Source organism: Xanthomonas sp. JL1 (genome assembly GCF_038405005.1).
On the sequence record NZ_JBBYGR010000006.1, the window covers coordinates 1 to 55315 of the forward strand.

Below are 55315 nucleotides of genomic sequence, written 5' to 3' on the forward strand. Positions count from 1 at the left end.
ATTCGCCAAATACGCCCAGCGCTACCTGGCAGAGACGATGTGGCGGTTCAACCGCCGTTTCGATCTGACCCGGCTGGTGCCCGGCTTGCTGGCCGCCGCAGCCGCCAGCAAGCCGTGGTCCGAGCGGGCCCTGCGTGATGTCACCATGTTCACCGCTGAAAGTGCGTGCTAATCAGGACGGTTAATGCACGTGTACACCGTATGCCAGTTGCCAAAGCGCTCGGGCAGACCGCGCCATTTGCAGCCATGCTCTGCGACGTAAAGAAGGGCGTTGACTACCTGCAGGTTGGTCATGCTGACATTGCCGCGTTGCAAAGGTAGGCAATGCTCGATGAGTGCAAATTGTGCTGGCGTGATCTCCATGCCCAATAGTTTAATCGCTCGAGACATTAATGTTAACAGGCCCTAGATAACGCACTGATGCCGTTCTCTTCGACCAAGCGCAATGGCACCGGCCTTGGCCTCGCACTTACCCGCGAAATTGCCGAAGCGCATGGCGGCCGCATCTGGCTGCACAACCGCGAACACGGCGGATTGTGCGTGACCTTGCTGTTGCCGTTGGCGGCGTGAAAGCAGCAAGGCGCTCAGGACGGAATAACGCTTGGGATCCATGCAACCCAGGCGCTGCATCAGACCGCCGGTAGCGGACGCGCGTCGCGCACGTCGTCGCAGCGCCCCGGGGTGCGATCGGCGTTACCGCGGGAATGCCTGTCGCGCCCAGGTGCGCTCCTACACGTTCGATGCGTTGCGGCGCTGCACCGGCGGCTGAGCCACACAGGGCACGCCAGCCGCCTCGACGCGCCGAGAACGGCGGAACTGTCGCGCGCTTGGATGGGTCGCGCCGCCAAGCGCCATCAGCGCCAGAGCGGCGCTGTTCTCTGCGATGCAGCGTGCAGCCTATTTCTTGGTCGGCCGTTCCCAGCCTTCGATCACGGTCTGCCGCGCACGCGTCACCGTGAGCTGGCCCGCCGGTGCATCGCGCGTGACAACCGACCCGGCACCGATGGTGGAGTTGGCGCCAATTTCGATCGGCGCCACCAACGCGCTGTTGGAGCCGACAAACGCGCCATCGCCGATGGTGGTCTGCGACTTGTTCACTCCGTCGTAGTTGCAGGTGATGGTGCCGGCACCGATGTTGACCTTGCTGCCGATCACCGCATCGCCCAAGTAGGTCAGATGGTTGGCCTTGCTGTCGACGCCCATGGTGACCTTCTTGGTCTCCACGAAATTGCCGATATGCACGCCATCGGCCAACACGGTGCCCGGGCGCAGCCGCGCGAACGGGCCGATCTGCACCGCGCCTTCGGTAATCACGCCTTCCAGGTCGCTGTGCGCACGCACCTGCGTGCCGGCACCGAGCGTGACATCGCGCAGCCGCACGAACGGGCCGATCACCACGTCATCGCCCAGCGTCACCTCGCCTTCCAGGATCACATCGATATCCAGCTGCACATCGCGACCCACCTGCACGCTGCCACGCTGCTCCACACGCGCCGGGTCGGCCATGCGCACGCCCTGCAGGGACAGCGCGCGCGCAGCGCGCAGCTGCCATGCGCGTTCGAGCTGGGCGAGTTGCCACGGGTCGTTGGCACCCTCCACGTCCTGCGGGTCGGCCACATGCACCATGTCGGCCGGTGTGAAATCGGCAGCGGCGCTGGCGAACACATCGGTGAGATAGAACTCGCCCTGCGCATTGTCGTTGGACAAGCCACCCAACCAGCGGCGCAGTGCGGTGGATTCGGCGGTGAGGATGCCGGTATTGATGGTGCGGATGCGGCGCTGTTCGTCGTTGGCGTCCTTCTGCTCGACGATGGCGGCCACCTTGCCTTCCGCATCGCGCAGGATGCGTCCATAGCCGGTGGGATTGGCCAGTTCGGCCACCAACACCGCCATGCGGCCCGGTGCATGCAGCAACTGCAACAGGCTTTCGCTGCGGATCAGCGGCACATCGCCGTACAACACGAGCACCCTCGCCGCGTCGGGAATCGCAGGCATCGCTTGCTGCACGGCATGTCCGGTGCCCAGCTGCTCGCGCTGCGCGGCCCACTGCAGATCGCTTTGATCGGCAAAGGCGGCCTGCACCTGATCGCTGCCGTGCCCGTACACGATATGGATCGCCGCCGGCTGCAGCTGCCGCGCGGTGGCGATCACGTGCGCCAGCATCGGCTGGCCCGCCAGCGGCTGCAGCACTTTGGGCAGGGACGAGCGCATGCGCTTGCCCTCGCCCGCGGCCAGGATCACAACGTGCAGGGGCAGAGTCATCAAGACATTCCAGGCATATAGATGGCTAAATTCTAGTCGCTGCACCCCGTCGCGTCGTTGCCCGGATGCAGTGTTGGTCTGCGATAACGGCGTTTGCGCCTCACTGCCGCTAGGATAGGCGCCCCTTTCCTCGCTGCAGCACGCATGAGTCTGTTCCGCCAAGGCAGCCAGTTCATGATGATCGGCGCCCTGCAGCTGGCGGTGGATTGCAGCATTTTCATTGCCGCCACCGCCGCAGGCATGCCCGCGGTGCCAGCCAATCTGCTGGGGCGCATCGGCGGCGCCATGCTCGGCTTCTGGCTCAATGGCCGCTACACCTTCGCCCAGCAGGGCAATGCGCGGCTGGGTTGGCAACGCTTCCGCCGCTTCGCGCTGATGTGGCTGTTGCTCAGCGTGATCAGCACCTGGCTGCTCTCGACTACGGTGGATCTGCTCGGCCTACGCCAGGCGTGGCTGGCAAAACCGCTGGTCGAAGGCGGCTTGGCGATCGTGTCGTTCTTCCTGGGCCGGCATGTGGTGTACCGCTGATCGGGGCATGCGCACACAGCCAGCGGTTGTTCGGCTGTCTGGCGACATGACGCCGAGTGGAGCACCGCTTGCGCGCAGATATGCCGCAGCGGAGTAACTGCATCGTCTCACGTGCTGATCGGTCGCAAGTCCGTCTTTGTAAGCTCTGACGCGGCATCCATACCGCGCAAGGTCCTGTGCCGGTAGGCGGGCAAGTGCCAGTCGAGTTGGCTGGTGTACATGGCTTTCAGTCAAGCAGCCGGCAACTTTGTATGTGGTGTCCTCGCTGATTGCGGGACGATTGGCGGCATGGATACCGCCATCGAGCCCCCAAGGACGGTTTTACGGTGTGTCCCGCGAGCGGTGAGGACACCGCGCCTTCGACACACCCAGCATTTGATGCGGACGTCTGACTGCATTCACCAAGATGCGGCCGACAACACCAGCGCACGCACCACTGGGAGAGCGCTTATCCGTTTTGTCAGCCGCTCTGAACAGCACGACGGCGAGTGGCGCATCGCAGACCGGTTCGACCGCGCTGGATCAGTGGCAAAAATCGCCCAGGCCGCGCACCAGTGCTGCATGATGCAGTGCATCCAGCTGCCACTGCTTTGCGTAATGCGATGCCGCACGCGCCGTGCTGGCGGGGCAGTCGGGCGCGCTGCGCGCCGATGCCACATCGGCCAGCGCATCGAGCAGTTCGCCCTGCAGTTGATCCAGGCGTGTGCGCAGCGCGGCGAGATCCGGACGTGCGGTGTCCGGCGCACGTCCGCGCTCGTGCCAACGGTTCAACAGCGCGTACTGCACCGACTTGTTGGCTTCGATTTGCTGGCCAAAGAAGCGCGCCGCGTCGTCGGCATCTAGCCCGTGCGCTGGCGCCTGATCGCGCACCCTTTGCAACACCGCCGCCTCGCGCGCCTGATCCAGCACCGGCTTGCCGCTGTCCCACTTGCTCAGCGCCACTGCATCGCCGATGGCATTGCGCTGCACGATGCGGTCCATCAACAGATCCAGCGGCGGCTGGCTGCGCGCCGGCAATGCGCACCCCAGCAGTCCGGCGGCCAACAGGCCGGTCACTATGTAAGCGCGAATGCCATCGATCGAGCGGGCCATACAGGTTCCTCAACGTACCTGGATCACTTTGCCATGCACCACTGCCGGGCAGCGCTGCGCCAAGGCACGCAGTGTGCCTACCACAGGCCACGGTCGATTCGCGGACCCGCAGACGCATCTCCAAAAACGAAAACGCCGACACGATGGTCGGCGTTTCCGACGTTCTCTTCTGCAGATGAACTTGCAGCTGCTGGCAATGCATGCCCACCCATCGGGCCGGCATGCAACCGCTTAGTGCTTGAGGTTGCGACGCAAGCGCTCCAGTGCCTGCAATTGCACCGTGGCCTCGGTCAGCCGACGCTGCGCCTCGGCCACGTCCACCGTGTTGCCACGGTTGGCCAGCAGCCGCTCGGCCTCTTCCTTGACCTTGCGCACGGCCGCCTCTTCGATGTCCTGCGCACGCACCGCGGTGTCGACCAGGATGGTCACCACCTGCGGCTGCACTTCCAGGATGCCGCCGGAAATAGCGAAATCCAGATGTTCGCCATTGGCGGTGGTCACCACCACCTTGCCCGGCTTCAGGCGCGTGATCAGCGGCGCGTGCTTGGGCGCAATACCCAACTCGCCCAGCTCGCCGGTGGCCACGACCAGCGTCGCCTCACCGTGGAAGATTTCCTTCTCGGCGCTGACGATGTCGCAACGGATAGTGCTCATGCTGCCTCACTCTGTGAGGCGGGGATTGGGGATTCGGGATTCGGGATTCGCAACCGCAGCTTTCACTGTGGTCACTTACCTCGTTTCCGCTCCCCAATTACCGCCGTACCTAATCCCAAATCCCCAATGCCAAATTCCGGCTCTTACGCCTTGGCGCTCATCTTGTTGGCTTTCTCGACGGCTTCTTCGATGCTGCCGACCATGTAGAACGCCTGCTCCGGTAGGTGGTCGTATTCGCCGTCGCAGATCGCCTTGAAGCCGCGGATGGTGTCCTTCAGCGAGACGTACTTGCCCGGGGAGCCGGTGAACACTTCGGCCACGTGGAAGGGCTGGCTGAAGAAGCGCTCGATCTTGCGTGCGCGCGACACCGACTGCTTGTCTTCTTCGCTCAGCTCGTCCATGCCCAGGATGGCGATGATGTCCTTCAGTTCCTTGTACTTCTGCAAGGTCTGCTGGACGCGCTGGGCGGTGTCGTAATGCTCGTGGCCGATCACCAGCGGGTCCATCTGGCGGCTGGTGGAGTCCAGCGGATCCACAGCCGGGTAGATACCCAGCGAAGCGATGTTACGGCTCAGCGTGACGGTCGAGTCCAAGTGGGCGAAGGTGGTCGCCGGCGACGGGTCGGTCAGGTCGTCCGCAGGCACGTACACGGCCTGGATCGAGGTGATCGAACCGCTCTTGGTCGAGGTGATGCGTTCCTGCAGCACGCCCATTTCTTCGGCCAGAGTGGGCTGGTAACCCACGGCCGACGGCATACGGCCGAGCAGCGCGGACACTTCGGTACCGGCCAGCGTGTAGCGGTAAATGTTGTCCACGAACAGCAGCACGTCCTTGCCCTTGCCGTTGGCGTCCTTCTCGTCGCGGAAGTACTCGGCCATGGTCAGGCCGGTCAGCGCAACGCGCAGACGGTTGCCCGGCGGCTCGTTCATCTGGCCGTACACCATCGCGACCTTGTCCAGAACGTTGGAGTCCTTCATCTCGTGGTAGAAGTCGTTGCCCTCGCGGGTACGCTCGCCCACGCCGGCGAACACGGACAAGCCGCTGTGCGCCTTGGCGATGTTGTTGATCAGTTCCATCATGTTGACGGTCTTGCCGACGCCGGCGCCGCCGAACAGGCCGACCTTGCCGCCCTTGGCGAACGGGCACATCAGGTCGATGACCTTGATGCCGGTTTCCAGCAATTCGGTGCTGGAGGACTGGTCTTCGTACGACGGTGCGCCGCGATGGATTTCCCAATGGTCCGACGCCTGCACGTCGCCGGCTTCGTCGATCGGACGACCCAGCACGTCCATGATGCGGCCCAGCGTACCGGCACCGACCGGCACCGAGATGGCGCGCTCGGTGTTGGTGGCCAGCAGGTTGCGCTTCAAGCCGTCGGTGGAGCCGAGCGCAATCGTGCGCACGACGCCGTCGCCGAGCTGCTGCTGCACTTCCAGGGTGATTTCGGTGCCTTCGACCTTCAGCGCGTGATACACCTTCGGCACTTCATTGCGCGGGAATTCGACGTCGACGACCGCGCCGATGATCTGAACGATCTTGCCCTGACTCATTTTGCTGCTCCGGTTAGCTTTGTTCTGTCCGAGTGGCCGATGCCATCTCGTGGAATTTTGTGATTTGGGATTCGTGAGTGGGGATTCGCAAGGGCGCAATTCGCTGCGCTCCAACCAATCCCGAATCCCCAATCCCGGCGGTACTTATACGGCGGCCGCGCCGCTGACGATTTCCGAAATCTCCTGGGTAATCGCCGCCTGACGTGCCTTGTTGTAGACCAGTTGCAAGGTGCCGATCATCTTGTTGGCGTTGTCGCTGGCGGCCTTCATCGCCACCATGCGCGCGGCATGTTCGGACGCCACGTTTTCCAGCACGGCCTGGTACACCAGCGACTCGATGTAACGCGTCATCACGTGCTCCAGCACGCTGGCGGCATCGGGTTCGTACAGGTAATCCCAATCGTGGTGCGCCACCTTGTGCTCGGCGGCAGGCAGCGGCAGCAGCTGATCGAAGCTGGCCTTCTGCGTCATCGTGTTCACGAAGCGGTTGTAGACCAGATACACGCGGTCGACCTTGCCTTCGATGAAGGCATCGATCATCACCTTGATCACACCGATCAGCTGTTCGACCTGCGGGCTATCGCCCAGGTGGGTCACGCTACCGACCATGTTGACCTTGATGCGACGGAAGAACGCCGACGCCTTCTGGCCGATGGTCACCACGTCGATCTCAGCGCCTGTGCCCTGCCAGGGGCGCACTTCGCCCAGCATCTTGCGGAACAGGTTGTTGTTCAAACCGCCGGCCAGGCCGCGGTCGGAAGAGATCACGATGTAGCCGACCCGCTTGACCTGCTCACGCTCGATCAGGAACGGGTGCTGGAAATCGGTGCTGGCCTGCGCCAGATGGCCGATCACCTGCTTCATCGCCTGCGCATACGGACGCGAGGTCTTCATGCGCTCCTGCGCCTTGCGGATCTTGGAGGCCGAGACCATTTCGAGCGCGCGCGTCACCTTGCGGGTGTTCTGCACGCTCTTGATCTTGGTTTTGATTTCGCGTCCGCCTGCCATACTCGCTCGCTTCGCTCGCTTAGTGGGATTCGGGAATCGGGATTCGGGATTGGCTAACGCCTCCCTACCTCACCGCTTCCGAGAACCCCGGATGCCTAACGTCTGGGAAACAGAAGCGGGGCTGGGCATCAGCCAACGCCCCGAACCACCGCTTCTGCAAATTCCGAATGCCCAATCCCGAATCCCGGCGCCCTTACCAGGTGCCCGTGGTCTTGAACTCTTGGATGCCCTTCTTGAAGCTGGCTTCGATGTCGTTGTCCCAACCGCCGGTGCTGTTGATCTTGGAGACCAGTTCGCCCTGGGTGTTGGCGAAGTGCGCGTGCAGGCCTTCTTCGAACGCCAGCAGCTTGTTGACCGGCACGTCGTCGAGGTAACCCTCGTTGACGGCGTAGATCGACAGCGCCTGGTTGGCGATGGACATCGGCGCGTACTGCTTCTGCTTCATCAGTTCGGTGACGCGCTGACCGCGCTCGAGCTGCTTGCGGGTGGCTTCGTCCAGGTCCGAGGCGAACTGCGCGAACGCCGCCAGCTCGCGGTACTGCGCCAGCGAGATACGGATGCCGCCGGACAGCTTCTTGATGATCTTGGTCTGGGCTGCACCACCGACGCGCGACACCGAAATACCGGCGTTCACGGCCGGGCGGATACCGGCGTTGAACAGGTCGGTTTCCAGGAATATCTGGCCGTCGGTGATCGAGATCACGTTGGTCGGCACGAACGCGGACACATCGCCGGCCTGCGTTTCGATGATCGGCAGCGCGGTCAGCGAACCGGTCTTGCCGGTCACCGCACCGTTGGTGAACTTCTCCACGTAGTCCTCGGACACGCGCGCTGCACGCTCCAGCAGGCGGGAGTGCAGATAGAACACGTCGCCCGGATAGGCTTCGCGACCCGGCGGACGCTTGAGCAGCAGCGAGATCTGGCGGTAGGCCACAGCCTGCTTGGACAGATCGTCGTACACGATCAGCGCGTCTTCGCCGCGGTCCATGAAGTATTCGCCCATGGTGCAACCGGCGTACGGACTGATGTACTGCATCGCGGCCGATTCGGACGCGGTCGCAGCCACCACCACGGTGTGCGCCAGCGCGCCGTTTTCTTCCAGCTTGCGCACGATGTTGGCAACGGTCGAGGCCTTCTGACCGATCGCCACGTACACGCACTTGATACCGGTGCCCTTCTGGTTGATCACCGCATCGATCGCCAACGCGGTCTTGCCGGTCTGACGGTCGCCGATGACCAACTCACGCTGGCCACGGCCGATCGGGATCATCGCATCGACCGACTTGTAACCGGTCTGCACCGGCTGGTCGACCGACTTACGCCAGATCACGCCGGGCGCAACGCGCTCCACCGGTGCGGTCTGGGTGGCGCCCAGCGGACCCTTGCCGTCGATCGGCTCGCCCAGTGCGTTGACCACGCGACCCAGCAGTTCCGGACCCACCGGCACTTCCAGGATGCGGCCGGTGGTCTTGGCCACGTCGCCTTCGCGCAGGTTTTCGTAATCGCCCAGCACCACGGCGCCGACCGAATCGCGCTCCAGGTTCAGTGCCAGCGCGAAGGTGTTGTTCGGCAGTTCGATCATTTCGCCCTGCATCACGTCGGCCAGGCCGAAGATGCGCACGATGCCGTCGGACACGCTGGTCACGGAGCCTTCGTTGCGCGACTCTGCGGACAGCTTGACCGCTTCGATGCGGGTCTTGATCAGGTCGCTGATTTCGGAGGGGTTGAGCGTGGTTGCCATCGTTCAGTCCTAGGTGCCGGCCGCGGGGGCCGTGCGTTTATGTGAATTCAGTGGGCGAGCGAGCTTTGCAGACGCGCAAGCTTGCCCTTCAGCGAGCCGTCGATGACCACGTCGCCGGTGTCGATCACCGCGCCGCCGATCAGCGACGCATCGACTGCGGTGGTGATATCCACGTCGCGGCCGAAGCGCTTCTTCAGAGCAGCAGCGATCGTGTCCAGTTCGGTCTGGCTCATGGCAGCGGCCGAGGTCACCGTCGCCTTGACGACATGTTCGGCCTCGGCACGCAGGTGTTCGTACAAGCCTGCCACTTCCGGCAGCAGCGACAGCCGCTGCGCATCGGCAAGCACGCCGAGGAAACGCAGATAGTCCTCGCCCGCCTGCGGCGGCGCCAGCAGCGTCACTGCCTGTTCCTGGCCCAGGGCCGGGTTGAGCAGCAATGCGGCCACGCGCGGGTCGCCGGCCACCTGCGCCGAAAACGCCAGCGCATCGGACCAGGGCGCGAATGTGCCGCCCTCACGCGCGATCGCAAACGCGGCACGGCCGTAGGGACGGGCAAGGGTGAGGGCCTGACTCATCGCTTAAATCTCCGCCGCCAGCTCGTCGAGCAGCGCCTTGTGGGCGTTGGCGTCGATTTCGCGCTTGAGCAGCTTTTCTGCACCGCTGACGGCCAGCACCGAGACCTGCTTGCGCAGCTCCTCGCGGGCACGCGTGGCGGATGCGTCGATTTCGGTCTGCGCCAGTTCTTTCTGACGGTTGGCTTCGGCAATTGCCTCCAGCTTGGCCGCTTCGATGATCTGGTTGGCGCGCGCATGGGCCTGATCGATGATTTCGTTGGCCTTGGTGCGGGCGTCCTTCAGTACTTCATTGACCTTTTCCTGTGCCTGCGCCAGATCCTTCTGACTCCGATCGGCCGCAGCCAGACCTTCAGCGATCTTTTGCTGACGCTCTTCGATCGCCTGCAGCAGCGGCGGCCAGATTTTGGTCGCGACGATCCAGATCAGACCGGCGAAGGCCAGCGCCTGGGCAAAGATGGTAAGGGTGATATCCATGGGTCGCTCAATCGCTGTTTAGGGGTGAAAGCGCCACCGCACGGGCGGCACTTTCCGACCTTCATCCGCGGATGCAACCGCTGAGGGCTGCATCCACATCCTGCTACCGCTGGATCAGCCGGCAGCCTGCGACAGACGCTCGATGAACACCTGGGCCAGCGGGTTGGCGAAGGCGAACAGCAGGCCGACAGCGACGCTGATGATGAACGCCGCGTCGATCAGGCCTGCGGTGATGAACATACGCACCTGCAGCACCGGGATCAGTTCCGGCTGGCGCGCAGCCGATTCCAGGAACTTGCCAGCCATGATGGCCAGACCGAGGCCGGCACCCAGCGCGGCCAGGCCGATCATGATGCCGACGGCGAGGACGGTGGAGCTCTGGACTTGAGCGAGGTTGGTCAGGACGGCGAGGTTCATGGTGATCTCCGAACGAAAGTTTCTAAGGGTGATGGATGAAGCGGAATGAAGCAGATGAAGGGTGACGCAAACTCAGTGGCTGTCTTCGGCCAGGCTCAGATACACGATCGACAGCATCATGAAAATGAAGGCCTGCAGCGGAATCACCAGCAGGTGGAACAGCATCCAGCCAAGGCCGAATACGCCGCCAGCGACCATGCCGGCGATGCCCGCACCGCCCAGCACCCAGATCAGCAGGAAGACGATCTCGCCGCCGAACATGTTGCCGAACAGTCGCATCGCCAACGAAATCGGCTTGCTCAGCCACTCGACGATGTTCAAAAGCAGGTTGAACGGCATCATCCATTTGCCGAACGGCGCCGTGAGGAATTCCTTGGTCATGCCGCCCACGCCCTTGGAGCGCAGCGAGAACACGATCATCAGGAAGAACACGCTGATCGACATGCCCAAGGTGGCATTGACGTCGGCAGTGGGCACCGGCTTCCAGGCGTGCACGCCGACCCAGCTCAGCGGGATGGCGATGAAATCGGCCGGGATCATCTTGATGAGGTTCATCAACAGGATCCAGAAGAAGATGGTGATCGCGATCGGCGTCACCAGCTTGCTGCTGCCGTGATAGGTGTCCTTGGCCTGGCGGTCGACGAACTCCAGGCAGATTTCCACGAACGCCTGCCACTTGCCTGGTACGCCGGAGGTGGCATTCCGGGTCGCCGTCCAGAACGCCAGGACCATGACCAACCCCATCAACACCGCCATGATCAGGGTGTCGAGGTGGATGGTCCAAAACGTGCCGCCACCATCGCGAACCGGAAGGATCAGGTTGTGCAAGTGATGCTGGATATAGGAGGTAGGTGTTGCTGCCTCGCCCGCCATGTGTCCGGAGCCCTTTAAGTTCGAATCAGCGTCTGGCCAGAGCCAGAACCTGAAAAATCAGCCCGATGGCGATACCTGCCAACAAAGCCAGAGGAGGCAGCCGCCACAGGCCGAAGCCGAGCGCCAGCGCCACGAAAACCAACACCCACTTCAGCACCATCGCCAGAATCAGCCGCACCATGGCGATGCCGGCTGTCTGGATACCGCCACCTAGCGCGGTACGTGCCGCAACCCAACCGCCCAGCACCGTTGCAAATCCGGTCAATGCCAGACCTGCAGAGTAACCGGGACCGACCAACAGCAACCCCAGACTGGTTATAGCTACGGCGGCAAGCGGATATACCGCAGCGCGCAGCATCAACCGCCGACCCGCGTCAACGGAGTTCAGCACTACGGTTACCTTACGTGTGAATGAGTGGGAAGCGCAGTTGCGCCTCGTCGAGCCGCGAAAGTATAGCAATGGGACAAATTGCGAGACAACCGGCAGAGGTCATCGGTTGCTGCGATGCACCACGTGGTTGCTGCCACGAAGGGTGGGAACTTTGCCACAAACCGATGGTCAGAACTGGCGGCGCCTGCACATCCTCGTCGAAAGGTATCGCCGCAGGCCGCGTCTAGGAGCCCTGGGAGACCGGGGCTCCTGCTTTTTGTAAGCATTTTGTGCATCCCACGACCTTCCCATTGGCGGTCCTCCAATCGATACGCCGCTTGGCCGACTCTGCATGACGTTGGCGTTGGCGCCTGCGAGGGCATGCGACTCGACTAAAGGATGAGAGCGCCGCAAAGCGGACCGTTTTGTCCGATTGCTATGACTGCTTTCACGGTGACTGGACAGTTCTTTCACTTTTGAGAGACGCCGTCTTATCGAACATGCGCGGCGCAGGCCGAACTGCCTGACCATTCTTAAGAATTCGGAGCCCCCCATGAAACACCTGCTCGCACTGGCCATTCCGTGCGTCCTGGCTGCCGCGTATGCCGCGCCCGCGCATGCCGAAGACACCGATGACCGCTTCCAGATTCGTCTGGGCGCGATGAATGTCGACAACGACAACACCATCCGCGGCAACACGTTGCTGGCTGGCAACGATGTGTCGGTCAACGAAGACTTCAAGCTGGGCGGCAAGGAATGGGAGCCGCGCGTGGATGGCGTGTTCCGTATCAGCACCCGTCAGCGCCTGATCTTCGACTACTTCAAGTACGACAAGGATCGCCGCGAGACCCTGACCCAGGATCTGAGCGCCGGTGGCGTCACCGTGCCGTCGGGCAGCTTCATCAAGGGCGAGCTGAAGTATCAGGTTGCGACCTTTCTGTACGACTACTCGGTGGTCGACTCGCCGGAATTCAGCCTGGGCCTGCAGATCGGTGCCGAGTACGCCAAGGTCCAAGCCAATGCGTATGCCGACCTGGGGAGCATGTTCACCGGCAATGTCGTGGACGAAAGCGACGACGGCGCTGCGCCGGTCGTCGGTATCCGCTTTACGGCGCGTCCGAGCGAACACTGGCTGTTCAACGTGCAGGGCCAGTACCTCAACACCAGCTGGGGCGACTTCAGCCACTACGACGGCGACCTGAGCCGCGCCAACGCGATTGCCGAATACCGCTTCACCAAGAACTTCGGCATTTTTGCCGGCTACGACTGGTTCAAGCTGGACGTCGACAAGAGCAGCAGCGATGGCCTGATCGGCCTGAAGCAGGAGTTCAAGGGGCCGGTGGCAGGCGTGACGTTCGCGTTCTGATTCTTTCCGGTCCCGGGGCACGGGATCCGAAAAGCAGCTTCATGCAGAACCCCGCAGCGATGCGGGGTTCTGTCGTTTAACCGATGCGTGGCAAGTCACCGACGCGGCAGCGGCCACATGGCTGCGGCGGACACACGCTCAGGGCGGCTTGGTCGCACCCGCTACCAACAGATGCTGGTGCGTGATGCAGTCGCACTCGTCGTGCCACCCGTGGTGCGGATCGGTGCAGATCGCATGCGGCACCGTCGCCGGCAGCGACGCCACGTCGCTGCGCAAGTCGCGCTTCAGCGAGACGGCCACCGAGCCCGCATGTGTCCCGTCGCTCCGCCGCGTCGGCTCGGCAATACGGTTGCCGATGGCCAGTTCGCGCTGCAGCAACGCCTGCAGTTCGGGACACAGATTGCCCCCCCACCACACGGCGACCTCCATGCGTCGAGTCAGCACCGCGGCGACCGTGCCATACGTGGCGGCACGGTCGTGCAGAGCGGCGTCACTTTTTCTTGGGGATGTACAGGTCGGTGATGGTGCCGTCGTACACCTCGGCAGCCATGCCGACCGATTCGCTCAGGGTCGGATGCGCATGGATGGTGTGGCCGATGTCTTCGGCCTCGGCACCCATTTCGATCGCCAGACCAATTTCAGCCAGCAGATCGCCGGCATGCACACCGACGATGGCGCCACCGATCACGCGATGGGTTTCTTCGTCGAAAATCAGCTTGGTGAAGCCCTCGGTGCGGCCGATACCGATCGCGCGGCCACTGGCAGCCCACGGGAACTTGGCCACGCCGACCTTCAGGCCCTTGGCCTTGGCTTCGGTCTCGGTCACGCCGACCCAGGCGATTTCCGGGTTGGTGTACGCCACCGACGGGATCACCCGCGCCACCCATTCCTTCTTCTCGCCGGCAGCCACTTCGGCGGCCAGCTTGCCTTCGTGCGTGGCCTTGTGCGCCAGCATCGGGTTACCGACGATGTCGCCGATGGCGAAGATGTGCGGCACGTTGGTGCGCATCTGCCGGTCGACCGGAATGAAGCCACGCTCGGTGACCGTGACGCCGGCCTTGTCGGCACCGATCTTCTTGCCGTTGGGCGAGCGGCCCACGGCGACCAGCACGCGGTCGTACGCAGTGGCCTGCAGGCCGGGTTTGTCGCCCTCCACGGCCGCTTCGAAGGACACGGTGATGCCCTTTTTACCGGCGGTGACGTCGGTGGCCTTGGTCTTGAGATGGACGTCGACGCCCTGCTTCTTCAGGCGGTCGGCCAGCGGCTTGACCAGGTCCTTGTCGGCGCCCGGCATCAGCTGGTCCATGAATTCGACCACGGTGACCTTGCTGCCGAGCGCGCTGTACACCGTGGCCATTTCCAGACCGATGATGCCGCCGCCGACCACCAGCAGGGTCTTGGGAATGTCGTGCAGCTCCAGCGCGTCGGTGGAGTCCATCACGCGCTTGTCGTCCCATGGGAAGTTGGGCAGCTTCACCGCCTGCGAGCCGGCCGCGATGATGCAGTGCTCGAAGCGCAGCAGCTGGGTCTTGCCGTCGTCGCCGACGATTTCCAGCTCATTGGGCGAAACGAACGTTGCCACGCCGGTGACGGTACGTACCTTGCGCTGCTTGGCCATGCTGGCCAGGCCGCCGGTGAGCTTGCCGACCACTTTTTCCTTGTACTCGCGCAGCGTGCCCAGGGTGATCTTGGGCTGACCGAAGTCCACGCCGAAGTCGCCGGCATGGGCCACTTCATCGATCACCGCGGCGGCATGCAGCAGCGCCTTGGACGGGATGCAGCCAACGTTGAGGCAGACGCCGCCGAGGCTGGCGTAGCGCTCGATCAGCACCGTGTCCAGGCCCAGATCGGCGGCGCGGAATGCGGCCGTGTAGCCACCGGGGCCGGCGCCGAGCACCACCATCTTGCATGCGATATCGGCCGGCTTGTCGCTGGCCAGTGCGGGCTTGGACGGCGCCGGTTCGGCCGGGGCGCGATGCGACGGCGTCACCGGCGGCTTGCTGCCCGGCGCGGCAGCAGGCGCGACAGCGGCCGGTGCGGCCTTGGTCTCGGCCTTGGCCGGCGCGGCAGCCTCGCCTTCGGTTTCGAGCAGCAGCACGAGCGCGCCTTCGGACAAGATGTCGCCGACCTTGACCTTGAGTTCCTTGACAACACCCGCGGCCGAGGACGGCACTTCCAGCGTGGCCTTGTCCGATTCCAGCGTTACCAGGCCCTGGTCCTTGGCCACGCTGTCGCCAACGGCGACCAGCACTTCGATGACGGGGACATCGCTGTAATCGCCGATGTCGGGAACCTTGATTTCAATGACCGCCATTTGCTTCTCCTGTAGCTCAACCGGCCGTGCCGGCAAGCGTCTGCTGGAGTTCATCCAGCGACGATTCGATTTGGGTCCAGCGCTTGTCGCGCTTCTTTTCATTGCCTTCGCTGGCTTCGATCAGCAGCGCGGCCTGTTGCAGCAGCAACGCGCCGCCGCCGCAGCTCGGCCGCGCGCCGCTGTAGCGCACGCCATCGACCTGGAATGAGAGCACTTCGCCCTCGCTCACCGGCGCAGTGCGTCCGATCGGTGCGAGCTGGGTCAGCGTGTTGGTCCAGTTGCTGACCAGGCGCTTCGCCAGAGCCGCCAGAATCGGGATCTCGACCGTTTCCGGGGGCTGCTCTGTGCGGAACTGCACGCTGCCGCGGTCGGTCTGGCTGACCCAGTTGTAGACGCGCTCATCGGCGCGGCTATGCCGCAGGGTCCGGTCGGCACCGTCCTTGCCCGGCACCAGCGACACCGCGCTCTCCACGCCACGTGTGGGCAGCGTCAGCAACGCCAAGGCCGGCTGGGTGCTGCCATCCAGCAGCGTGGTGACGGCAGTGCCGTCGTTGCCCACGGCCGGCGGCCAGCCGCGCCCGAGCGTGCTCCCGCATTCGCGTGCAACTGCCGTTGTCCACGGCAGTACACCGAGCACGGCGATGGTCAGCAGCGCAGCCCTCACAGCAGGACGCGACGCATGTCGGCCAGCACCTGGCTGAGGTAGGTGGTGAAACGGGCCGCCAGCGCGCCGTCGATGACCCGGTGGTCGTAGCTCAGCGACAACGGCAGCATCAGCTTGGGCACGAACTCCTTGCCGTTCCAGACCGGCTGCATCGCCGACTTGGACACGCCCAGGATCGCCACTTCCGGCGCATTGATGATCGGCGTGAACGCGGTACCGCCGATGCCGCCGAGCGAGCTGATCGAGAAGCAGCCGCCGCTCATGTCGGCCGGACCCAGCTTGCCGTCGCGCGCCTTCTTGGCCAGTTCGCCGCTTTCCTGCGCGATCTGCAGCACGCCCTTCTTGTCGACGTCGCGGATCACCGGCACCACCAGGCCATTCGGTGTATCGGCCGCGAAGCCGATGTTGATGTACTTCTTCAGCGTGAGGTTTTCGCCGGCCGCATCCAGCGAGGCGTTGAACTCGGGGAACGTCTTCAACGCCGCGGCGCTGGCCTTGACCAGGAAGGCGAGCATGGTGAGCTTGATGCCCGCCTTCTCGTTTTCCTTGTTGAGGGCCACGCGCAGGGCTTCCAGGTCGGTGATGTCGGCCGACTCGAACTGGGTGACGTGCGGAATCATGGCCCAGTTGCGCGCCAGGTTGGCTCCGGAAATCTTCTTGATGCGCGACAGCGGCTGGGTTTCGGTCTCGCCGAACTTGCTGAAGTCCACCTTCGGCCAGGCCAGCAGGTTCAGGCCGTTGGCGCCACCGGCCGGCACAGCGCCGGCGGCGGCAGGTGCGCCGCCGCTGAGTGCCGCCTTCACAAAGCGCTGCACGTCTTCGCGGGTGATGCGGCCGCCCTTTTCACTGCCCTTGAGCTGGTTCAGGTCTACGCCCAGTTCGCGTGCGAACACGCGCACCACCGGGCTGGCGTACGGCACCTTGGACGGCAGCACGCTGTCGGCATCGAAGGTCACCGGCGGGCTGCTCGGGTTGCCGGCCGACGGCTGGCTGACCTGCGCGGACTGCGCAGCTGCGCCGGAACGGGCGCCCTGCACCTGCGCAATTTCGCGCTGGGCCAGCTTGTCCGGCTCGGCCGGCACGGCGACCGGCTCGACCTTGCCCGCCGTCTCGGCGGTGTCGGTGGTGGGCTTGACGGACGACTGCGCCGCCCCCGCACCGCCATCGCTGGCTGCAATGATTGCCACCACACTGCCCTGCGAGAGCAGGTCGCCGACCTTGACCTTGAGCTCCTTGACCACGCCGGCCGCCGAGGACGGCACTTCCATCGTGGCCTTGTCCGATTCCAGGGTGACCAGGCTCTGGTCCTTGGCGACGGTATCGCCGACAGCGACCAGCACTTCGATCACCGGGATGTCGGTGTAATCGCCGATATCGGGCACGCGCGCTTCGGTCAGGCCGCCGTTCGAGGAGGCAGCAGGCGCAGCGGCTTCGGCCTTGGCCGCGGGTGCCGGGGCAGACGCAGGAGCGGCCTTGGCCGGCGCGGCGGGCGCAGCAGCAGCAGCTGCGGGCTTGGCTGCAGCAGCAGCGCCGGCATCGACGCCGGCATCGGCCACTTCGATCAATGCCACCAGCGCGCCCTGCGAGAGCGAATCACCCAGCTTCACCTTGATCTCCTTGACCACGCCGGACACCGACGACGGCACTTCCATGGTGGCCTTGTCCGATTCCAGCGTGACCAGGCTCTGGTCCTTGCTGACCGTATCGCCGACGGACACCAGCACCTCGATTACCGGGACGTCGCTGTAGTCACCGATATCGGGGACAAGTGCTTCCTTGATTTCGGCCATACGGGGGAACTCCGGCAACAGAATGGGGAAACCCCTATTGTGGCCGGCTGCGGGCCGCAGCGCCAACCATTGCCGTGCAAAAATCGCTCGGCCGGCGGGATGCAGTGCCCGCATGCGTGCGTGCACCGATCATTTCACCGTGCGTCGATCGACCCGCAACAGTTGCAGTGGCTCGCCCGACGGCAAACGATACGCCAGCGCATTGTCCAACCCATCGAGTGCTTCCAGGCGCCGGCACCACTGCTGCGCGCGCGGCCGCAATGCACGCGCTTGCGGTTCGACCAGGCGCTCGATGCGCGCTTCCAGGCCATCGAGCGAACGCAGCTGCACGTCGTTCCCGGTGATTGCGGACTGCACCGCACCGGCCACCACATCGCCGATCAGCTGCGGCAGCAACTCGGCCACCAGCGCGCCGATGGCGTCGTCGATCTCGACCAGGGTCAGCTGGCTTTTGCTGAAACTCTGCTTCAAGCGTATGTCGATCTTCTCGCGCACGTTTGCCAGCTGCGCACGCGTGGCCTCCGGGTTGCGACTGAAGCCAGCGGCCACTTCGCCCAGTGCAGTGATTGCGATATCGGCCGCTGCGCGACCCACTGCCTGCGCCAGCGGCACGCCATCCCGGATCTGGCGCTCGAACTGAATCAGGCGGGTGCGATCGTCGGCTTTCGGTTCCACCCAGCGGTCGTCGACGCACAAGACGCCCTGGCGCATGACCAAGCGTTGCGGCGTGCCTGATTCACGGATCAGGATCAGGCTGCGCGGGTTGAGCGTGAGGTCGTCATCGCTGCTGACCTCGCAGTGCGTGTCGTCTGCACTGGCTGCGCTTACGGCGCCCAGCAGGCCTAGCAGCACGCGGGCTGCCATCGTGATTGCGGGCTTGATCGTCATATCGCCACTTGCGTTGTGCGCTGGCATGACGTCCGGCCTGCGGCCCCGATGCACGCAGCGCGCGCGTCTGCAGCTGTGCCAGCGGTGTGCATCCGCAATCAGAGCCAGGTGGTGCTGCAGTCGCGTCGTCCAATGCACGGCGCTCGCATTCCACAATGACCGTACGTCATCTCACCATGAGCTAGCGCACCGCATCGCACACCGGTTGCCAGGCTGTCGCCAGCCGCGGCAGCGACCAGGCGGCATTGGCCGGGCTGGTGGACGGCAAAGCGACGACTGGCAGCGCGCGCAGCTTCGCCGACAGCAGCGGCTGCACATGCCGGCGCCACGCCTGCGCTGCCGCAGCGCCATTGCAAGCCACCAAGCGCAGCTGCGGCAGCGTGACCAACAGCGCGGGCAGCGGATTGACCACGATGCTCGCCGCCACGATGGACGTATCCAGACTGCCGCGCCGCTCGCATTGGCCGATGACATCCCACACACCCACACGATGGTCGAGCAATGCTTGCAAGCGCGATGCATAGCTTGCCGCTGCATCAAGGCCCAAAAGGGCATGCATCAAGGGCCAAAAGCGATTGCGTGGGTGTGCGTAGTAACGCGCTGCTTCCAACGATGCGACACCGGGCATCGAGCCGAGCAGCAACACCCTGCAATCGCTGCGAATGTGCGCTGGCAGCCCTTGGTTGACGCGTTTTTTCGTCACGGCAATCGCATCTGCGTGAATATCTTTTTCAGGCTGCATGACGTAACGACGGTCTTCTTGAGGGACTTCCTGAACGAACGAAATCTTAGCGGGATACAGGTCGGCGTGGATTCATATTTTCAGGACTAGTTTTGGCTCGGCCCACTCCACGGGCCTAACAACAAAACTGAGGAGACCCTCATGCGTTCCATTTCCATCCTGAGCCTGGCTGCTGTATCTGCACTTGCGATTGCACCGTCCGCGTTCGCGCAGGACACCACCTATACCGGCGACGCCTCCTCGACTTCTTCCAGCACGATGTCCAGCAACGGCGACACTGCTTCGGGGAAGCATTGGGCCGTGGTCGGCGGCGTGGCGCTGCTGAACCCCAAGAACAACCCGGCTCCGGGCCTGGACGTCGATGGCGGCCCGGCACCGACGCTGAGCGCCAGCTACTACGTCAACGACAACTGGGCCGTTGAATTGTGGGGCGCAGCCGACAAGATCAACCACCGCGTCAACGCCGATGGCGTGGGCAAGGTCGGTACCGTCGATCAGCAGCCGATCGCCATCAGCGGTCAGTACCACTTCGGCGAAGCCGACAACGTGTTCCGTCCGTTCGTGGGCGTGGGCTACTACGAGTCGAACTTCAGCAACGAGAAGATCGATGCGGCGTCGACCAGCGGCGATCACGTGGGTCTGAGCACCGCCAAGGGCGTCATCGGCACCGCTGGTGTGGACATGAACATCAACTCCACCTGGTTCGCACGTGCCGACGCCCGCTACATGCGTTCGCGTCCGGAACTGCGCGTGGCTGGCCAGGGCACCGGCAGCGAGCTGAAACTGGATCCGTGGACCGTTGGCTTCGGCATCGGCGCGCGCTTCTAAGCACGCACCAGCCAGACGGGTGTTCAGTTGAAGAAAAAACGGGCCGCACGGCCCGTTTTTTCTTGTACGCGACGTGTGCGACTTCAAGATCGCATAACCACGCAACGAAGCGATGACCTGGTGATCAGCTGTCCATACGCGATTGCGGGAAGCGTTGCATCTTCCAGACATCCGACCTATCGCTTCGCTCCAATCACCATTCTTTGCTGCATGCACGCGCAAGCGGCGAGACGCATCTTGTGTGTCAGTCCAACACCATCGCCTGCCGCAAGCTGCACACGCACTCAGCGCCAATAAACGCTGCCGCGCAGACGTGCGCTGCGCCAGCGCCACCACAGCAAGGTGGCGTAGGCGAGCGCATCACCGAGCAGGACGCCGGCAGCGCTGAGCAGACTGGCATGACTGAGCCATCCCTCGGTCGGCCAGGCTGCGCCCTGCCAGGCGCTGCGCCAGCCATGCACCATCCCGGCGATCACCCGCACCACGACCAACGCGGTCAAGGCCAGCATCAACCACAGGTTCGGCCGGTAAAACAGGCCTTGCGTGGTGCGCTCGAAGCGGGTCAGGCGCAGCGCCAACACCCCGAGCGCCAACCCGCAGGCCCAGCCGAATGCGGCGTGGCTGATCGCACCGGGCCAGAACGCCGCCGCGACCAGGCTGAAGATCAAAAACAGCACGCTGGACATGCCAGCCGACACCAGATTGATCATCAGTAGCCAGCCACGCGCCTGACGAGGTGCAGTGCCCATGCGAAAGCGCTGCAGCAGCGACAACGGGAACAGCACCACGAACACCGCCAGGGCAATGATCACGGCCAGCGGAATGGCAAGCAGCAAAGGCATCGGGAGACTGCCGGAAACAGATGGCCGATCACGCTACTACGCAGGCGTGCAGCGGCACGTGTTCGACGCTGATAAGTGCCGAACTCCGGCACCGCAACCGCGCGCACCCGACAGTGGTCGCGGCAGGCTGGTGCGCGCTGTAAAGGATTACGCGCATCCGCAGGAAAATCAGCGACGACAACACAGAAATCATCGCCAACGTTGACGCAGCGCGTTGCTCGGAGCGCCGTTAAGCAAGAGCGAAACAATCACGTAGCGGGCAACCGTCAGACGGACATGGCCAATGCGCAGAAACCGAAGTGGACAAGTGGTTCATGCCGCAAAGGCGCCGACCGCGCTCCGCTCACACAGAGCGCAGCCGTTTCAGTCCTCGCTCTCAAAACGCCGGCAGCACCGCGCCTTTGTACTTGCGCTCGATAAAGGCCTTCACTTCCGGGCTGGTCAGCGCTTTGGCCAGTTTCTGCACGCGCGGGTCGTCCTTGTTGTCGGCGCGCGCCACCAGGAAGTTGACGTACGGCGAGTCCTTGCTTTCGATCGCCAGCGCATCGCGTGTGGGGTTGAGCCCGGCGTCGAGTGCGTAATTGGTATTGATCAACGCCAGATCCACCTGGTCCAGCACGCGCGGCAGCATGGCCGAATCGAGCTCGCGGAATTTGAGCTGCTTGGGGTTTTCGACGATGTCGCGTTGGCTGGACAGCGCGTTGCCCGGGTCCTTGAGTTTGATCACCCCGGCCTTGTCGAGCAGGATCAGCGCGCGGCTGCTGTTGCTCGGGTCGTTGGGGATCACCACATCGGCGCCGTTGGGGAGATCGGCCAGCGCCTTGAAGTGACGCGAATACGCACCGAACGGTTCGATATGCACGCCGACCACGGTTACCAGCTGGCTTTTGCGGTCGCGGTTGTACGCGTCCAGATAGGGTTCGGTCTGGAAGTAATTGACGTCGATCTGCTTCTGCACGACCTGATCGTTCGGCTGCACGTAGTCGTTGAACACGCGCACATCGAGCTTGACCCCCTGCTTGGCCAGCAGCGGTTCGACCACTTCCAGGATTTCGGCATGCGGCACTGCCGTGGCGGCAACGGTCAGGGTGTCGCCGCCGCTGCTGCCACCTCCGCCACAGGACGCCAATGCCAGCGTGGCTGCGGCCAGGAGGGAACGAAACGCGAATGTGCTCATGTAGGGATCCGTGTGAGGAGGAACGCGGGCGTGCCGCAGGCCCTCAACCTACCAGACGCCGCGTGTGGCAGCGATGCCCCGAACGCAGCGCCGCTCACCGCCGGCTGTAGTACGCCACCAGGCGGTCTCCCAGCATCTGCAGCACCTGCACCAGCACCAGCAAGGCGATCACGGTGATCAGCGCCACGTCCGAATGCGAGCGCAGATAGCCTTCGCGGTAGGCCACATCGCCCAGGCCGCCGGAGCCGATCGCACCGCCCATCGCGGTGAAGCCGATCAGCGCGATGGTGGTCACGGTGGCGCCGGCGATCAGGCCGGGGCGCGCTTCGGGCAACAGCACGCGCAGCACCAGCTGGCGGGTGCTGGCGCCCATCGCCTGGCTGGCTTCGATGATCCCGCGATCGACCTCGCGCAGCGCGGTTTCCACCAGGCGCGCATAGAACGGTGCGGCGCCGACCACCAGCGGCAGGATTGCGCCGCGCACGCCGAGCGAGGTGCCCATCAGCATCAGCGTGAGCGGAATCATGGCGATCATCAGAATGATGAAGGGCACCGAGCGCAGCAGGTTGATCAACGCCGCAAGCGCCCCGTACAGCAGCGGGCGGCGGCGCAGCTGCGGCGCACCGCACAGGAACAGCGCGACGCCCAGCGGCAGGCCGATCAGCAAGGTCAGCGGCAGCGCGCCGGCGAGCATCAACAGGGTATCCAGGGTGGCCTGGCCGATATCGCCCCACTTGGCGGCATCGAGATTGCGGAAGAAACCGCCAGCGGCTGCAACGATCGGGTTCATACGCGCAGATCCTCCACCTGCACACCGGCAGCAACGAAGCCGGCGCGCGCAGCGGTCTGGTCGCCACCGGTCAGGGCGACGATGAGCTGGCCGTAGGGCGTGTCCTTGATGCGATCCACCCGCCCGGACAGGATGTTGTAGTCCACCCCGGTGTCGCGGGCGATGCGGCCCAAAACAGGTTCGTAGGTGCCGTTGCCCAGGAAGGTCAGCCGCACGATGCGCCCGCCAACGGCGGCGAAATCGCGATGCAGTTCGGCTTCGTCCAGATGCTCGGCTTCGGACACGAAGCGCCGGGTGGTGACGTGTTTGGGATGCAGGAACACCTCGGTCACCGGGCCGGTTTCCACCAGCTTGCCGGCGTCCAGCACCGCCACGCGGTCGCAGACGCGACGGATCACGTCCATCTCATGGGTGATCAGCACGATGGTCAGACCGAGCTCGCGATTGATCTGCGCCAGCAGCTGCAGCACCGAGGCGGTGGTCTGCGGGTCCAGCGCGCTGGTGGCCTCGTCGCACAGCAGGATCTGCGGCCCGGTGGCCAGCGCGCGCGCAATGCCCACGCGCTGCTTCTGTCCGCCCGATAGTTGCGCCGGATACTGGTTGGCCTGCTCCTGCAGCCCGACCCGGGCCAGCAGCTCGGCCACGCGCGCATCGATCTCGGCACGCGGCGTGCCGACCAGTTCAAGCGGGAAGGCGACATTGCCGGCCACGGTCCGCGAGGACAGCAGGTTGAAGTGCTGGAAAATCATGCCGATGCGGCGACGCAAGGCACGCAGGCCCTGGCTGTCCAGCGCGGTCACGTCCTCGTCGCCGATCAGCAGACGACCGCCGCTGGGCTCTTCCAGCCGGTTGATCAGCCGGATCAGCGTGGACTTGCCGGCACCGGAATGGCCGATGATGCCGAACACCTCACCGGGGCCGATCCGCAAATCGAGCGGATGCAGCGCCACGATCTGACGACCGTCGACGGAATAGGACTTGTGCAGGCGCTGAAACTCGATCACCGGGCGTGGCCGACTGGGGGGCGTGAAGCCTACCATCGGGATTGGAGATTGGGGATTCGCAAGGACAACGGCGTCCCCGCTGTTGCCAATCCCGAATGCCGAATCTCGAATCTCGTCCTCACGGCCTATCCAGCGGCGGTGGACGGTCAGCCCTGCGTATCGGCTCCCGGCGCAACAAATACAGCCCGCTGGCAACGATGATGCCGGCGCCGGTCCAGGTCCAGCTGTCGGGCAGGGTCTGCCACAACAGCCAGTCCCAGCCGATCACCCAGACCAGGGCGGTGTATTCCAGCGGGGCGATCATCGAAGCCTCGCCGCGCATGAAGGCCTGGGTCAGCGCGACCTGGCCCAGCGCACCGGCCAGGCCCATGCCGGCGATCAACCCGGCGTGCCCGGCGTGTAGCGGCACCCAGCCGGGGATGGCCAGCAGCCCGGCGCCGATCGCCATAAACAGCAGAAACCACACCACCATGGCTTGCGGGGTGTCGGTGCGGGTCAGCAGGCTCACGGTGATCGCCGCGACGGCGTAGGCCGTGGCTGCCAGCAGCACCATCAGGCCGGGCAGCGAGATCAGCCCGTCCACGCCCGGGCGCAGTACCACGATCACCCCGACCAGGCCAATGCCAATCGCGGCCCAGCGACGCGGGCCCACATGCTCGCCCAGCAGCGGCACCGACAGCGCGGCCACCAGCAGCGGCGCAACGAAGTACAGCGTGTACGCGGTGGACAGCGGCATGCGCTTCAAGCCATAGACGAAGCAGCCGATCATCACCATGCCCAGCGCCCCGCGCAGCAGATGCAGGCCCCAGCGCACCGGCACGATCGCGCGCGGACCGGCGGTGGCGAACACCCACACCAGCACGAACGGCAGCGAGGCGGCACCGCGCAACAAGGTGACCTGCAGCGGTGGGTAATGCGCCGAGAGCAGTTTCATTCCCGCATCCATCAGCGAGAAGCAGGCCACGGCGACCACCATCCAGGCGATGGCGGGAAGCGGAGAGCGGGTGGTGGGCATGCGCGCATTATCGCCACGGCGCTGCCACGCCCGCCAATGCCCGGATGACGGCCGGGCCGGCACGATGCCCTAGAATGGCTGCTGCTTTTCAATTGCAGGAGCTTTGCATGCCTTCCTTCGACGTCGTGTCCGAAGTAAACAAGCACGAACTGACCAATGCGGTGGACCAGGCCAACCGCGAGCTGGACACGCGTTTCGACTTCAAGGGAGTCCAGGCCAAGTTCGAACTGGAAGACGGCAAGGTGATCAACCAGTCCGCTCCCAGCGATTTTCAGGTCAAGCAGATGACCGACATCCTGCGCGCGCGGTTGCTGGCACGCGGTATCGATGTGCGCTGCCTGGAGTTCGGCGATATGGAAACCAACCTGGCTGGCGCAAGGCAGAAAGTGACCGTCAAGCAAGGCATCGAGCAGAAGCAGGCCAAGCAGCTGGTGGCCAAGTTGAAGGAAGCCAAGCTCAAGGTCGAAGCGCAGATCAACGGCGACAAGCTGCGTATCACCGGCAAGAAGCGCGACGACCTGCAGGACGCGATCGCGCTGCTGAAAAAGGCCGATTTCGAGCTGCCGCTGCAGTTCGACAACTTCCGCGACTGAGTGCGCTTGGGTGATTGCAACGATCGGTGCGGCGCTGTCCATGCGTGCAGTGCAGCGGGATGCGCCGGGTTGGCGCATGCGGCCTGCGGGGCGCATGCGCGGCGGTTGCAACCGTCACGTCACCGCGCTGGCATAGCGGACGCGCGTGCGCGGCCCACTTGCCAGCCTGTCGCAACGCCTGCGCATCCACAGGCCGACGAACGCATCGGGCGATAGTGCGAGCCACCGCCTCGCCCACGCATAACCACGCATCGAAATGGGCTCGACGCTGCACACCATGGCCGGGCTTGATCCGATGGCGGCAGCCGCATTTGCCGATGCCTTTGTGGTCGAGATCGAACATGCCATCGCCAGCTGTACGCTCGGCGATGCCGGCACGCCTCAGGCGCAAGCCTTGCAACAGATCCATTCGTTGAAGAACACCATCTCGCTGACCGGCGTTCAGCAGGTGCTGAACGCCTGCGACCAATCACGCGATGCCGCCAGCCGCCACGCGCTGGGCGACACGCTTGCGCAGCGCTTCACTGCGGTGGCGAAGGCGGCTGGTCTACTGGTCAAGCATTACCGCCGTACCTTGCCCTCCGACAACGCGGACCCTCATGCGTCGCACTCCCAACGGCGCAAGGCCCGGCCTGATCCTGGCCGCCAGGCAGTTGCGCAACGACAGACTGGTGCGGTTTTCGAGTCGTTCCTGGAATACCGCGCCTGCGTTGGCCGCGTGATCGTGCAGACCATCGTGACTGCGTGGTGCCTGGGCGGGCTGTACGGGCCGCAGCCAATGCTGGTCACGCACGCACACCACGTCTTTCCCACCGCGGTGGGTCTGTGGGCGCTATCGGTGGTGTGGATGCTGCTGGTGCGCCGCCGGATCGTTCCGCCCAGCGAATGGCTGGATGCGATGGGCGTTGCGATGAACGTGCTGTTCATCGGCGTCCAGACCTACCTGGCCTTCATCCTGCTGATGCCGTTGAACGCATTTTTGCCGTGCATCACCATCGCTATCGCTGCGGTGGCGCGCTATGGGCAGCGTGCGATCTTTCCGGTGTTGCTCACCACCGTCGTGCTGATGCTGTTGACGGCGCCGGCAGGCTACCGGCTGTCGCGGCCGGCGTACTTCGTCTATGCCGTGGCGCTGATCATCGTGCTGCCGTTGCTGGCGGCGCGCATCGTGCGTGCGATGCAGGAAGTGGCACTGCAGGCGCTGGCATCGCGCGATGCGCAAAACCGCTTCATCAGCACCATGCGTCACCAATTGCGCACGCCGTTGAATGCGCTGATCAACTGCGCGCAATTGATCGACACCGAGCAAATGCCGGCACAGCAACGCGAGCTGCTGCAGGCAGTGACAGTGTCGGCGTGCCCGACGATCAGAAGGCCTATATCTTCACCCCGTTCACGCAGCTCAGTACAGGTTTCAGTCGCGTCGAAGGCGGCGTGGGCCTGGGGCTGTACATCGCACTGGCGGTGTCCGATGCGGTGCAGCGCATCCGCGAGGCGGCGCCTGACCTGATGTTTCTGGATCTGCACATGCCCGGCACGTCCGGCTGGGACGCGCTGCGCGAAGCACGCGATGCGATCTCGGCACTGCCGCCGATCATCGTGCTGACCGCCGACACGCGTACCGATTCGATGCGCGAGGCCAGCGCGGCCGGTGTCGCCGGCTCTCTGCCCAAACCGATCAACGCGCACGAGTTGCTGGCATTGCTCGCCCAGCACGCCAGCCATGCACGCCCCTGAGCTCAAACCCGGCAATGCCGCGCGCTGCCACTGGCAGCATGCGGCGGATATCCGCACGCCGCTGGCGCTGCTCTACCTGCACGGCGTCAGCACCAGCACGAGCGAAGCAGGCGCGCGACCGGAGCAGATGGCCGATGCGCTGGCCGCCAATGCCGACGTGCATCGCTGGCCCGGGCACGGACTCAGTACCCCCGATGCAATGCAGGGGCTCACTGCGGCGGTGTTGCAAACCTCGGCGCTGGAGGCGCTGGCCCAGGCGCAGCGCATGGGCCAGCGGATTGCGATTATTGGTTCGTCGATGGGCGCAACGCTGGGCTTGTGGCTGGGCTTGTGGCTGGGCTTGTGGCTGGCCGCGCAGCGCCCGGACGCGGTTGCCGCAGTGGTCGCCTGGTCGCCGGGTATCCAGCCTGCCGACCCGGCATTGCTCGACCAGGTGTGTGCCGCGCAGGCGCCGCTGACGGACCCGCGCCCGCGCACACCTGCCGCGCACGCGTTCTGGGCGGAGACCATCCATCCGGATAGATTTCGCGCCTTGCGCAGCTTATTTCAGGTGGTTGCCACCGACCCACCCTGGCCACGGGTGCGCTGCCCGGTGTTGCTGGGCGATGACCGCGCCACCGATGGTCGCGAAGATGCGACCGCCTCGGTGCAGGCAATGCTGGACATGTTTGTGGCGCTGGGCACTGCGCCTGCACACAAGCAAGCGATTGCCTTCTACAGTGGTGCGCATGCGATCGGGTCGCCGCACAAGACGCCGCTGGCAGATGCCGTTGCGCAGGCGTCCGTCGCGTTCTTGCAAGAGCAGCTTGGCGCTGCGCCGCAGACGGGCAACGCTTGAGCAACATGCAGTGCGCGACGGTCGCCGCAGACGCGGACCGCAGTGCTTGCGTCCTGGTGAACACGCGCTGCTAGCGCTTGCTGCTGCCACCCATCCCTGCCTTCGGGCTTGCTGCATGTCGATCGCATACACTGACCTGCCAACCCGCTGCCGCCACGATGACTACGACGCCTGCCACGCCCGATCCAATCGCCGCCACCCGCAAATGGATCGAACGCGCGGTGATCGGATTGAACCTGTGCCCGTTCGCCAAGGCGGTGTACGTCAAGGATCAGGTGCGGCTGGTGCTCAGCGATGCCAGCACGCCGGAAGCCTTGCTGGAACAACTGGCCGAAGAACTGGTCCTGCTGCGCGATACGCCGGCCGAACAGATCGACACCACGCTGATCGTGCACCCGGACGTGCTCACCGATTTCCTGGACTACAACGACTTCCTCGACAACGCCGATGCGGCGGTGGATGCGCTGGATCTGCAAGGCGTGTTGCAAGTGGCCAGCTTCCATCCGGATTACCAATTCGCAGGTGCCGCGCTGGACGATGTGGCCAACTTCACAAACCGCTCGCCCTTCCCCACCTTGCATCTGCTGCGCGAAGACAGCGTAGAGCGGGCGGTGGCGGCGTTCCCTGACCCGGACGTGATCGTCGAACGCAATATCCAAACGCTCGAACGCCTGGGCAGCGATGGTTGGCAACGTGTGTTGAACGGGGCCGAGCACTGAGTGTTGCGCCTGCTGCGCGTGACTGCGGGCGGCAGCGAATCCTTGCCCATCTGCGATCGGCAGGGAGTAGGCGCAAAACGCAGTGGGACGTCATCAGCTGCGTGTGGGCCACGTGCTCAGCATCCAAGTCGTTGGGTGATCCATGCCGCACCGGGCGCGCTCGCACGCGTGGCACCGAGTCATCGTGCGATGGGCTGCCATTGAACGGACGCAGAGCAGCACTGCGCGTGCAGCGACAGTGTGCGACGCCTCTTGCCTGGCATTGCGAAGACGAAGGCGCAGTCCATCAAACCCAACGTGGATGACGACATCAAGGGGCGCGCCATCATGGGCACTGAGCGCTCCCACGCGCACCGTCTTGCTGAGACGACGACAGCCCGCACGCTACAGTGCGGCCACCTTCACCGATGTGCAGCATGCCATGGCCCTGACTCCCGCAATTTCCGCATGGACCCCGTCACCACTGCAGGGCCGCGTGGTGGTGATCACCGGTGGCGCGCAAGGCATCGGCCGCGGCATTGCGCAAGCGGTGCTGGGCGCCGGCGGCAGCGTGATGATCGGCGATCTGGATGCCGACGCCGGCAGGGCCTGCCTGCAGGAATGGGCGCTGCCACGTCATAGCGCTTTCGTGCGTTGCGATGCTGCGCGCGAAGCGCAGGCCGCGCGCCTGATCACCACGGCGCTCAAGCGTTTCGGACGCATCGACGGCCTGGTCAACAATGCCGGCGTGCCGGATCCGCATAGCGCGGCACTGTCGCAACTGGACTGGGATGAGTGGAACCGCCGCCTTTCCAGCCTGCACGGCGCCTTCCTGTGCAGCAAGCATGCGCTGCCTGCATTGACACAGGCACCCGGTGGCGGTGCGATCGTCAATATCGCCTCCACCCGCGCCTGGCAATCGGCGCCGCATAGCGAAGCCTATGCCGCGGCCAAGGGCGGCTTGGTGGCGTTGACGCATGCACTGGCATTGAGCGAAGGCCCGCAGGTGCGCGTCAACAGCATCAGCCCTGGCTGGATCAGCACCGATGCGTGGCGCGCGCCGCAACGTCGGCGTGCGCCCAAGCTGTCGCGTCGCGATCATGCGCAGCATCCGGCCGGACGCGTGGGGACGCCCGAAGACATCGCACAGCTGGCGGTCTATCTGCTTGCGCCGCAGCTGTCCGGTTTCGTTACCGGGCAGGATGTCATCGTCGACGGCGGTATGTCGCGCAAGATGCAGTACGTGTGAGTGCAAACTGGATTGCCGATGCACAAGGGATGACGGGCTCTGGTTGATGACGCGCGTCGCGCGTTGCTGCAGCACCTCCGTGACAAAAGCCCGGTCGCAACGTGGTTGTACCGATGCGCAGCACCACCAACCGCATCAACCCGACAAGCATGCTTCCAGCAAGCGCTGCGCATCGCCTAGCGAGGGGAGGATGCGATGGCCGAGCGCACGCACGGCGGCATCGGGTTCGAGCAGGTCCGGAATCTGGATAGGCGTCATGCCGGCCGCCAATGCCGCGCGCACGCCGATGGGCGAGTCTTCCAGCACCAGGCAGAGCGTAGGGTCCACGGCCAGCGCGCGCGCGGCCAGCAGATAGATATCCGGCGCAGGCTTTGGATGGACGACATCGCTGGCCGTGCACACCGCGTCGAAGCGCCACAGCAGATCGGCCGCTTCCAACTTGCGCAGCGCCAGCGGGCGCTGGGTAGAAGTGGCCACCGCACGCGGCATGCCCTGCGCGGCCAGATACTCCAGCAATGCGATGATGCCGGGCCGGTGGGGGATGCCACGTTCGACCGCAGCGGCATACAAGCGTTGCGCGTGCGCCAGCGTGGCCTCGGCAGAGGCGTCGCCGATGCGTTCGCCCAGCAACAGCCGGCAAGCCACATCGCCGGTGCCCACCATGCGCAACCAGAACGCCGGCTCGATCTGCAAGCCCTGCTCGTCGGCGGCCTGCACCAGGCAGGCGGTGATGGCGCGCTCGCTGTCGAGCATCAAGCCATCCATGTCGAAGATCACCGCCTGCGGGCGGAATGACAGCGCTGCAATCTGCGTCATGCGGCAGCACCGCGACCAAACAACACCTCAAGATCGCTCGCTTCCAGCGCACGCCATTGCCCGGACGGCAATCCATCCAGCGACAGGCCGCCAATGCGGCTGCGATGTAGAGCAACCACGTGATTGCCGGCGGCAGCGAACATGCGCCGTACTTGGTGGTAGCGGCCTTCGTGCAGGGTCAGCCGCGCTTCGCGTGGGCCAAGGACCTCCAATTCGGCCGGCAACAGCGGCTTGGTTTCGCCTTCCAACAGCAAGCTGCCACTGGCAAACAACGCGGCTTCGTCGCCACGCAGCTCTTCGGCCAGGGTGATGTCGTACACCTTGTCCAGGGCGGATTTGGGCGAAATGATCCGATGCAGCAGCGCGCCGTCGTCGGTCATCAACAACATGCCGCTGGTTTCGCGGTCCAGCCGGCCCACCGGCGCCAGCACCGGCGCACGCGAACGGAAGCGTGGCGGCAACAGCTCGTAGATCAGCCGGCCGGTGTCCTTGGTCGAACAGGTGTAGCCGCCGGGTTTATGCAGCAACAGGCTGAAGCCCGGTGGCGGATCGAGCGGTTCGCCATCGATGCGGATGGCGTCGTGCTCCACCTGGTCGTCGGCGTACAGCACCTCGCCCTGCGCATCGGTGACCGCGCCCTGTCGAAACAGCTGGGTCACCTGCTTACGGCTGCCATAACCGAGATTGGCGATATGTTTGACCAGCTTCATGCGCGCGCTCCACGGCCGCGGATGGCCGAGATCAGCTTGAAACCATCGCGCTCTGCAGCCACGCGCACCTGCCCGAAACTTTCGTTGAGCACCTGTTCGTAGGGCAAATGCCGGTTGGCCACCAACAACAGTTGCCCGCCCGGGCGCAGCGCCTGTGCAGCCACCGCGATGAAGCGTTGGCCGATATCCGGGCGGTCGGCACGCGAGGGTGTATGGAAAGGCGGATTGCTGACGATGAAATCGTAGTGCGCCACCAGCCCGGCGGTGACATCGCGCCAGTGGTAGTGCAGCTGCGCCGGATGCGTGATGCCCTGCAGATTGCGCCGCGCCAGCGTCAGCGCGCGCGCCTGGGCTTCGTACAGATCCAGCACAGTGACCTTGGGGCACCGCGCCAGCACTTCGGCCGATAGATAACCGAAGCCTGCGCCCAGATCGGCGCCATGACCAGCCAGCGTGGTGGGCAGATGCTCGACCAGCAGCGCCGATGCCGGGTCGATGCGATCCCAGGCGAATACACCGGGACGGCTGACAAAGCGGCCGTCCAGGATCTTGCGTGGCGCATCCAGCGCTGCCCAGCGCGCCTGCAGCGTGGCGTCGGTGTCGGCCGGCAGCGGCGCAGTCCAGTAGGTGCGGCAGTGGTGTTTGGTCAGGCTACCTGCCAGCCCGGTGAGCTGGCGCAGATCGGCTTCACCCGAGCGCGCGCCTTCGTTGTTGGACTGACAGGCCACCACGCGGCCACCGGGCGCAGTCAGCGCCACCGCACGTGCGAACAGGGCGCGCGCTTCTTCGCGCTGCCGCGGCGGCAGCACCAGCACCAGTGCATAGCGCGTGCTGTCGGCCTCGATCTCGCTTTCTTCACGCACGTTCCAGCCGTTACGCTCCAGCGCTTCGGCGAACGGGCGGAAGCTCTGCTCGCAGGTCAGCGTCTCGGCCACCGCCTGCTCGCGCAGCGGGAAACCGTCGCGTGCGCGCAGGAACAGCACCGGCCCCTCCGACCACGGCAGCACGCCTTGGGCGAAGGGCAGGAACAGGGCTTGAAGCGGGGCATCGTGCGGGCCAGCCATCGGATCATCGGGTCGGGAACAGGCCGCCATTGTAAGTGACCTGTGTCAAATGCCCGGCGCGCGCCTTCCAATGTCTATACGGACTATTGATGCGCACACAACATCCGCCCGCCTAGGCTGGAATCCAAGCCCACAGCGGAGAGACGCGATGCGAGCCTTGTTCGTAGGAGGAGTTGTCGACAACAGCGAGATGGATCTGGACGACACCCCGCCACCGATGCATTACCCCGAAAATACCGGCGCCGGTCGACCTCTCTATCGCCTGCATCAGGTCGGTGAGCGTGACGATGGCACAGTGGCCTATGCGGTCTACGGCGCACCGGAAATGGCCGACGACGACATCAGCCGTATTACCGAGGAGCGTGGCTATGCGCGCCGCTTCAGTGCGTCGCCGGAAGCGCCTCGGCAAGTCGATTCAAGTGGCGGGGCCAGCTAACCATCTTCCAATGCCACGTTCCGACGAGAGCGTCATCTAACGTTCTTCACTACAGCGTGTCGCGGCGATTGCCGGCACGCTGATCAACCAGAGACCGGGCCTTGTTGTGTTTATCGCACAAGAGCGCGTTCGGTGGCCGAGGGATGTTTCGCTCATTTTTTCCAAGCTGACGATGGGAAGTATCGTTGGAGCCGTTGCGTTGCGCGCGAGGCGACGCGTGGCGCAACGGCTGATTCCCTGCCCACACATTCAAAACCAGGCCCGTCCGCTCATCCGCCTCTTCGGAGCACCTTCCCCCTATACAGGGGAGGAGGAAGATGCACCGATGGCAGAAGGGATGTTCATGGCGATCGTGGCGGCTTACCTGGCGATGTAACCAGTGCACAAGCGGACTGTCGGCCCGCACGTAGAGCGGCTAACAGAACGACTGCGCTCACCGCCAGGCGGGACGAGCCCGGTGCTCGGAATCGGCATGGACCACGCGTCCACTGCGGTTCTGAGCGCGCCGTCCGCGCCCACCTGGCCGCTACTGGCGACGTGTTGTTGACCGTTCTTAACGCGCCTTCGGCGTTACCCGCCAGATCACATTGCCCACGTCGTCGGCCACCAGCAGTGCGCCGCTATGGTCGGACGCCACGCCGACGGGGCGGCCCTGCGCATTGCCTTCGGCATCCAGGAATCCATCCAGCACCGTGATCGGCGTACCGGTTGGCTTGCCGTTGGCAAACGGGACAAACAGCACCTTGTAGCCGCTGGGCGGATCGCGATTCCATGAGCCGTGCTGGCCGATGAAGGCACCCTGGCGGAAGCGCTCAGGCAGCACGCTGCCATTGGCGAAAGTCAGGCCAAGCGACGCGGTGTGCGGGCCGAGCGCGTAATCGGGCTTGATCGCCTTGGCCACCAACTCGGCATTTTGCGGTTTAACGCGCTCGTCCAGGTGCTGACCATAGTAGCTATACGGCCAGCCGTAGAAGCCGCCGTCGCGCACCGAGGTCAGGTAATCCGGCACCAGGTCGCTGCCGATTTCGTCGCGCTCGTTGACCACCACCCACAGCGATTTGCTCTGCGGCTCCCACGCAGTGCCCACCGGGTTGCGCAAGCCACTGGCGAACACGCGGCTGTTGCCGGTGGCCGGGTCGATCTCCAGAATCGCCGCACGATTCAACTCGGCTTCCATGCCATTTTCGGCCACGTTGCTATTGGATCCGACGCCCACGTACAGCTTGCTCCCGTCCGGGCTGGCCAACAGCGACTTGGTCCAATGGTGGTTGATGCCGCCAGGCAGATTGGCCACGAAGGTCGGCTTGGCGGTGATGTGGGTGTCGCCAGGCTTGTACGGGAAACTCACCAGCGCATCGGCGTTGGCGACATAGAAACGGTCGCCAATCAGGGCCATGCCGAACGACGAAAAAAGGCCGCTGACGAACTGCGTGCGCACCTCTGCCACACCGTCGCCATCGGCATCGCGCAGCAACGTGATGCGATTGGCGCTGGCCACCGCCGCGCCGGCCTTTTTCATCATCGCGCCCTGCACTTTCTTGCGCAGTCCACCGCCAGTTTCGGCATCTTCGGGCTTGGGCGGCTCGGCAGTTTCGGCCACCAACACATCGCCATTGGGCAGCACATAGATCCAACGCGGGTGATCGAGATCGCGCGCAAACGCCGCAACCTGCAGATCATCGGCAGCGATGGGCTTGGCATTGGCTGCCCAGCGCTTGACCGGCGCTATCTTGACGGTGGGAATCAGACGCTTCACCGGCTCGGGCAATTGCGGATTCGGCCCCGTCCCCTGTTCGATGGCCAGCGTGGCGGTATCGCCACATGCAGCAAGAACGGCGAGCGCCATCAACGACAGCGGCCAGCGAGCGAACGTCAACACGGGTGCATTCATTGCGGCGGAATCCTGAACAGCGGCGGCAGCGGGTCATCATGCCGCCAACGGCACGATGAGAAGTAAACACATCGTCAACACGCAGCCTTTACGGCATGACGTGTGGGTCAGCGCCAAGCGGCATCGGGTGCACTGCGACGATCCGGTCCATCCAGATCCATTGCGGCTCTTGCGAGGCATCCAGCTGATCCAGGCGCAGTTGTCCGTTGACGCCTTCTTTGCGGTGTTCGTCTAGGTAGGTCTGCAGACTCGGACGCACGGCAACCGTGCCGCTGATCATGCTGCCGTCGTCGAGCTCGATCCGTACGCGTTCCTGACCATCGAGCAGAGACACCCAAGGTTCGAGCGTGGCGATCTGGACCTGTTCGGAATACACGTGCGGGGCATATTTGGGCATTGCGCCATCTCTGGGAGTAGAGCGCATCACGCTAGGCCAGCGCGCGTGAAAGAGGCAGAAAACGCGTCACTTGCCGGCGACTGCTTTTAGCGTTCGCACAGTGCCTGCGTCGGCAGGTGTTCTTAGCGCGGCTAACAAAACGTAGCGAACAACCGTCAGGTGAGCGCGGACAGCGCGCTCAGAACCGCAGTGGACGCGTGGTATGTGCCGATTCCGGGCACCGGCCGCGCCCGCTTGGCGGTGAGCGCAGTCGTTTTGTTGGCTGCTCTTGATTGCTGCAGACAAACTGGATCGGCAGTTGAGACCACAGATCAATAAAAAACCGGCCGTTGCGAAACGGTCGGCTGTTTCCATTGCCAATGCAGTGACGGCCGTAACGCCTCAGCACGCCTGATCCGGATGACCTGCTGCAAGCATCCGACGGTGTGGCCGTAGCCCACTGGCCAATACACCTCCCACGCGCGGCAATAACGTCGTACACGCGTTACTCCACAGCGTCGCGCGCAGCACGCACGGCAGCAACCAACTGCGCCACGCTATACGGCTTTGCGAGATGCTCTTGAAACCCGGACTCCAGCGCGCGATTGCGGTCGTCTTCGCGGGCCAGCGCGGTCACCGCCACGGCCGGCAGCGCGGTTGCATCCAGTCCGAGGTTTTCGCGCACAGTGCGGATCAACCCGTAGCCGTCCATGCCGGGCATGCCGATATCGGTGAGCATCAGATCGAAGCGGGCGTGGCCGCGATGATCGAGCAAGGCCAATGCGTCGGTGGCGCTGCCGGCGGTGACCACCTCGGCGCCCTGCTCTTCGAGCAAACGCCGCAGATAATCGAGCATGTCCGGTTGGTCTTCGACCGCCAGCAGGCGCAGACCGTTGAGCGCGCGCGCCTCGACAATCTGTTCGGACATCAGCCGCCGCCGCAATTCGCGACGCGGACGCTTGGCTTGATCGGGAATATGTTCGGGCAAGCGCACGGTGAAGGTCGCACCCTTGCCGCGGCCGCCGCTGGTGGCACCGACCTGGCCGCCGTGCATTTCAACCAGCTGTTGCACGATCGCCAGGCCAAGACCCAAACCGCCATGCTGGCGCGTGGTCGTGCCATCGGCTTGACGGAAACGTCCGAACAGATGCGGCAGAAATTCGGCTGCAATGCCGTCGCCGGAGTCGCAGACCGACACCACCAGATGCCCGTCGTCGCGCTCGATACTGACGTCGATACGGCCATGCGCCGGGGTGAACTTGATCGCGTTGGAAAGCAGATTCCATACCACCTGCTGCAGGCGCGTGGCATCGCCAAGCACCAGGCATGGCGTGGGCGGCACATGCAGTTTCAGTATCTGGTCCTTGCCTTCGGCGGCCAGTTCCTGGGTGTTCAAGGCTTCGCGCACCTGCTCGGCCAGGTCCAGCGATTCGACTTCCAGCTGCACCTTGCCCAACAACATGCTGCTGAGATCGAGCATGTCGGAAATCAGTCGCTTCTGCGCGCGTGCGCTGCTGGCGATGACCGACAAGCCCTTGTAGGTGGTGTGTCCTTCTTCCACCCGCTGCAGCAGCAATTCGCTCCAGCCCAGGATGGTGGTCAGCGGGGTGCGCAATTCGTGCGAGAGCGTGGCCAGGAACTCGTCCTTCAGCCGCGCCATGCTTTCGGCCTCGTTGCGCGCGCTGCGCTCGGATTCGAGCAATTGCTCGCGCGCCAGCTCGATCTCGCGCTGCTCGGTCACATCCGGGCTGCTCCCGGCCAGGCCGATGAACCGGCCATCGGCCGAATAGCGCGGCGTGGCAGTCATCTCGATCCAGCGCCACTGTCCATCATGGCGGCGTGCACGCACCAGTGCGCGCAGGCCGCGTTGTTCCTGCAGCGATGCCGCCAGCTCGAATTGAAACGTCGGCAAATCGTCGGGATGCAGCAATTCGCTCCACGCCGATACCGTGCCGCTGGAAATATCCAGGCCGAAGAATTCGCCGTACGCGCTGTTGACGAAGCGCACCACGCCCTGCGCGTCCAGCACCCACACCGGCATCGGCAACCCGTCGGCCAGCGCACTGAAACGCGCCTCGCTTTCGGCCAGCTCACGCTCGACACGCTTGCGCTCGGTAATGTCCATGAACAAGACAGCCACCCGCCCCTGGTCCGGCCGCCCGACGCGGAACGCATCGACCGAATACCAGCGCTTGAGCGCCTTGGCCTGCATTTCAAAGTGGATGCGGTTGCCTGTGCGGGCAACAAGGCCGTAGCGGTCGAACCACTCCTGCTCATGCTCAGGGAGCAGGTCGCGAATGGAAATGTTCAGTGCGTTGGTGGACAGACCGGTGTAGCGCTCGAACGCGCCATTGGTGGTACGGATCAGATAATCCACCGCCTGCTCACCGTCGAACACCATGTCGATGACGCAGAAACCGGCATCGATGTTGTGGAAGATTTCGTGATACATCGCCGGGTCGAGAAACGGCTCGGCGATGGCGGCCGGCAGGGCGGCAGCCAGCGAAGGGCTGGAAGAAGGAGTGCTCAAATCGGAGATCACGGATGCTACCGGAGCGGATGACCGGCAGATGAAACCACGCCCGATGTCGTCAGCGGGTGCACGACAGGCGTCCTAAGTTCACCCATTCATTGCCAATTCCAGACGCGCCACAAGGTAGTGGCAGCGAATCCGATGCATGTTGCCAGCACCACGATCCCGGCGATCACACCGCGCAACACCCATTCCCCCTCGCGCCGCAGCTGTTCGTCCATCCAGCGCTGCGCATCCGCGCGCCAGGCGGTAGAGCGTGCGGAGTCCGAATCCAGCAGCAACAGGCGGGCCCGTGAGGCCCCCATCTCGGCGCAGTCGTCGCGGCAGCGCTGGCTGAAGCCGTCTTCGCCGCTGGCGATCTGCGCGCCCACCGGCAATTGCAGTTCGAGTTCATGCCTGGACATAACGGGGACGCTCCTGATCAAGCTCATGTTCCAGCGCCATGCGCGCCAGCTGGGTGTAGTTGGCGCGCGGACCCTGTCCACGCCCGGTCAGCATTCCCTGGTAATCCAGGTCCTGCCAGACCCGGCCGGTCCACTCGACGCAGTCTTCGGCAATGACCAGCATCAGTGAATAGCGATACTCCAGGCCGTTGGCAGCGGTGTAGGTGTAGACCGGCGGGAACTGCACGGCCACATCCACCTGCCGCGCCAGCGCAGCCAGATGCTCGCGCAGCGCAGCGCGTGGATCGGCGCCTGGCTCCAGCTGCAACGCACGGGTTGCCAGATCCAGGGCCACCTCGCTGTGCAGGGCGACGAATGCAGCTGCACCAGATGCAAGGTTATGGCCGTGCTGTTTGGCCCAGTCGATGAATTGCAGACGCACGTCCGACGGCAGGTGTGCCGGCGCCGAAGACGCTGATTTTGTGCGGAAAGAAGGAGTGTCCCTGCTGACGATCTTCCGGGCTGTGCCGTGAAGGGCGGGCGCAGGCGCAGTGAACCCGCCGTCATGGCCGGCGGCGGCGGATTAACCGTGTGGCAACGTGGTTGCAAGCCCAGGCGTGCCGCGCGTTGCAGGTGCTCGGACGCACCCCCACACTGCCAGAATGCCCGGTACGTCACGTACCTTCCGCTTGGAGGCTTTCAATGAAACTTTCCAATCTTTTCGGCGCCAGCCTGCTGCTGGCTGGCTGGCTTGCGGCGACCGGTGCACAGGCCTGGGGACGCAACGTCACCGACCCCGACGCACCCCGCGCGCTGAGCAGCGATGGCAAGGTGAAGGTGGACGTGCGCTGGACCGACCCGGCGCAGTTCTCCGAAGTGCGCTTCAGCGGCAACCGTTGGGAGGCGCAGCGCGGCGACTGGGTGACCCAACTGGCAACTCACTTTCAACAGAGCGCAGCGCGCCAGCTGCCCGATGGCCAGCACCTGAGCGTCACCATCACCGACATCCGCCGCGCCGGCCAATACGAGCCCTGGCACGGGCCGCGCATGCAGGACGTGCGCGTGGTCAAGGACATCTACCCGCCGCGGATCAGTTTCACCTATACGCTCACCGGCGCCGATGGCCGGGTGATCGACCAGGGCGAACGCAAGTTGGTGGACTCGGCCTTCCTAATGAGCGGCCCGCGGTTCACCGACAGCGACCCGCTGCGCTTCGAGAAAGCGATGATCGACGACTGGGTGCGCAAGCAGTTCCGCAGCGATCACAGGACGGCTGGGTTGTAACCAGTTGGTGCTGACAGCGCCGGAAAAGCAACCCGGCTGTGTGTGCGAACGGCGCGTGGCAACGCGCCGTTTTTGCGTGTCGGCGCGCGGGTGATACGCATCCACCGTGCCATAAGGGTTAACGGCGCGATGGAAGTGACTAGCGCACTCACGGCGTACGGCGACCACTTCGAGCCTCTCTCCCGCGGTCGCTAAGACCCAGGGGTTATCGGTCGACCACGCCGCCTCTCGACGCCTAATCTGGCAGATCGCAAAGAGATAAGGGGTTGAGGTGAGGGTACGGGGCGAAGCTCACGGGTGCTTCCAATTGCATGTGACGTCGCCCGTCCCCTCATCCGCCCCGTCGGGGCACCTTCTCCCCCATGACGAAGGACAACGTCCCGATGGGAGAAGGAATCCACGTTACCGCGCTGCAACCTCGCCCACTGCCGCACTAGCCACATACGTCCGCGGCACGCGCTTGAGTCCACACAACAGCTGATACGCGCTGACATTGCATTGCGTGGCCAGTGGGCCAACGCGTGGTGCCTGGCCCCACAGCTGCACGGTGGCACCAATGTCGGCCTGCGGATGGTCGGTGAGGTCCACGGTGAGCATGTCCATCGAGACGCGACCGATCAATGGGCAGACCTGGCCATCCACCAGCACCGGGGTGCCGTTCGGCGCGAACTGCGGGTAGCCGTCGGCATAGCCCATCGCCACCACGCCGACGCGGGTCGGTCGTTCGGCGACAAAACGGGCGCCGTAGCCCACCGGTTCGCCGACCGGCAGGTCGCGGACCAAAATGATGCGCGAGCGCAGCGTCATCACCGGGCGCAATTGCGCAGTGTTCTCGGTGTCCTGCGGGAACGGGTTGGCGCCGTACAACATCAGCCCCGGGCGCGACCAGTCGTTGCGCAGCGCCGGCCAGCCGAGCAGGCCGGGCGAATTGCGCAGACTGGTTTCCGCGCGCATGCCGCCGGCGGTCAGCGCAAAGGCCACCGCCTGTTCGTCTGTGCGGCTGCAGTCCAATTCGTCGGCGCGCGCCAGGTGGGTCATCAGCACCAGCGAGGCGATCTGCGGCAGCCCGCGCAGGCGCAGCCATGCGGCGCGGAAGTCTTCCGGCGACAGGCCCAGCCGATGCATGCCGCTGTCCATCTTCAACCACACCCGCAACGGTCGTGGGCTCTGGAACGCGGCCAGCGCGCGCACCTGTTGCGGCGTAGCCGCCACCGTCCACAGGTCGTGCTCGGCGATCAGGCGCAGCTCGTCGTGCTCGAAGAACCCTTCCAGCAACAGGATTGGCGCGCGGATGCCGGCCTGGCGCAGTTCCAGCGCCTCTTCGATGCAGGCCACCGCGAAGCCATCGGCCTCCGGTTCCAGCGCCTGCGCGCAAGGCACTGCGCCATGCCCGTAAGCATCGGCCTTGACCACCGCCAGCGCCTTGCTGCCACCCAGGCGCTTGGCCAGGCGGTAGTTGTGGCGCAACGCCTCCAGATCGATCGACGCTTGCGCAGGACGCACTAGGCGGCCTCCCGCTGCGGGCGCGCACTGCGTGGCGACAGGTACCGGAAAATATCCAGACCGTCGGTATCGATCTCCGGCGTGCGGCCCTGCATGAGATCGGCCAGGTAGCGTCCGGAGCCGCAGGCCATGGTCCAGCCCAGCGTGCCGTGGCCGGTGTTGAGGAACAGGTTGGCATACGGCGTGGCGCCGACCACCGGCGTGCCATCCGGGGTGGCCGGGCGCAGGCCGGTCCAGAATTCGGCCTGGGCCAGATCGCCACCGCCGGGGAACAGGTCGTTGACCACCATTTCCAGGGTGGCGCGGCGACGCGGATTCAGCGACATGTCGAAGCCGGCCACCTCGGCCATACCGCCGACGCGGATGCGGTCGTCGAAGCGGGTGAGCGCGATCTTGTAGCTTTCGTCGAGCACGGTGGAGGTCGGCGCGCGCTGCGCATCGACGATCGGGATGGTGAGCGAGTAGCCCTTGAGCGGGTACACCGGCAGATGCAGGCCGAGCGAGAGCAACAGGTCGGCCGAATAGCTACCCAGCGCCAGCACGTAGCGGTCGGCGGTTTCGATGCGGCCATCGATTTGCACGCCGGTGACCTGGCCGCCAGCGTGTTCCAGCCACTCGATCTGGTAACCGTAGCGAAAGGTGACACCTGCCTGCGCAGCCAGTTCGGCCAGGCGCTGGGTGAACAGGCGGCAGTCGCCGGTCTGGTCTTCGGGCAGGCGCAGTGCGCCGGCCATCTGCGCGCCACCGCCGGCCAGTCCGGGCTCGAATTGCGCAATCTGCGCCGGGCTCAGCAGCTCGTACGGCACGCCGTACTGGGCCAACACTTCGATGTCCTGCGCAGCCGCGTCAAGCTGCTGCTGGGTGCGGAACAACTGGGTGGTGCCGAGCTGGCGGCCTTCGAATTCGATCCCAGTCTCGGCACGCAGTGCATTGAGGCAGTCGCGACTGTAGTCGGACATGCGCACCATGCGCGCCTTGTTCACCGCATACCGCTCGGCGGTGCAGTTGCGCAGCATCTGGCTCAGCCACGCCAGCTGGCGTAGGTCGCGGGTGGGGCGGATCGACAGCGGCGCATGCTGTTCGAACAGCCACTTCACCGCCTTGCCGGGCACGCCGGGCGCGGCCCAGGGAGAGGTGTAGCCGAACGACAGCTGGCCGGCGTTGGCGTAGCTGGTCTCCAGCGCAGCGGCCGGCTGGCGGTCAACCACGGTCACTTCGCAACCGGCCTGCGCCAGGTACCACGCACTGGTCACGCCAATGACGCCGCTGCCGAGAATGAGCACACGCATGTCGTTCTCCTCAAAAGGGCATTCCCCCACAACCACGCGCCGAGGGGGCTAGTTAGACGCAGTATATTGCGAGCCAGGCAGTGCCATTTCTGGAATCGGCACGGCCTTGCAGTGAAACTTCCTGCCAAACCTTGCCAAGACAAATTCCATGACCAGCCGCGCCCGGGAGCTGGACAAGATCGACCGCAAGATCCTGCGCATCCTGCAACAGGAGGAGCGGATTTCGTTTACCGAACTGGGCGAGCGGGTGGGCCTGTCGACCACGCCCTGCACCGAGCGTGTGCGCCAGCTGGAGCGCGATGGCGCCATCACCGGCTACTACGCGCGGCTGGACCCGCACTATCTCAAGGCCAGCCTGCTGGTCTTCGTGGAGATCAGCCTGGCGTACAAATCCGGCGACATCTTCGAACAATTCCGCCGCACCGCGCTGAAGCTGCCCAACGTGCTGGAGTGCCATCTGGTCTCCGGCGATTTCGACTACCTGCTCAAGGCGCGCATCAGCGAGATGGCCTCCTACCGCAAGCTGCTCGGCAGCACCGTGCTGACCATGCCGCATGTGCGCGAATCCAAGAGCTACATCGTGATGGAAGAGGTCAAGGAGACGCTGGCGTTGCCGATCGCCGATTGAGGCGGGAAATTGTAAATTGGGAATTGGCAACAGTAGAGCGCAGCGCCGCTATCAGCGCACCACGCGCATGCCATCGCCCGCCGGCACCGCGTCGTCGTAGCGACCGGTCTTCGTATCCAGCACCCGGTTGGCGCCGGCCGGCTGCATGCCCTGCAGCAAGCGACCGTTGCGGTCGTAGACCATCGGCTTGGTCGGCGCCACCTGGCTGCCGGCAGGTGCGACAGGGGTCTGTGCCGGGCCACGCGTGGGAATGGTCGGCGCGACCAGGCGTTGCCCCAGCTGCGAGGGCACGGGTGCGGCGGCAGGTGCCGGCTGCAGCGCGCGCGGCGTCACCGGGGGCTGCACCGGCGTTGGTGTGGTGATGGGTTGCAAGTGCGTGGACGAGTGCGTGGTGGTGGCCGACTGCGCTGCTGCCGCTGCGGCCATCGTCAGCAGAACGCACAGCAGAATGCGGCGGGTTGATGGATGGATCGCCATGACAGGCACCATGCGTGTTTGAGGGTCCTCACTCGATGGGGGCGCGGATGTGCTGCGGCAATGCGCACGACCGGCCGGGGGATGAACGCGTTCGCCAGGTCGTTGCGATGCGAAGAACGTCGCCACGGAGTGCAGTGGCGCACGCCAGCGCGTTCGCATGCAGCGATGACACCTGCGCAGCACCATGTTGATCGCGCTCACCGGTTGAACCGCCCCCGACAATGCCCACATCACTGGGACAGGCGCCGGCACCCCGCTGGCGAGCGCATGCGAGAGCCTCATGAGCCAGTTCGATCTGACCCCTCCCTCCCCCGCCCAGCGCGATGCCTTGATCGCCGGGCTCAGCGATGAGGAACAGCGCGTGTTGCTGCAGCATGGCACCGAGGCGCCGTTCTGCGGGGTGTTTCTGGACAACAAGCTGGACGGTGTCTATACCTGCCGGTTGTGCGGTCTGCCGCTGTTCCGGTCCAGCGCCAAATTCGAATCCGGGACGGGTTGGCCAAGCTTCTTCGCGCCTTACGACCCCGCCCATGTGCGCGAGATCCGCGATACCAGCTACGGCATGATCCGCACTGAAATCGTCTGTGCACGCTGCGACAGCCACCTGGGCCATGTGTTCCCGGACGGCCCGCCGCCGACCGGCGAGCGCCACTGCCTGAACTCGGTCTCGCTGGGCTTCACCGAAAACGGCCAGGCATTGCCCAACCCATTGCACCGCGAGGGTGCTGAGGCGCAGTCGGCCTGATGGCGTCGCCTGCTCGCCAGGCGACGGCCATGACGGCGCAGGAAGACGTCGAACAGTGCCTCCCTGCGCTTTGCGCGCCAAGCGAGGCAGTGCTCGCCACGCGCAGTGCTTGATTTTCAAACGGGCGGCCACACCCAGGCCAAGTTGCAGGTCCACCGCACCGCTGTCGTTATTCAGCCGTCCGCAGGCAGCCTGGCCGGGTCCGGCGCTCCTGATAGACGCACATGGGCAGCGCCGCGGCACAGCCCTCGCCATTCCAACCGTCGCCAGCAGGGCGACTACCCGATCCAGGCAGGAGTACGCAGATGCACACGTCCTCATCCCTGATGCTCACCGGCCTGTTGGCCACCGCCCTCGCCGGCTGCAGCGCAGGCTCACCGCCGCCGACAACGGAGGCGGCCAAGCCGGCAGGCACCGAGCCCGCCACAGCCAACAGCGCCGATGCCCGCCCACCTGCCGTGGGCACCGACGCCAGCGTCGCCGGCCCGCTGCCCAGGCCCGGTAGGACGCCTGCCCACACCGCGCCTGCCGCCGCCCCGGCGCTTCCCGCGCAGGCGGTGGGCTGGCGCTGCGGTCAGCGCATGATCGCCACCCGGTTCGACTCGGCCGCCGATGCGTTAGAGCTGACGTTGGAAGACCGCAGGCTGATCCTGGTCAGTGCGCAGGCGGCGTCCGGAACGCGCTTTGCCGATGCCCAGGGCAATCAATTCTGGGAACATGCCGGCGAAGCGACGCTATCGCTGGCGGGCGGCGAAGCGCTCAAATGCGTGCATGAGGCCACAACGACAATCGGCTAAACGTTCAGTGACAGGGCACATCTTCACGCTGCGCGCTTCAAGAATCGGCCGCGCAAGCCGAAACCATTAGCGACCCCAGTTTGCTCTCGGCTGCGCCATGCTCATTATCGTCGGCTTCATCGTCGTCATCGTCAGTGTCCTCGGCGGCTATGTGCTGTCGCACGGAAAGCTGGGCGCGTTGTGGCAGCCGTACGAGCTGATGATCATCGGTGGCGCGGCATTGGGCGCGTTCCTGGTCAGCACGCCGGGCAAGATCGTCAAGGAAACGCTCAGCGGCATCATGGGCGTGTTCAAGGGCCCGCAGTACAAGTCCGAGGACTACAAGGACACCCTGAGCCTGATCTACGAGCTGTTGAACAAGGCCCGCCGCGACGGCTTCATGGCGCTGGAAGACCACGTCGAAAAGCCGCAGGACAGCACCATCTTCGGCAACTACCCCAAGGTGGTGGCCGACCATCACCTGCTGGACTTCATCACCGACTGCCTGCGCCTGATGATCGGCAGCAACATCGAGCCGCACGAGCTGGAACCGCTGCTCGAACTGGAACTGGAAAAACACCATCACGAAGCCCTGGCGCCGTCGCATGCGCTGAGCAAGGTGTCCGACGGCCTGCCTGGCTTCGGCATCGTGGCGGCAGTGCTCGGCATCGTGATTACCATGGGCTCGATCGGCGGTCCGATCGAAGAGATCGGCCACCACGTCGGCGCCGCGCTGGTCGGCACCTTCCTCGGCATCCTGCTGGCCTACGGCTTCGTGTCGCCGTTGTCGGCGGCAATGGAAGCGCGTGCCGAGCAGGACGGGCGCATCTATGAAGCGGTCAAGACCGCGCTGCTGGCCTGCCTGCGTGGTTACAACCCGAAGATTGCGCTGGAATTCGCGCGAAAGACCCTGCCCTCCAATGTGCGTCCGAGCTTCGGCGATTTCGAAACGCACCTGAAGACGATCAAGTAGGGCCGCGGTCATGGCCGAGGCCAAATCCACCGTCATCATCCGACGGGTCAAGAAGGTGCAGGGCGGCGGCCATCATGGCGGCGCCTGGAAGGTGGCGTTTGCCGACTTCGTGACCGCGATGATGGCCTTCTTCCTGGTGCTGTGGCTGATGGCGGCCACCACCAAGGAACAGCGTGCGGCGATCTCCGAATACTTCCGCAACCCCAGCCCGCTGTCGGGCAAATCGATGGCGCCCTCGCCTGGCATGAACGGGCCTGGCGGCGCCAGCACCTCGATGATCAAGCTCGGCGGCACCGCCGACATGGCCAAGGGGCAGAAGGACGAAATGGGCCGCAAGCGCGACAATGCCGCGGACACCACCGAAGACAGCCGCAGCAAGGACAAAAAGCGCCTGGAAACGCTGATGCAGGAACTGAAAGAGGCCATCGACAAGAGCCAGGCGCTGGAGCCGTTCAAGGATCAGTTGCTGCTGGATCTCACGCCCGATGGCCTGCGCATCCAGATCGTGGACAAGCAGAACCGCCCGATGTTCGACATCGGCCGCGACCAGCTCAAGCCGTACACGGTGGAGATCCTGCACGAGCTGTCCAATTTCATTAATCAGGTGCCCAACCACATCAGCATCACCGGCCACACCGATACCACGGCCTACAGCAGCGATGCCGGCTACACCAACTGGGAACTCAGCGCCGACCGTGCCAATGCCGCGCGCCGCGCACTGGTGGGCGGTGGCATGTCCGACGCCAAGGTGACGCGCGTGGTGGGGCTGTCGTCGTCGGTGTTGTTCGACAAGACCGACCCGCAGAACCCGATCAACCGTCGCATCAGTATCGTGGTGATGACGCAGGACGCCGAAAGCGCGGCCTTGACCGGTGCAGGACAAGGCGTGGCGCTGGGCACATCGGTGCACGATGCCGACACCCAGGTGCCGGATCTGAGCGGTGCTGCGGCCACCGGCACGGCCACCGTGGGGACGCCGGTCAAGCAAGCAGCGCCAACAGCGGCCTCGCCGGTCGCCGCCACCGCGGCTCCTGTCCCGGCGGCGGCTCCGCCAGCGGCCGGCGCTGCCGCTGCCCGTCCGGCAGGACCGCGCATGTCATCCAGCGCGCAGGTGGACTCTGCCAAGGCGCTTGCCAAGGCTGCCGAAGCCGCGGTGGAGAAGCAGTAATGTCAGGGCCGGCGGGCCTGGATGTGCAGACCGCGATGTGCGATTTCCCAGGCAATCGCGTCGGGGAAACGGCCCACTGCTGTTTCGGGCCAGGTCTGCCGGTGGCGGGGTTGAGAGCGGCGAACAACACGTCGCGAGCAGCGGTCAGGTAGACACGGGCGGCGCGCTCACAACCGCAGTGGACGCGTCGTCCATGCCAATTCCGAGCACCGGCCGCGCCCGCCTGGCGGTGAGCGCAGTCGTTTTGTTGGCCGCTCTCAGGTCGGTGCCGGTGCAGACGCTGCGCCCCTGGCGGCCCTGTCTGGTGCGATGCCAATCGCCGCCGCGCATCGCATCGTGCGGCGCACGCTCTAGAATGGCTGGCCATTCCCAGCGTCGAGAACACCGTGTCCCGCAATTCCAAGGCCAAGCGCGACAAGCGCAAGAAGCAGCAACCCAAGCGCCCCTTCGCCCGTCTGGGCCAGGCGCCCCAGGTCACCAACCATGCCGTGCTGCAAGACGCCGAAGGGCGTGTCGTGGCCGCCATCGGCCTGCAGGGCGGCAGCGAGTGGATGCTGTCGATCGGCGGCCAGACCATGGACAGCGCCGACAACCCGGTGCCGATGCTGGCCCTGCTCAAGCACCTGGCCAACCTGCAGCAAGCCGAAGGCAAGACCATCTGGCTGGAATATTCGACCCAGCTGCAGCAGATGATCGACGACCTGGCCGCCGACGAAGGCCAGACCGCCGAGGAATACCTGAACACGCTGGTGGCCGAATTCCAGAACGCCGACGCGGATGAAGACGGCGACGCCGATGCAGAAGACGCCGCTGACGCTGCCGGCACCGACGCCGTCGCTGAAGATGCTGCAGCTGAAAACGCCACTGCCAGCACCGATGACAGTGCGGCCGACACAGAAGCCAGCGACGATGCCGAGAGCGACAGCGCCGGCAAGAAGGCCAGGAAGGCCTGACCCGGCCGATGGCCGTCTACGTCGACGATGCGGTGCACCTGTGGCGCGATCAGCGCTGGGCGCACCTGCTGGGCGATACGCTGGACGAGCTCCATGCCATGGCGGCGCGGCTGGGCATTCCTCGCCGCGCCTTCCAGAACAAACTCAGTGGTGCGCACTACGACGTGCCCGCTCCGCTGCGCCTTGAGGCGATCGCCCTCGGCGCCATCGCCATTTCCCGCCATACCGACCGCACCTTGCTCAAGGCGTTGATTGCCAATGCGCGAGCGCAAGCGCGCGGCGAGCACGCATAAGCGATGCCTGCGACGCCGACAGGCGGCGCACCGTCACACCCGTCGGTACACCTGCCGGCCCGCCAATCGAACCCTCGCGTCGCAATGCAAAGACATACATTGCGCGCCGCGCGTGCGTGTGGTGTTGTAGGACACCGTCGGCCCGTCACCATGGCACGTGACTTGGGAGAGGTGTCTTGTCTATCCGTGCTTCCCTACCCGATACGGACTCGCTGTTATCCGTCGCCGTTCTGGAAGACGACGCGCTGTTGCGCGAGGACATCCTCATTCCCGGGTTGCGCGAGTTCGGCTTTCGCGTCAGCGGCGCCGGAACCGCCGGCGAACTGTATCGGCTGATGCTGCAACAGGCCTTCGATCTGGTCGTGCTCGATCTCGGCCTTCCCGACGAAAGCGGATTGAGCGTGGTGACGTACCTGCGCTCGTTGTTCGCCGGACTGGGCATCGTTGTGTTGACCGGCAATCGTGGTCGCAGCGACCACGCGCGCGCCTTGCACGGCGGCGCCGACGCCTTCCTGCGCAAACCGACCGACCCGGAAATCCTCGCGCTGACCTTGCGCAACCTGGCACAGCGTCTACGCACGGCCCACATCAGCGTCACCACGCCCAGCCAAGCCTGGCGACTGCAATCAGACGGTTGGTGTCTGTTGGCACCGGACGGCACGGTCATGGTGCTGACCTCGCTGGAGCGGTGTCTGATGCGCTGCCTGGATGCGCAGCGCGGCCAGGCGATCGAGCGCGAAACCTTGGTATCGGCACTGGAAGCCGCCACCGGCGACTTCGACCTGCACCGGCTGGAAATGCTGATCCATCGTCTGCGGCGCAAGGCCGCACGCATCTCCAGCGATCGGACACCGGCGCTGCCGCTGTTGTCCTCCCGTGGCATGGGCTACCTGCTGGCCGACTGAGGCGCCGCCGCCAGCGGCAATTGCAGGCACAGACAGGCCCCGCCTTGCGGACCATTGCACGCCGCCACCTGGCCACCGGCCGCGGCGATGATGCTTTGCACCACCGACAAGCCCAGCCCGGTGCCCTTGCCGACCGGCTTGGTGGTGTAGAACGGCTCGAGAATTCGCGCCAGCAGATGCGGTGCAATGCCCGGACCGGTATCGCAGAAACGCAAGCACACCGTGGCCTCGCGCAACTCGCCTTCGATACGGAACACGCCCTGCTCCTCCATCGCGTCGCGCGCGTTGGCGGCGATGTTGAGCAGCACCAGTTCGAGATCATCGCGATCCATCAGGACCCACAGCGGCGGCCCGGCGGCGATGCACTCCAGCCGGATGTCGTGCCCGAATAGCTGACGCAAGGTGGGTTCGGCATCGCGCAGTGCTGCGCGGGCATCGAACAGGGTCGGCAGGTCGGGCTCGGCGCGGCCGAAGTTGAGGATGCGCCGGCTGACTGTCAACGCGCGCCGCGAGGCGGTCTCGATGTTTTCCAGCGTTTTGAGCAGCGGCGCTTCGCCGTAGCCCTCCAGCGCATCGCGCCGTTGCGCGTAGCCGATGATCACGTTGATCAGATTATCGAAATCGTGCGCGACGCCAGCTGCCAGACGCCCGAGCGCTTCCATTTTCTGGATGTGGATCAGTTGCTCCTGCACGCGTTCGCGCTCGGCCATTTCCTGCAGCAGACGGCGATTGAGCTGTTCCAGTTCGCGCCGGCGGTGTTCTGATTCGAGCAAGCTGTCACGCAATGCGGCGATGGTGCGATCCAGGCTGAGAGTGATCAGCAGATAGGCACCGACGGTCACCAGGCCCAAGCCGATGTTGCCGCGCACCGAGCGCCAGGGCACCGGCCAGATCACCTGTGCGAGCACGCCCAGCAACGCAGCAGCCGCCAGCAACAGGAACACGCGCCAGAGCGCGCGACTCCCCAGCACCATGCCGGCGAGTACCAGCGCCAGCAAGGGCATGGGGTTGGTCAGCAGGTCGTAAATGTCCACCCGCACATAGGTAACCACCACGCCGATCAACGTCGCGGCCACGTAAGTCCGCACCGCCCCCGCATTGTCGCCGCGCCGCACGCGCCACACGCCCAGCGCCGCACCTACCGCAGTGAGCACGCTACCCACCAGGGCAAACAACAGGTCCGTGTGACTCAGCAAGCGCGCAGCGCCAGCCACGTAGAGAAACAGGCCGATGTCGCCGGCGGTATAGAGCACGATCGCCGCCAGCAACACTTGCAGGAACGCCGCATGCCGATGGTCGCTGGCACTGGCGGACGTCGGTGGCTGCAACCAGGGCAAAACTGAGATGAATTTCACAGAAATGGCAGCAGGCGACCTAGACAACGCTGGATGCTCACATCGGTGGTGAGTGGATGCAATCGTCGTTTGGTGACAGCCCGGGATCTGCGTGACAAGTTTTTGGCGCACTTCGTGTTCGCCGACACAACTCCGCATCGACAGGGGGATGCCTTGGAGTTCGGTCGGCGCCAGTCGCTCCGCCCACCACGTTCTGGGGACACCGATGAGCCTTCTGCCTGACCATGTAACGGGCCAGCACCGCGCCCGCCTCGCCGCTGCCCGCCCCGCCGGTAGCACCGCCTGCATCGCACCACCACCGCGGCGGCCGCTGACACGCGCCATGCTCACCCTCCTGTTTCTGGCCAGTCGTCTGGCAACTGCACACACCGCCACACCTGCGCCAGAAGCGACAAGCCCGACCAGCCAAGCCAGCACCGCCGACACCACAGCGCAGGACAACGCCACCACGCCACCAGACGCGGCTGACGACATCGGCAAGCATCTGCAGATCGTCGGTGGCAGCGACCCGGCCGAGGACGTCGGCGCATTCGCCGCCGAGCCCTATGGGGTGGCCATCGGCGAGGCCAGCAATGCGCTCGGCGAAGGCGGTATTGCACTGGGTGCCGGTGCCACGGTGACGGCCAAGCACGCGATCGCCACCGGCTACGCGGCCGCGGCGAGCGGCGAATCGGCCGTCGCCATTGGCGGCACGACCGAGATATTCGACTACAACGACGCCGGCGAGATCATCGGCAGTCACCAGGATTCCACCGAGGCCAGCCAGTTCGGCGCGGTAGCGCTGGGCGGCGGTGCCAAGGCCACCGCGGCGCTGGCTACTGCGGTAGGGAGCGGCAGCGAAGCACGCAACGTGCAGAGCACGGCGCTGGGCTACCGCGCCCGCGCGTTCGAAGACGGAGCGACCGCTGTCGGCGGCTTGTCGGTGGCCTCGGGCTATCTGTCGACCGCCAACGGCTACTTCGCCCGCGCCACCGGCACCAGTAGCGTGGCGCTCGGCAACACCGCCCTGGCCAGCGGGATCGACAGCGTGGCCATCGGCGGCGTCAGCACTGCCGCGGCGGCGGCCGGCAACAGCAGCAGCCTCACCGCGGCCACCGGCGTCGGTAGCGTCGCGCTGGGTGCGGGTGCGGTGACGCAATCCAATTACGCGATCGCCCTCGGCTACAACGCCAACGTGTTCCCCAACCTGCCGGGCAACACCGATGCCGTGGCGATCGGCCACAGCGCCGGTTCGTTCGCCCCCAACACGGTCTCGTTGGGCGCCTATGCCTTGGCATCGAACCAGGACGGGATCGCCGTGGGTCACAACAGCTGGGCCTTGAGCGCCAATAGCGTGGTCCTGGGCTCGGGCGCCATCAGTTCGTGGTTCAACCCCAACAGCACCGCCTTGGGTGCGGCCACCCGCACCGACGGCGTCGATGCCACCTCGATCGGCTATGGCGCCAAGGTCGGCAACTGGGTAGACGATGCCTGGAACCGCGCTCCGGTCAGCGCGGTGGCGCTGGGCGCCTTTTCGCATGCAACGCGCAGCTACAGCGTGGCGGTGGGCGATCTGGCATCCGGATTGACGCGACAGATCACCAGCGTGGCGGCCGGCACCGAAGCCACCGATGCGGTCAACAAGGGCCAGCTCGATGCGTTGGCTGCCGATGTGCAGGCCACCAGCGGCGTGTTGCAAGCCAATGGCGAGGGCACTGCCAGCGCGACCGGCAAGCACAGCACGGCGGCCGGTGCCGGCGCGTCGGCCAGCGGCGCGCGCAGCGCGGCCGTGGCGGCAGGCAGTCGTGCCAGCGCCGCCGGCGCCAGCGCACTGGGCGTGGACAGCAGCGCCAACGGCGTGAACAGCACGACCATGGGCTACAACAGCTTCGTGCGCCAGAGCGGCGTCAACGGTGTGGCCTTGGGTGCCAATGCCGGTGCCAGCGGGGCCGATTCGGTTGCGCTGGGCTCAGGTTCGCGCACCTACGAGGCCAATACGGTCTCGGTGGGCAGCGGCAACGGTCACGGTGGCCCGGCGACGCGGCGCATCGTCAATCTAGGCGCCGGCGCAATCGCCGACGGCAGCAGCGAGGCGATCACCGGCGGACAGTTGTTCCAGTCGCTGAGCAACGCCGCCAGCGTCCTGGGCGGTGGCGCAGCCATCGGCGCACAAGGCGTGTTCGTTGCGCCGACCTACGTGATCCAGGGTGCCAGCTACACCAATGTCGGCGCCGCACTGACCGCGCTGGACAGCAAGGTCAGCGCGCTGGATGGTCGCCTGGGTGGCACGACGTCGTCGCGGACGGCCGCGTTGCGCAGTGCCGGCGTGGCGGCAGGACTGGCGCCTGCAACCTCCGCAATTGCGACAGCCGAGGCTAGCGCCCCCGGGCTGAAAGGCACGCCGACGCCGGCGGTCGCCAGCACCAGCACGGTGGCCGCCACGTCCACGGCGACGGGGAGCGCGGCAGTGGCCAACGATGTCACCGGCACGGCGATCGGTGGCAGCGCGTACGCGCACGGCCCCAACGACACCGCGATCGGCAGCAATGCGCGCGTCAATGCCGATGGCAGCACCGCAGTCGGCGCCAACACGCAGATTGCTGCAGTGGCGACCAATGCGGTGGCGATGGGCGAAGGCGCACAGGTCAGCGCGGCGTCAGCCACGGCCATCGGGCAGGGCGCGCGTGCCACCGCGCAAGGCGCCGTCGCAGTGGGCCAAGGCGCGGTGGCAGACCGCGCCAACACGGTCTCGGTGGGTAGCGTCGGCGCCGAGCGGCAGATCACCAACGTGGCCGCCGGCCGTTCCGATACCGACGCGGCCAACCTCGCCCAGGTCTCTGCGGGCGACGCACGGACCTTGAGTTCGGCCACTAGCTACACCGACAGCCGCGTCTCGGCCCTGAGCGACAGTTTCAGCCAACTGCACGACGACAGCATGCGCCGCTTCCAGAACATGGATCGTCGCATCGACCGCCTCGGTGCGATGAGCGCGGCGATGCTCAACATGGCCATCAATGCGGCCGGCACACAAAGCGAACGTGGGCGTATCTCCGTCGGCGCCGGCTTCCAGAGCAGCGAGCATGCGCTGTCGATCGGCTACGCCCGCAAGATCGGCGAGCGCGCCTCCTTCAGCCTGGGCGGCGCCTTCAGCGGCAACGACTCCTCCGCCGGCCTGGGCTTCGGTGTGGACTTGTGAGCCTGCCCGCACGCACCGCCATCCCCTTCTTCTTGGAATTGCGCCCATGAACATCGCCTCTCCGCCACTCCGGACCCTGTTGTTGAGCGCTGTGCTCGCCACTGCCCCCTTCCAACTGCATGCGGCCAACGATCCGCTGGAACAGCGTGGTCTGGTCGACAGCCCGGTGCCTGACGGCTCGCCCGCGGCCGGCAGGCTCATCGTCAAATACAGGCCCAGCATCGGCTCCGACGCGCTGCGCGCGTCCATCCTGTCGTCGGCCGCACGCCGCGCCAACCTGTTGCCTCCCAGCAGCAACGCCGCCCGTAGCGCGCCGATGGCCGCGCGCGTCCTGCGCACCAGCGGCACCGGTGCCAGCGTGCTGCGCCTGACCGGTCATCTGACTACTGCCGAGCAAACCAGGCTGCTGACCGAACTGCGCGCCGACCCCGCCGTCGAATACGCGCAATTGGATCGGATGATGCAGCCGGTGCTCGACCTGGTCGGGTCGGCCGCACTGCCGGCACAGGCGCGTGCAACAGCGCAGCACACCGATCCGGCAGTGCCCAACGACAAGTTCTACGCGAAATATCAATGGCATATGCAGGACAGCGCAGGCGGGATCCGCGCGCCCAAGGCCTGGGAGACCTCCACCGGCGGCGGCGTGGTGGTGGCGGTGATCGACACCGGCATCCTGCCCGACCACCCGGATCTGAAGAACAACGACCACATCCTGCAGGGCTACGACTTCATCACCAACGCAAGTGTGTCCCGTCGCGCCACCGACGGCCGCGTACCCGGCGCGCTCGACTACGGCGATTGGATAGACGACGACAATACCTGCCTGCAGCGCGCGCGCGCCAGTAGCTGGCACGGCACCCACACGGCCGGCACGATCGGCGAACTGACCAACAACGGGATTGGCGGCGTTGGTGCCGCACACGACGCCCAGATCCTGCCGATCCGCGCGCTCGGGCACTGCGGCGGCATGAGTTCGGATATCGCCGATGCGATCGTGTGGGCATCGGGCGGGCACGTCGATGGCGTGCCGGACAATACCCATCCGGCCGAAGTGATCAGCATGAGCTTGGGCGGCTTTGGCAGCTGCGACAGCAATACGCAGCAGGCGATCAATACGGCCGTCGCCAACGGCAGCACGGTGGTGGTGGCCGCCGGCAACGATGCCATCGATGCGGCGCAATTCACCCCGGCCAGCTGCAGCAACGTGATCACCGTGGGTGCCACCCGCATCACCGGCGGCATCACGTTCTATTCCAACTTCGGCTCGGTCGTCGACCTGTCAGGACCCGGCGGCGGCCAGGACCAGGACACCGGTAACGGCGGTTGGGACGGGTTGGTGCTGTCGACCGGCTATAGCGGCAAGACCACGCCGACCTCCGGTCAATATAAGTACCTCGGCTATGCCGGCACCTCGATGGCCTCGCCGCACGTCGCGGCCGTGGCTGCGTTGGTGCAAAGCTCGCTGGCGAGCACTGGCAAGACACCGCTCAACCCATCGCAACT

General features: G+C 65.2%; 54 protein-coding genes, 3 other RNA genes and 5 pseudogenes (1 of these 62 cut by a window edge). 25 read left to right on the forward strand and 37 right to left on the reverse strand.

From position 1 onward, the window contains the following. Positions 1–172 (forward strand): annotated as a pseudogene (locus WJW29_RS01030) (IS1595 family transposase); the annotation flags it as partial. Between the two features lie 17 nt (positions 173–189). Here WJW29_RS01030 and WJW29_RS01035 read toward each other — a convergent pair. Further along, positions 190–363, reverse strand: a pseudogene (locus WJW29_RS01035) (transposase); the annotation flags it as partial. A gap of 48 nt (positions 364–411) precedes the next feature. Here WJW29_RS01035 and WJW29_RS01040 point away from each other — a divergent pair. Continuing rightward, positions 412–570: pseudogene (locus WJW29_RS01040) on the forward strand (ATP-binding protein); the annotation flags it as partial. Positions 571–897: 327 nt separating this feature from the next. Here WJW29_RS01040 and glmU read toward each other — a convergent pair. Then, positions 898–2262, reverse strand: a complete 1365-nt coding sequence (gene glmU / locus WJW29_RS01045; RefSeq protein ID WP_011407581.1) for a bifunctional UDP-N-acetylglucosamine diphosphorylase/glucosamine-1-phosphate N-acetyltransferase GlmU — start codon at positions 2260–2262, stop codon at positions 898–900. A gap of 144 nt (positions 2263–2406) precedes the next feature. On the opposite strand from glmU, the gene WJW29_RS01050 reads away from it, so the two are divergent. Then, positions 2407–2790: a GtrA family protein gene (locus WJW29_RS01050; RefSeq protein ID WP_011407580.1), complete on the forward strand. Its 384-nt coding sequence runs from the start codon at positions 2407–2409 to the stop codon at positions 2788–2790. A 522-nt stretch (positions 2791–3312) separates the two neighbouring features. Here the strand turns inward: WJW29_RS01050 and WJW29_RS01055 are convergent. From WJW29_RS01055 to WJW29_RS01100, 10 genes are all read right to left on the reverse strand, one after another. Further along, entirely contained in the window at positions 3313–3882 is a 570-nt protein-coding gene (locus tag WJW29_RS01055; protein WP_011407578.1) for a chorismate mutase, read from the reverse strand. A 231-nt stretch (positions 3883–4113) separates the two neighbouring features. Then, positions 4114–4536: a F0F1 ATP synthase subunit epsilon gene (locus WJW29_RS01060; RefSeq protein ID WP_011407577.1), complete on the reverse strand. Its 423-nt coding sequence runs from the start codon at positions 4534–4536 to the stop codon at positions 4114–4116. A gap of 143 nt (positions 4537–4679) precedes the next feature. Next, complete coding sequence (gene atpD / locus WJW29_RS01065) at positions 4680–6086, reverse strand: F0F1 ATP synthase subunit beta (protein WP_011257625.1); 1407 nt, start codon at positions 6084–6086, stop codon at positions 4680–4682. A 144-nt stretch (positions 6087–6230) separates the two neighbouring features. Further along, a complete protein-coding gene (gene atpG, locus WJW29_RS01070; RefSeq protein ID WP_011257624.1) occupies positions 6231–7094 on the reverse strand; it encodes a F0F1 ATP synthase subunit gamma in 864 nt (287 codons plus the stop codon). Between the two features lie 193 nt (positions 7095–7287). Next, complete coding sequence (atpA, locus tag WJW29_RS01075; protein ID WP_011257623.1) at positions 7288–8835, reverse strand: F0F1 ATP synthase subunit alpha; 1548 nt, start codon at positions 8833–8835, stop codon at positions 7288–7290. A gap of 47 nt (positions 8836–8882) precedes the next feature. Further along, positions 8883–9410, reverse strand: coding sequence for a F0F1 ATP synthase subunit delta (locus tag WJW29_RS01080; RefSeq protein WP_011257622.1), 528 nt, complete (start codon positions 9408–9410; stop codon positions 8883–8885). Between the two features lie 3 nt (positions 9411–9413). Then, a complete protein-coding gene (locus WJW29_RS01085) occupies positions 9414–9884 on the reverse strand; it encodes a F0F1 ATP synthase subunit B (RefSeq protein WP_011257621.1) in 471 nt (156 codons plus the stop codon). 114 nt (positions 9885–9998) lie between these two features. Continuing rightward, complete coding sequence (gene atpE, locus WJW29_RS01090) at positions 9999–10301, reverse strand: F0F1 ATP synthase subunit C (RefSeq protein ID WP_011257620.1); 303 nt, start codon at positions 10299–10301, stop codon at positions 9999–10001. Positions 10302–10373: 72 nt separating this feature from the next. Continuing rightward, a complete protein-coding gene (gene atpB / locus WJW29_RS01095) occupies positions 10374–11174 on the reverse strand; it encodes a F0F1 ATP synthase subunit A (protein ID WP_011257619.1) in 801 nt (266 codons plus the stop codon). Between the two features lie 25 nt (positions 11175–11199). Further along, complete coding sequence (locus WJW29_RS01100) at positions 11200–11565, reverse strand: hypothetical protein (protein WP_011407576.1); 366 nt, start codon at positions 11563–11565, stop codon at positions 11200–11202. A gap of 532 nt (positions 11566–12097) precedes the next feature. Between WJW29_RS01100 and WJW29_RS01105 the strand changes: the two genes are divergently transcribed. Continuing rightward, positions 12098–12910 carry a hypothetical protein gene (locus WJW29_RS01105; protein ID WP_011257617.1) on the forward strand — a complete coding sequence of 271 codons (813 nt, stop codon included), beginning with the start codon at positions 12098–12100 and terminating at the stop codon, positions 12908–12910. Positions 12911–13048: 138 nt separating this feature from the next. Here WJW29_RS01105 and WJW29_RS01110 read toward each other — a convergent pair whose 3' ends face one another. The 6 genes from WJW29_RS01110 to WJW29_RS01135 all read right to left on the reverse strand — a co-directional run bounded on the left by WJW29_RS01110 (position 13049) and on the right by WJW29_RS01135 (position 19308). Beyond that, positions 13049–13339 carry a hypothetical protein gene (locus WJW29_RS01110; RefSeq protein WP_011257616.1) on the reverse strand — a complete coding sequence of 97 codons (291 nt, stop codon included), beginning with the start codon at positions 13337–13339 and terminating at the stop codon, positions 13049–13051. 61 nt (positions 13340–13400) lie between these two features. After that, positions 13401–15224, reverse strand: coding sequence for a dihydrolipoyl dehydrogenase (gene lpdA / locus WJW29_RS01115; protein ID WP_011257615.1), 1824 nt, complete (start codon positions 15222–15224; stop codon positions 13401–13403). 16 nt (positions 15225–15240) lie between these two features. Further along, on the reverse strand, positions 15241–15888 hold the full coding sequence (locus WJW29_RS01120) for a hypothetical protein (RefSeq protein ID WP_011257614.1): 648 nt from the start codon (positions 15886–15888) through the stop codon (positions 15241–15243). Then, positions 15885–17678, reverse strand: coding sequence for a dihydrolipoyllysine-residue acetyltransferase (locus tag WJW29_RS01125; RefSeq protein ID WP_011257613.1), 1794 nt, complete (start codon positions 17676–17678; stop codon positions 15885–15887). The genes WJW29_RS01120 and WJW29_RS01125 overlap by 4 nt, the downstream gene beginning before the upstream one ends. 129 nt (positions 17679–17807) lie before the next feature. Next, entirely contained in the window at positions 17808–18566 is a 759-nt protein-coding gene (locus WJW29_RS01130) for a DUF2884 family protein (protein WP_011257612.1), read from the reverse strand. Positions 18567–18747: 181 nt separating this feature from the next. Continuing rightward, the gene (locus WJW29_RS01135) at positions 18748–19308 is read right to left on the reverse strand and encodes a DNA-deoxyinosine glycosylase (protein ID WP_011257611.1); all 561 of its coding nucleotides are present in this window, start codon (positions 19306–19308) and stop codon (positions 18748–18750) included. Between the two features lie 141 nt (positions 19309–19449). Between WJW29_RS01135 and WJW29_RS01140 the strand changes: the two genes are divergently transcribed. Beyond that, the gene (locus WJW29_RS01140) at positions 19450–20136 is read left to right on the forward strand and encodes an OmpW family outer membrane protein (protein ID WP_011257610.1); all 687 of its coding nucleotides are present in this window, start codon (positions 19450–19452) and stop codon (positions 20134–20136) included. Between the two features lie 284 nt (positions 20137–20420). On the opposite strand, the gene WJW29_RS01145 is transcribed toward WJW29_RS01140, so the two are convergent. From WJW29_RS01145 to WJW29_RS01165, 5 genes are all read right to left on the reverse strand, one after another. After that, complete coding sequence (locus WJW29_RS01145; protein ID WP_011257609.1) at positions 20421–20978, reverse strand: CcdC protein domain-containing protein; 558 nt, start codon at positions 20976–20978, stop codon at positions 20421–20423. Positions 20979–21354: 376 nt separating this feature from the next. Further along, positions 21355–22155 (reverse strand): MetQ/NlpA family ABC transporter substrate-binding protein, encoded by an 801-nt coding sequence (locus tag WJW29_RS01150; RefSeq protein ID WP_011407574.1) that lies wholly within the window; start codon positions 22153–22155, stop codon positions 21355–21357. Positions 22156–22249: 94 nt separating this feature from the next. Beyond that, entirely contained in the window at positions 22250–22945 is a 696-nt protein-coding gene (locus tag WJW29_RS01155; RefSeq protein WP_011257607.1) for a methionine ABC transporter permease, read from the reverse strand. Further along, on the reverse strand, positions 22942–23949 hold the full coding sequence (locus WJW29_RS01160; RefSeq protein ID WP_011407573.1) for a methionine ABC transporter ATP-binding protein: 1008 nt from the start codon (positions 23947–23949) through the stop codon (positions 22942–22944). Before WJW29_RS01160 ends, WJW29_RS01155 begins: the two co-directional genes overlap by 4 nt. A 118-nt stretch (positions 23950–24067) precedes the next feature. Next, positions 24068–24964, reverse strand: a complete 897-nt coding sequence (locus WJW29_RS01165) for a DMT family transporter (protein WP_011407572.1) — start codon at positions 24962–24964, stop codon at positions 24068–24070. A 107-nt stretch (positions 24965–25071) separates the two neighbouring features. Between WJW29_RS01165 and WJW29_RS01170 the strand changes: the two genes are divergently transcribed. The 6 genes and pseudogenes from WJW29_RS01170 (at position 25072) to WJW29_RS01195 (ending at position 30079) form a co-directional block, all read left to right on the forward strand. Beyond that, positions 25072–25557: a YajQ family cyclic di-GMP-binding protein gene (locus WJW29_RS01170; protein WP_011257604.1), complete on the forward strand. Its 486-nt coding sequence runs from the start codon at positions 25072–25074 to the stop codon at positions 25555–25557. A 145-nt stretch (positions 25558–25702) separates the two neighbouring features. After that, positions 25703–26161, forward strand: a pseudogene (locus tag WJW29_RS01175) (hypothetical protein); the annotation flags it as partial. Further along, positions 26157–27294: pseudogene (locus tag WJW29_RS01180) on the forward strand (response regulator). The pseudogenes WJW29_RS01175 and WJW29_RS01180, both read left to right, overlap by 5 nt. Beyond that, positions 27281–28132 carry a lysophospholipase gene (locus tag WJW29_RS01185; protein ID WP_011407570.1) on the forward strand — a complete coding sequence of 284 codons (852 nt, stop codon included), beginning with the start codon at positions 27281–27283 and terminating at the stop codon, positions 28130–28132. Before WJW29_RS01180 ends, WJW29_RS01185 begins: the two are co-directional and overlap by 14 nt. A 158-nt stretch (positions 28133–28290) precedes the next feature. Beyond that, positions 28291–28851, forward strand: a complete 561-nt coding sequence (locus WJW29_RS01190) for a DUF1415 domain-containing protein (protein ID WP_011407569.1) — start codon at positions 28291–28293, stop codon at positions 28849–28851. Between the two features lie 421 nt (positions 28852–29272). Then, positions 29273–30079, forward strand: a complete 807-nt coding sequence (locus WJW29_RS01195) for an SDR family oxidoreductase (protein ID WP_011407568.1) — start codon at positions 29273–29275, stop codon at positions 30077–30079. Positions 30080–30214: 135 nt separating this feature from the next. On the opposite strand, the gene WJW29_RS01200 is transcribed toward WJW29_RS01195, so the two are convergent. From WJW29_RS01200 to WJW29_RS01210, 3 genes are read right to left on the reverse strand one after another with little or no spacing between them, the layout of a single operon-like run. Then, on the reverse strand, positions 30215–30895 hold the full coding sequence (locus tag WJW29_RS01200) for an HAD family phosphatase (RefSeq protein ID WP_011407567.1): 681 nt from the start codon (positions 30893–30895) through the stop codon (positions 30215–30217). Next, complete coding sequence (locus tag WJW29_RS01205; protein ID WP_011407566.1) at positions 30892–31605, reverse strand: 16S rRNA pseudouridine(516) synthase; 714 nt, start codon at positions 31603–31605, stop codon at positions 30892–30894. Before WJW29_RS01205 ends, WJW29_RS01200 begins: the two co-directional genes overlap by 4 nt. Next, on the reverse strand, positions 31602–32669 hold the full coding sequence (locus WJW29_RS01210) for a class I SAM-dependent methyltransferase (protein ID WP_011407565.1): 1068 nt from the start codon (positions 32667–32669) through the stop codon (positions 31602–31604). Before WJW29_RS01210 ends, WJW29_RS01205 begins: the two co-directional genes overlap by 4 nt. A gap of 148 nt (positions 32670–32817) precedes the next feature. Here WJW29_RS01210 and WJW29_RS01215 point away from each other — a divergent pair, with 148 nt between their 5' ends. The 3 genes from WJW29_RS01215 (at position 32818) to WJW29_RS01225 (ending at position 33654) form a co-directional block, all read left to right on the forward strand. Then, positions 32818–33105: a hypothetical protein gene (locus tag WJW29_RS01215; RefSeq protein ID WP_011407564.1), complete on the forward strand. Its 288-nt coding sequence runs from the start codon at positions 32818–32820 to the stop codon at positions 33103–33105. 106 nt (positions 33106–33211) lie between these two features. Beyond that, positions 33212–33481: a hypothetical protein gene (locus WJW29_RS01220; protein ID WP_042464469.1), complete on the forward strand. Its 270-nt coding sequence runs from the start codon at positions 33212–33214 to the stop codon at positions 33479–33481. Positions 33482–33577: 96 nt separating this feature from the next. Further along, a non-coding RNA gene (locus tag WJW29_RS01225) (sX9 sRNA) lies at positions 33578–33654 on the forward strand. 4 nt (positions 33655–33658) lie between these two features. Here the strand turns inward: WJW29_RS01225 and WJW29_RS01230 are convergent. From WJW29_RS01230 to WJW29_RS01255, 6 genes are all read right to left on the reverse strand, one after another. Continuing rightward, on the reverse strand, positions 33659–34996 hold the full coding sequence (locus tag WJW29_RS01230; protein ID WP_011407562.1) for a sorbosone dehydrogenase family protein: 1338 nt from the start codon (positions 34994–34996) through the stop codon (positions 33659–33661). An 88-nt stretch (positions 34997–35084) separates the two neighbouring features. Next, positions 35085–35393 carry a DUF3247 family protein gene (locus WJW29_RS01235; protein ID WP_011407561.1) on the reverse strand — a complete coding sequence of 103 codons (309 nt, stop codon included), beginning with the start codon at positions 35391–35393 and terminating at the stop codon, positions 35085–35087. A gap of 129 nt (positions 35394–35522) precedes the next feature. Next, positions 35523–35597, reverse strand: a non-coding RNA gene (locus tag WJW29_RS01240) — sX9 sRNA. Between the two features lie 280 nt (positions 35598–35877). After that, complete coding sequence (locus WJW29_RS01245; protein WP_042464467.1) at positions 35878–37914, reverse strand: PAS domain-containing sensor histidine kinase; 2037 nt, start codon at positions 37912–37914, stop codon at positions 35878–35880. Between the two features lie 86 nt (positions 37915–38000). Further along, a complete protein-coding gene (locus WJW29_RS01250; protein WP_011407559.1) occupies positions 38001–38309 on the reverse strand; it encodes a hypothetical protein in 309 nt (102 codons plus the stop codon). Further along, the gene (locus tag WJW29_RS01255) at positions 38296–38742 is read right to left on the reverse strand and encodes a hypothetical protein (RefSeq protein WP_042465447.1); all 447 of its coding nucleotides are present in this window, start codon (positions 38740–38742) and stop codon (positions 38296–38298) included. The genes WJW29_RS01250 and WJW29_RS01255 overlap by 14 nt, the downstream gene beginning before the upstream one ends. Before the next feature lie 248 nt (positions 38743–38990). On the opposite strand from WJW29_RS01255, the gene WJW29_RS01260 reads away from it, so the two are divergent. After that, positions 38991–39572 (forward strand): DUF3016 domain-containing protein, encoded by a 582-nt coding sequence (locus tag WJW29_RS01260; RefSeq protein WP_011407557.1) that lies wholly within the window; start codon positions 38991–38993, stop codon positions 39570–39572. 402 nt (positions 39573–39974) lie between these two features. Here WJW29_RS01260 and alr read toward each other — a convergent pair whose 3' ends face one another. Together alr and WJW29_RS01270 are read right to left on the reverse strand one after the other, a co-directional pair. Then, positions 39975–41075, reverse strand: a complete 1101-nt coding sequence (gene alr, locus WJW29_RS01265) for an alanine racemase (protein ID WP_011407556.1) — start codon at positions 41073–41075, stop codon at positions 39975–39977. Beyond that, on the reverse strand, positions 41075–42364 hold the full coding sequence (locus WJW29_RS01270) for a D-amino acid dehydrogenase (protein WP_011257589.1): 1290 nt from the start codon (positions 42362–42364) through the stop codon (positions 41075–41077). The genes alr and WJW29_RS01270 overlap by 1 nt, the downstream gene beginning before the upstream one ends. A 148-nt stretch (positions 42365–42512) precedes the next feature. On the opposite strand from WJW29_RS01270, the gene WJW29_RS01275 reads away from it, so the two are divergent. Further along, positions 42513–42992 (forward strand): Lrp/AsnC ligand binding domain-containing protein, encoded by a 480-nt coding sequence (locus WJW29_RS01275; protein ID WP_011257588.1) that lies wholly within the window; start codon positions 42513–42515, stop codon positions 42990–42992. 51 nt (positions 42993–43043) lie between these two features. On the opposite strand, the gene WJW29_RS01280 is transcribed toward WJW29_RS01275, so the two are convergent. Beyond that, positions 43044–43469, reverse strand: coding sequence for a hypothetical protein (locus WJW29_RS01280; RefSeq protein WP_012446162.1), 426 nt, complete (start codon positions 43467–43469; stop codon positions 43044–43046). Between the two features lie 280 nt (positions 43470–43749). Between WJW29_RS01280 and msrB the strand changes: the two genes are divergently transcribed. The 4 genes from msrB (at position 43750) to motB (ending at position 47131) form a co-directional block, all read left to right on the forward strand. Then, complete coding sequence (msrB, locus tag WJW29_RS01285) at positions 43750–44214, forward strand: peptide-methionine (R)-S-oxide reductase MsrB (RefSeq protein WP_011257586.1); 465 nt, start codon at positions 43750–43752, stop codon at positions 44212–44214. Between the two features lie 305 nt (positions 44215–44519). Further along, positions 44520–45011: an MliC family protein gene (locus WJW29_RS01290; protein ID WP_011407555.1), complete on the forward strand. Its 492-nt coding sequence runs from the start codon at positions 44520–44522 to the stop codon at positions 45009–45011. A 97-nt stretch (positions 45012–45108) separates the two neighbouring features. Then, positions 45109–45963, forward strand: a complete 855-nt coding sequence (gene motA, locus WJW29_RS01295; RefSeq protein WP_008573335.1) for a flagellar motor stator protein MotA — start codon at positions 45109–45111, stop codon at positions 45961–45963. Positions 45964–45973: 10 nt separating this feature from the next. Continuing rightward, positions 45974–47131: a flagellar motor protein MotB gene (gene motB, locus WJW29_RS01300; protein ID WP_011407554.1), complete on the forward strand. Its 1158-nt coding sequence runs from the start codon at positions 45974–45976 to the stop codon at positions 47129–47131. A 118-nt stretch (positions 47132–47249) separates the two neighbouring features. On the opposite strand, the gene WJW29_RS01305 is transcribed toward motB, so the two are convergent. Further along, positions 47250–47326, reverse strand: a non-coding RNA gene (locus WJW29_RS01305) — sX9 sRNA. A 191-nt stretch (positions 47327–47517) separates the two neighbouring features. Here WJW29_RS01305 and WJW29_RS01310 point away from each other — a divergent pair. From WJW29_RS01310 to WJW29_RS01320, 3 genes are all read left to right on the forward strand, one after another. After that, positions 47518–48084, forward strand: a complete 567-nt coding sequence (locus WJW29_RS01310) for a hypothetical protein (RefSeq protein ID WP_082325219.1) — start codon at positions 47518–47520, stop codon at positions 48082–48084. An 8-nt stretch (positions 48085–48092) separates the two neighbouring features. Continuing rightward, a complete protein-coding gene (locus WJW29_RS01315) occupies positions 48093–48377 on the forward strand; it encodes a DUF4031 domain-containing protein (RefSeq protein ID WP_011257582.1) in 285 nt (94 codons plus the stop codon). Positions 48378–48553: 176 nt separating this feature from the next. Further along, on the forward strand, positions 48554–49282 hold the full coding sequence (locus WJW29_RS01320) for a response regulator transcription factor (protein WP_082325218.1): 729 nt from the start codon (positions 48554–48556) through the stop codon (positions 49280–49282). On the opposite strand, the gene WJW29_RS01325 is transcribed toward WJW29_RS01320, so the two are convergent. After that, positions 49264–50637: an ATP-binding protein gene (locus WJW29_RS01325; protein ID WP_027703247.1), complete on the reverse strand. Its 1374-nt coding sequence runs from the start codon at positions 50635–50637 to the stop codon at positions 49264–49266. The genes WJW29_RS01320 and WJW29_RS01325 overlap by 19 nt on opposite strands. A 205-nt stretch (positions 50638–50842) precedes the next feature. Between WJW29_RS01325 and WJW29_RS01330 the strand changes: the two genes are divergently transcribed. Together WJW29_RS01330 and WJW29_RS01335 are read left to right on the forward strand one after the other, a co-directional pair. Then, entirely contained in the window at positions 50843–53812 is a 2970-nt protein-coding gene (locus tag WJW29_RS01330) for a YadA-like family protein (RefSeq protein WP_103057271.1), read from the forward strand. Between the two features lie 46 nt (positions 53813–53858). Beyond that, positions 53859–55315, forward strand: partial view of a S8 family peptidase gene (locus WJW29_RS01335; RefSeq protein WP_011407551.1) — the 5' portion only. Its footprint extends 451 nt past the window's final position; only the first 1457 of its 1908 coding nucleotides appear in the window; it begins with the start codon at positions 53859–53861; its stop codon lies beyond the right edge, outside the window.

Excerpts from the sequence above, each read along its gene's own strand:
- WJW29_RS01185 (WP_011407570.1), top strand. The coding sequence starts at position 27,281 with ATGCACGCCCCTGAGCTCAAACCCGGCAATGCCGCGCGCTGCCACTGG.
- lpdA (WP_011257615.1), bottom strand. The coding sequence starts at position 15,224 with ATGGCGGTCATTGAAATCAAGGTTCCCGACATCGGCGATTACAGCGAT.
- WJW29_RS01275 (WP_011257588.1), top strand. The coding sequence starts at position 42,513 with ATGACCAGCCGCGCCCGGGAGCTGGACAAGATCGACCGCAAGATCCTG.
- WJW29_RS01110 (WP_011257616.1), bottom strand. The coding sequence starts at position 13,339 with ATGGAGGTCGCCGTGTGGTGGGGGGGCAATCTGTGTCCCGAACTGCAG.
- WJW29_RS01235 (WP_011407561.1), bottom strand. The coding sequence starts at position 35,393 with ATGCCCAAATATGCCCCGCACGTGTATTCCGAACAGGTCCAGATCGCC.
- WJW29_RS01315 (WP_011257582.1), top strand. The coding sequence starts at position 48,093 with ATGGCCGTCTACGTCGACGATGCGGTGCACCTGTGGCGCGATCAGCGC.
- WJW29_RS01330 (WP_103057271.1), top strand. The coding sequence starts at position 50,843 with ATGAGCCTTCTGCCTGACCATGTAACGGGCCAGCACCGCGCCCGCCTC.
- WJW29_RS01150 (WP_011407574.1), bottom strand. The coding sequence starts at position 22,155 with ATGAGCACATTCGCGTTTCGTTCCCTCCTGGCCGCAGCCACGCTGGCA.
- WJW29_RS01060 (WP_011407577.1), bottom strand. The coding sequence starts at position 4,536 with ATGAGCACTATCCGTTGCGACATCGTCAGCGCCGAGAAGGAAATCTTC.
- WJW29_RS01155 (WP_011257607.1), bottom strand. The coding sequence starts at position 22,945 with ATGAACCCGATCGTTGCAGCCGCTGGCGGTTTCTTCCGCAATCTCGAT.
- WJW29_RS01210 (WP_011407565.1), bottom strand. The coding sequence starts at position 32,669 with ATGGCTGGCCCGCACGATGCCCCGCTTCAAGCCCTGTTCCTGCCCTTC.
- atpE (WP_011257620.1), bottom strand. The coding sequence starts at position 10,301 with ATGAACCTCGCCGTCCTGACCAACCTCGCTCAAGTCCAGAGCTCCACC.
- WJW29_RS01080 (WP_011257622.1), bottom strand. The coding sequence starts at position 9,410 with ATGAGTCAGGCCCTCACCCTTGCCCGTCCCTACGGCCGTGCCGCGTTT.
- WJW29_RS01190 (WP_011407569.1), top strand. The coding sequence starts at position 28,291 with ATGACTACGACGCCTGCCACGCCCGATCCAATCGCCGCCACCCGCAAA.
- WJW29_RS01130 (WP_011257612.1), bottom strand. The coding sequence starts at position 18,566 with ATGACGATCAAGCCCGCAATCACGATGGCAGCCCGCGTGCTGCTAGGC.
- WJW29_RS01145 (WP_011257609.1), bottom strand. The coding sequence starts at position 20,978 with ATGCCTTTGCTGCTTGCCATTCCGCTGGCCGTGATCATTGCCCTGGCG.
- atpD (WP_011257625.1), bottom strand. The coding sequence starts at position 6,086 with ATGAGTCAGGGCAAGATCGTTCAGATCATCGGCGCGGTCGTCGACGTC.
- WJW29_RS01170 (WP_011257604.1), top strand. The coding sequence starts at position 25,072 with ATGCCTTCCTTCGACGTCGTGTCCGAAGTAAACAAGCACGAACTGACC.
- atpG (WP_011257624.1), bottom strand. The coding sequence starts at position 7,094 with ATGGCAGGCGGACGCGAAATCAAAACCAAGATCAAGAGCGTGCAGAAC.
- atpA (WP_011257623.1), bottom strand. The coding sequence starts at position 8,835 with ATGGCAACCACGCTCAACCCCTCCGAAATCAGCGACCTGATCAAGACC.
- WJW29_RS01055 (WP_011407578.1), bottom strand. The coding sequence starts at position 3,882 with ATGGCCCGCTCGATCGATGGCATTCGCGCTTACATAGTGACCGGCCTG.
- WJW29_RS01195 (WP_011407568.1), top strand. The coding sequence starts at position 29,273 with ATGGCCCTGACTCCCGCAATTTCCGCATGGACCCCGTCACCACTGCAG.
- WJW29_RS01085 (WP_011257621.1), bottom strand. The coding sequence starts at position 9,884 with ATGGATATCACCCTTACCATCTTTGCCCAGGCGCTGGCCTTCGCCGGT.
- WJW29_RS01250 (WP_011407559.1), bottom strand. The coding sequence starts at position 38,309 with ATGTCCAGGCATGAACTCGAACTGCAATTGCCGGTGGGCGCGCAGATC.
- WJW29_RS01230 (WP_011407562.1), bottom strand. The coding sequence starts at position 34,996 with ATGAATGCACCCGTGTTGACGTTCGCTCGCTGGCCGCTGTCGTTGATG.
- atpB (WP_011257619.1), bottom strand. The coding sequence starts at position 11,174 with ATGGCGGGCGAGGCAGCAACACCTACCTCCTATATCCAGCATCACTTG.
- WJW29_RS01290 (WP_011407555.1), top strand. The coding sequence starts at position 44,520 with ATGCACACGTCCTCATCCCTGATGCTCACCGGCCTGTTGGCCACCGCC.
- WJW29_RS01205 (WP_011407566.1), bottom strand. The coding sequence starts at position 31,605 with ATGAAGCTGGTCAAACATATCGCCAATCTCGGTTATGGCAGCCGTAAG.
- WJW29_RS01165 (WP_011407572.1), bottom strand. The coding sequence starts at position 24,964 with ATGCCCACCACCCGCTCTCCGCTTCCCGCCATCGCCTGGATGGTGGTC.
- WJW29_RS01050 (WP_011407580.1), top strand. The coding sequence starts at position 2,407 with ATGAGTCTGTTCCGCCAAGGCAGCCAGTTCATGATGATCGGCGCCCTG.
- msrB (WP_011257586.1), top strand. The coding sequence starts at position 43,750 with ATGAGCCAGTTCGATCTGACCCCTCCCTCCCCCGCCCAGCGCGATGCC.
- WJW29_RS01200 (WP_011407567.1), bottom strand. The coding sequence starts at position 30,895 with ATGACGCAGATTGCAGCGCTGTCATTCCGCCCGCAGGCGGTGATCTTC.
- WJW29_RS01140 (WP_011257610.1), top strand. The coding sequence starts at position 19,450 with ATGCGTTCCATTTCCATCCTGAGCCTGGCTGCTGTATCTGCACTTGCG.
- WJW29_RS01260 (WP_011407557.1), top strand. The coding sequence starts at position 38,991 with ATGAAACTTTCCAATCTTTTCGGCGCCAGCCTGCTGCTGGCTGGCTGG.
- WJW29_RS01125 (WP_011257613.1), bottom strand. The coding sequence starts at position 17,678 with ATGGCCGAAATCAAGGAAGCACTTGTCCCCGATATCGGTGACTACAGC.
- WJW29_RS01215 (WP_011407564.1), top strand. The coding sequence starts at position 32,818 with ATGCGAGCCTTGTTCGTAGGAGGAGTTGTCGACAACAGCGAGATGGAT.
- WJW29_RS01280 (WP_012446162.1), bottom strand. The coding sequence starts at position 43,469 with ATGGCGATCCATCCATCAACCCGCCGCATTCTGCTGTGCGTTCTGCTG.
- glmU (WP_011407581.1), bottom strand. The coding sequence starts at position 2,262 with ATGACTCTGCCCCTGCACGTTGTGATCCTGGCCGCGGGCGAGGGCAAG.
- WJW29_RS01270 (WP_011257589.1), bottom strand. The coding sequence starts at position 42,364 with ATGCGTGTGCTCATTCTCGGCAGCGGCGTCATTGGCGTGACCAGTGCG.
- WJW29_RS01135 (WP_011257611.1), bottom strand. The coding sequence starts at position 19,308 with ATGCAGCCTGAAAAAGATATTCACGCAGATGCGATTGCCGTGACGAAA.
- motA (WP_008573335.1), top strand. The coding sequence starts at position 45,109 with ATGCTCATTATCGTCGGCTTCATCGTCGTCATCGTCAGTGTCCTCGGC.
- WJW29_RS01105 (WP_011257617.1), top strand. The coding sequence starts at position 12,098 with ATGAAACACCTGCTCGCACTGGCCATTCCGTGCGTCCTGGCTGCCGCG.
- motB (WP_011407554.1), top strand. The coding sequence starts at position 45,974 with ATGGCCGAGGCCAAATCCACCGTCATCATCCGACGGGTCAAGAAGGTG.